The sequence below is a fragment of the Kitasatospora sp. NPDC057940 genome (assembly GCF_042887425.1).
Lineage (GTDB): Bacteria > Actinomycetota > Actinomycetes > Streptomycetales > Streptomycetaceae > Kitasatospora.
On record NZ_JBHVPH010000005.1, the window covers coordinates 338,327 to 394,635 of the forward strand.

Annotated in this window: 47 protein-coding genes and 1 pseudogene (1 of these 48 cut by a window edge); 16 read left to right on the forward strand and 32 right to left on the reverse strand. The window is 74.5% G+C overall.

The window, feature by feature from the left end; all coding sequences use genetic code 11:
* Positions 1–94: 94 nt before the first annotated feature.
* From ACFVTF_RS11780 to ACFVTF_RS11800, 5 genes are all read right to left on the reverse strand, one after another.
* Complete coding sequence (locus tag ACFVTF_RS11780) at positions 95–952, reverse strand: arylamine N-acetyltransferase (RefSeq protein WP_387812363.1); 858 nt, start codon at positions 950–952, stop codon at positions 95–97.
* Positions 953–1,007: 55 nt separating this feature from the next.
* Positions 1,008–2,975, reverse strand: a complete 1,968-nt coding sequence (locus ACFVTF_RS11785; protein ID WP_387812366.1) for an anthranilate synthase family protein — start codon at positions 2,973–2,975, stop codon at positions 1,008–1,010.
* On the reverse strand, positions 2,972–3,601 hold the full coding sequence (locus tag ACFVTF_RS11790) for an isochorismatase family protein (protein ID WP_387812369.1): 630 nt from the start codon (positions 3,599–3,601) through the stop codon (positions 2,972–2,974). The genes ACFVTF_RS11785 and ACFVTF_RS11790 overlap by 4 nt, the downstream gene beginning before the upstream one ends.
* Positions 3,602–3,643: 42 nt before the next feature.
* Positions 3,644–4,414 carry a 2,3-dihydro-2,3-dihydroxybenzoate dehydrogenase gene (locus ACFVTF_RS11795; protein ID WP_387812372.1) on the reverse strand — a complete coding sequence of 257 codons (771 nt, stop codon included), beginning with the start codon at positions 4,412–4,414 and terminating at the stop codon, positions 3,644–3,646.
* A 695-nt stretch (positions 4,415–5,109) separates the two neighbouring features.
* Positions 5,110–5,859, reverse strand: coding sequence for a 50S ribosomal protein L11 methyltransferase (locus ACFVTF_RS11800; protein ID WP_387812375.1), 750 nt, complete (start codon positions 5,857–5,859; stop codon positions 5,110–5,112).
* Between the two features lie 319 nt (positions 5,860–6,178).
* Here ACFVTF_RS11800 and ACFVTF_RS11805 point away from each other — a divergent pair, with 319 nt between their 5' ends.
* The gene (locus tag ACFVTF_RS11805) at positions 6,179–8,092 is read left to right on the forward strand and encodes a helix-turn-helix domain-containing protein (RefSeq protein ID WP_387812555.1); all 1,914 of its coding nucleotides are present in this window, start codon (positions 6,179–6,181) and stop codon (positions 8,090–8,092) included.
* Here ACFVTF_RS11805 and ACFVTF_RS11810 read toward each other — a convergent pair.
* Positions 8,089–9,318, reverse strand: coding sequence for an IS701 family transposase (locus ACFVTF_RS11810; protein WP_387812378.1), 1,230 nt, complete (start codon positions 9,316–9,318; stop codon positions 8,089–8,091). The genes ACFVTF_RS11805 and ACFVTF_RS11810 overlap by 4 nt on opposite strands.
* Positions 9,319–9,592: 274 nt before the next feature.
* Between ACFVTF_RS11810 and ACFVTF_RS11815 the strand changes: the two genes are divergently transcribed.
* The 4 genes from ACFVTF_RS11815 to ACFVTF_RS11830 all read left to right on the forward strand — a co-directional run bounded on the left by ACFVTF_RS11815 (position 9,593) and on the right by ACFVTF_RS11830 (position 14,628).
* Entirely contained in the window at positions 9,593–10,579 is a 987-nt protein-coding gene (locus ACFVTF_RS11815) for an NADPH:quinone reductase (protein WP_387812381.1), read from the forward strand.
* 134 nt (positions 10,580–10,713) lie between these two features.
* Positions 10,714–11,193: an RrF2 family transcriptional regulator gene (locus ACFVTF_RS11820; RefSeq protein WP_387812383.1), complete on the forward strand. Its 480-nt coding sequence runs from the start codon at positions 10,714–10,716 to the stop codon at positions 11,191–11,193.
* Positions 11,194–11,271: 78 nt separating this feature from the next.
* The gene (locus tag ACFVTF_RS11825) at positions 11,272–12,492 is read left to right on the forward strand and encodes an MFS transporter (RefSeq protein ID WP_387812386.1); all 1,221 of its coding nucleotides are present in this window, start codon (positions 11,272–11,274) and stop codon (positions 12,490–12,492) included.
* Positions 12,493–12,858: 366 nt separating this feature from the next.
* Positions 12,859–14,628 (forward strand): acetolactate synthase large subunit, encoded by a 1,770-nt coding sequence (locus ACFVTF_RS11830; protein ID WP_387812558.1) that lies wholly within the window; start codon positions 12,859–12,861, stop codon positions 14,626–14,628.
* 113 nt (positions 14,629–14,741) lie between these two features.
* On the opposite strand, the gene ACFVTF_RS11835 is transcribed toward ACFVTF_RS11830, so the two are convergent.
* Together ACFVTF_RS11835 and ACFVTF_RS11840 are read right to left on the reverse strand one after the other, a co-directional pair.
* A complete protein-coding gene (locus tag ACFVTF_RS11835) occupies positions 14,742–15,587 on the reverse strand; it encodes a helix-turn-helix transcriptional regulator (protein WP_363626180.1) in 846 nt (281 codons plus the stop codon).
* Positions 15,588–15,680: 93 nt separating this feature from the next.
* Positions 15,681–16,481 carry an SDR family NAD(P)-dependent oxidoreductase gene (locus ACFVTF_RS11840; RefSeq protein ID WP_387812390.1) on the reverse strand — a complete coding sequence of 267 codons (801 nt, stop codon included), beginning with the start codon at positions 16,479–16,481 and terminating at the stop codon, positions 15,681–15,683.
* Positions 16,482–16,631: 150 nt separating this feature from the next.
* On the opposite strand from ACFVTF_RS11840, the gene ACFVTF_RS11845 reads away from it, so the two are divergent.
* On the forward strand, positions 16,632–17,294 hold the full coding sequence (locus tag ACFVTF_RS11845; protein WP_387812393.1) for an NADPH-dependent F420 reductase: 663 nt from the start codon (positions 16,632–16,634) through the stop codon (positions 17,292–17,294).
* 58 nt (positions 17,295–17,352) lie between these two features.
* Here ACFVTF_RS11845 and galK read toward each other — a convergent pair whose 3' ends face one another.
* Positions 17,353–18,495, reverse strand: coding sequence for a galactokinase (gene galK / locus ACFVTF_RS11850; protein WP_387812396.1), 1,143 nt, complete (start codon positions 18,493–18,495; stop codon positions 17,353–17,355).
* A gap of 44 nt (positions 18,496–18,539) precedes the next feature.
* Positions 18,540–19,640, reverse strand: coding sequence for a galactose-1-phosphate uridylyltransferase (gene galT, locus ACFVTF_RS11855; RefSeq protein ID WP_387812398.1), 1,101 nt, complete (start codon positions 19,638–19,640; stop codon positions 18,540–18,542).
* A gap of 187 nt (positions 19,641–19,827) precedes the next feature.
* Between galT and ACFVTF_RS11860 the strand changes: the two genes are divergently transcribed.
* Positions 19,828–20,652, forward strand: coding sequence for a DeoR/GlpR family DNA-binding transcription regulator (locus tag ACFVTF_RS11860; protein ID WP_387812401.1), 825 nt, complete (start codon positions 19,828–19,830; stop codon positions 20,650–20,652).
* A 6-nt stretch (positions 20,653–20,658) separates the two neighbouring features.
* Here the strand turns inward: ACFVTF_RS11860 and ACFVTF_RS11865 are convergent, their stop codons facing one another.
* From ACFVTF_RS11865 to ACFVTF_RS11900, 8 genes are all read right to left on the reverse strand, one after another.
* Positions 20,659–21,711 carry a LacI family DNA-binding transcriptional regulator gene (locus tag ACFVTF_RS11865; protein ID WP_387812404.1) on the reverse strand — a complete coding sequence of 351 codons (1,053 nt, stop codon included), beginning with the start codon at positions 21,709–21,711 and terminating at the stop codon, positions 20,659–20,661.
* Positions 21,712–21,755: 44 nt separating this feature from the next.
* Positions 21,756–23,477 carry a glycoside hydrolase family 36 protein gene (locus ACFVTF_RS11870; RefSeq protein WP_387812407.1) on the reverse strand — a complete coding sequence of 574 codons (1,722 nt, stop codon included), beginning with the start codon at positions 23,475–23,477 and terminating at the stop codon, positions 21,756–21,758.
* 2 nt (positions 23,478–23,479) lie between these two features.
* Positions 23,480–24,355, reverse strand: a complete 876-nt coding sequence (locus tag ACFVTF_RS11875; RefSeq protein ID WP_387812410.1) for a carbohydrate ABC transporter permease — start codon at positions 24,353–24,355, stop codon at positions 23,480–23,482.
* On the reverse strand, positions 24,352–25,272 hold the full coding sequence (locus ACFVTF_RS11880) for a carbohydrate ABC transporter permease (protein ID WP_387812413.1): 921 nt from the start codon (positions 25,270–25,272) through the stop codon (positions 24,352–24,354). The genes ACFVTF_RS11875 and ACFVTF_RS11880 overlap by 4 nt, the downstream gene beginning before the upstream one ends.
* The gene (locus ACFVTF_RS11885; protein ID WP_387812416.1) at positions 25,269–26,612 is read right to left on the reverse strand and encodes an ABC transporter substrate-binding protein; all 1,344 of its coding nucleotides are present in this window, start codon (positions 26,610–26,612) and stop codon (positions 25,269–25,271) included. The genes ACFVTF_RS11880 and ACFVTF_RS11885 overlap by 4 nt, the downstream gene beginning before the upstream one ends.
* A gap of 210 nt (positions 26,613–26,822) precedes the next feature.
* The gene (locus tag ACFVTF_RS11890; protein WP_387812419.1) at positions 26,823–28,049 is read right to left on the reverse strand and encodes a radical SAM protein; all 1,227 of its coding nucleotides are present in this window, start codon (positions 28,047–28,049) and stop codon (positions 26,823–26,825) included.
* Positions 28,050–28,069: 20 nt separating this feature from the next.
* The gene (locus tag ACFVTF_RS11895) at positions 28,070–28,804 is read right to left on the reverse strand and encodes a hypothetical protein (protein WP_387812422.1); all 735 of its coding nucleotides are present in this window, start codon (positions 28,802–28,804) and stop codon (positions 28,070–28,072) included.
* 291 nt (positions 28,805–29,095) lie between these two features.
* On the reverse strand, positions 29,096–29,689 hold the full coding sequence (locus ACFVTF_RS11900) for an isochorismatase family protein (RefSeq protein WP_371516090.1): 594 nt from the start codon (positions 29,687–29,689) through the stop codon (positions 29,096–29,098).
* Between the two features lie 192 nt (positions 29,690–29,881).
* Between ACFVTF_RS11900 and ACFVTF_RS11905 the strand changes: the two genes are divergently transcribed.
* A complete protein-coding gene (locus ACFVTF_RS11905; protein ID WP_387812425.1) occupies positions 29,882–30,070 on the forward strand; it encodes a hypothetical protein in 189 nt (62 codons plus the stop codon).
* Positions 30,071–30,126: 56 nt separating this feature from the next.
* On the opposite strand, the gene lysA is transcribed toward ACFVTF_RS11905, so the two are convergent.
* Positions 30,127–31,518 carry a diaminopimelate decarboxylase gene (lysA, locus tag ACFVTF_RS11910; RefSeq protein WP_363579911.1) on the reverse strand — a complete coding sequence of 464 codons (1,392 nt, stop codon included), beginning with the start codon at positions 31,516–31,518 and terminating at the stop codon, positions 30,127–30,129.
* A gap of 50 nt (positions 31,519–31,568) precedes the next feature.
* A complete protein-coding gene (locus ACFVTF_RS11915) occupies positions 31,569–31,775 on the reverse strand; it encodes a hypothetical protein (protein WP_387812428.1) in 207 nt (68 codons plus the stop codon).
* Positions 31,776–32,154: 379 nt separating this feature from the next.
* Between ACFVTF_RS11915 and kdpB the strand changes: the two genes are divergently transcribed.
* Both kdpB and ACFVTF_RS11925 read left to right on the forward strand, forming a co-directional pair.
* Positions 32,155–34,401, forward strand: a complete 2,247-nt coding sequence (kdpB, locus tag ACFVTF_RS11920; RefSeq protein ID WP_387812431.1) for a potassium-transporting ATPase subunit KdpB — start codon at positions 32,155–32,157, stop codon at positions 34,399–34,401.
* Between the two features lie 169 nt (positions 34,402–34,570).
* On the forward strand, positions 34,571–35,059 hold the full coding sequence (locus ACFVTF_RS11925; protein WP_387812434.1) for a universal stress protein: 489 nt from the start codon (positions 34,571–34,573) through the stop codon (positions 35,057–35,059).
* Between the two features lie 35 nt (positions 35,060–35,094).
* Here the strand turns inward: ACFVTF_RS11925 and ACFVTF_RS11930 are convergent, their stop codons facing one another.
* The 4 genes from ACFVTF_RS11930 to ACFVTF_RS11945 all read right to left on the reverse strand — a co-directional run bounded on the left by ACFVTF_RS11930 (position 35,095) and on the right by ACFVTF_RS11945 (position 41,694).
* Positions 35,095–36,609, reverse strand: a complete 1,515-nt coding sequence (locus ACFVTF_RS11930; protein ID WP_387812437.1) for an ABC transporter ATP-binding protein — start codon at positions 36,607–36,609, stop codon at positions 35,095–35,097.
* 177 nt (positions 36,610–36,786) lie between these two features.
* Positions 36,787–37,986, reverse strand: a complete 1,200-nt coding sequence (locus ACFVTF_RS11935) for an alpha/beta hydrolase (RefSeq protein WP_387812440.1) — start codon at positions 37,984–37,986, stop codon at positions 36,787–36,789.
* 61 nt (positions 37,987–38,047) lie between these two features.
* A complete protein-coding gene (locus ACFVTF_RS11940; protein ID WP_387812443.1) occupies positions 38,048–40,783 on the reverse strand; it encodes a molybdopterin-dependent oxidoreductase in 2,736 nt (911 codons plus the stop codon).
* Entirely contained in the window at positions 40,780–41,694 is a 915-nt protein-coding gene (locus tag ACFVTF_RS11945; protein WP_387812446.1) for an FAD binding domain-containing protein, read from the reverse strand. The genes ACFVTF_RS11940 and ACFVTF_RS11945 overlap by 4 nt, the downstream gene beginning before the upstream one ends.
* Before the next feature lie 503 nt (positions 41,695–42,197).
* On the opposite strand from ACFVTF_RS11945, the gene ACFVTF_RS11950 reads away from it, so the two are divergent.
* The gene (locus ACFVTF_RS11950) at positions 42,198–42,650 is read left to right on the forward strand and encodes a hypothetical protein (RefSeq protein ID WP_063346563.1); all 453 of its coding nucleotides are present in this window, start codon (positions 42,198–42,200) and stop codon (positions 42,648–42,650) included.
* A gap of 10 nt (positions 42,651–42,660) precedes the next feature.
* Here ACFVTF_RS11950 and ACFVTF_RS11955 read toward each other — a convergent pair whose 3' ends face one another.
* The 4 genes from ACFVTF_RS11955 to ACFVTF_RS11970 all read right to left on the reverse strand — a co-directional run bounded on the left by ACFVTF_RS11955 (position 42,661) and on the right by ACFVTF_RS11970 (position 46,331).
* Entirely contained in the window at positions 42,661–43,290 is a 630-nt protein-coding gene (locus tag ACFVTF_RS11955) for a hypothetical protein (protein WP_387812449.1), read from the reverse strand.
* A gap of 142 nt (positions 43,291–43,432) precedes the next feature.
* Positions 43,433–43,672: a cupredoxin domain-containing protein gene (locus ACFVTF_RS11960; protein WP_387812452.1), complete on the reverse strand. Its 240-nt coding sequence runs from the start codon at positions 43,670–43,672 to the stop codon at positions 43,433–43,435.
* Positions 43,673–43,874: 202 nt separating this feature from the next.
* Complete coding sequence (locus ACFVTF_RS11965; protein WP_387812454.1) at positions 43,875–44,342, reverse strand: hypothetical protein; 468 nt, start codon at positions 44,340–44,342, stop codon at positions 43,875–43,877.
* A gap of 354 nt (positions 44,343–44,696) precedes the next feature.
* Positions 44,697–46,331, reverse strand: coding sequence for a purple acid phosphatase family protein (locus tag ACFVTF_RS11970; protein WP_387812457.1), 1,635 nt, complete (start codon positions 46,329–46,331; stop codon positions 44,697–44,699).
* A 262-nt stretch (positions 46,332–46,593) separates the two neighbouring features.
* Between ACFVTF_RS11970 and ACFVTF_RS11975 the strand changes: the two genes are divergently transcribed.
* On the forward strand, positions 46,594–47,712 hold the full coding sequence (locus tag ACFVTF_RS11975) for an NAD-dependent epimerase/dehydratase family protein (RefSeq protein ID WP_387812460.1): 1,119 nt from the start codon (positions 46,594–46,596) through the stop codon (positions 47,710–47,712).
* Positions 47,713–47,751: 39 nt separating this feature from the next.
* Positions 47,752–49,293 carry an AMP-binding protein gene (locus ACFVTF_RS11980; RefSeq protein WP_387812463.1) on the forward strand — a complete coding sequence of 514 codons (1,542 nt, stop codon included), beginning with the start codon at positions 47,752–47,754 and terminating at the stop codon, positions 49,291–49,293.
* A gap of 34 nt (positions 49,294–49,327) precedes the next feature.
* Here the strand turns inward: ACFVTF_RS11980 and ACFVTF_RS11985 are convergent, their stop codons facing one another.
* Both ACFVTF_RS11985 and ACFVTF_RS11990 read right to left on the reverse strand, forming a co-directional pair.
* Positions 49,328–50,500, reverse strand: coding sequence for a sensor histidine kinase (locus ACFVTF_RS11985; protein WP_387812466.1), 1,173 nt, complete (start codon positions 50,498–50,500; stop codon positions 49,328–49,330).
* A complete protein-coding gene (locus ACFVTF_RS11990; protein WP_387812561.1) occupies positions 50,497–51,309 on the reverse strand; it encodes a response regulator transcription factor in 813 nt (270 codons plus the stop codon). Before ACFVTF_RS11990 ends, ACFVTF_RS11985 begins: the two co-directional genes overlap by 4 nt.
* Positions 51,310–51,571: 262 nt before the next feature.
* On the opposite strand from ACFVTF_RS11990, the pseudogene ACFVTF_RS11995 reads away from it, so the two are divergent.
* The 3 genes and pseudogenes from ACFVTF_RS11995 to ACFVTF_RS12005 all read left to right on the forward strand — a co-directional run.
* A pseudogene (locus ACFVTF_RS11995) lies at positions 51,572–52,285 on the forward strand (glycosyltransferase family 2 protein); the annotation flags it as partial.
* 99 nt (positions 52,286–52,384) lie between these two features.
* On the forward strand, positions 52,385–52,912 hold the full coding sequence (locus ACFVTF_RS12000; protein ID WP_387812564.1) for a DUF2064 domain-containing protein: 528 nt from the start codon (positions 52,385–52,387) through the stop codon (positions 52,910–52,912).
* Positions 52,909–53,565 carry an SAM-dependent methyltransferase gene (locus ACFVTF_RS12005; protein WP_387812469.1) on the forward strand — a complete coding sequence of 219 codons (657 nt, stop codon included), beginning with the start codon at positions 52,909–52,911 and terminating at the stop codon, positions 53,563–53,565. The genes ACFVTF_RS12000 and ACFVTF_RS12005 overlap by 4 nt, the downstream gene beginning before the upstream one ends.
* 116 nt (positions 53,566–53,681) lie before the next feature.
* Here the strand turns inward: ACFVTF_RS12005 and ACFVTF_RS12010 are convergent, their stop codons facing one another.
* Complete coding sequence (locus tag ACFVTF_RS12010; protein ID WP_387812472.1) at positions 53,682–54,950, reverse strand: MFS transporter; 1,269 nt, start codon at positions 54,948–54,950, stop codon at positions 53,682–53,684.
* On the reverse strand, positions 54,947–56,309 hold the 3' portion of the coding sequence (locus tag ACFVTF_RS12015) for an amidase (protein WP_387812475.1). 161 nt of this gene lie beyond the right edge of the window; the window shows 1,363 of its 1,524 coding nt (coding positions 162–1,524); its start codon lies off the right edge, out of view; it ends in the stop codon at positions 54,947–54,949. The genes ACFVTF_RS12010 and ACFVTF_RS12015 overlap by 4 nt, the downstream gene beginning before the upstream one ends.

Below are 56,309 nucleotides of genomic sequence, written 5' to 3' on the forward strand. Positions count from 1 at the left end.
GGGCCGTGCCCAATACCGCCTGCCCCCACACCGCCGGGCCTTACATGGGGGTCCCCCCCGGGGGGCCACACCCCCCCCCCGGGGCCGACGCACGTCAGGAGGGGCCGATGGCCGGCAGGCTCCGCAGGACGGACCGCAGGTCCTCGGGCCCGAGCCGGACACCGAAGTCCTCCGCGAGGACGGCGGCGTACCGCTCGTCGGTGAGGTCCGCCGTCTCCGTCGTGCCGTCGGCGCGGCCGACGACCAGCCGCCGGCCGTCGAGGGAGAGCCGGCGCTGCGACGTGATCCTGGACAGGTAGGCCCGGCCGGTGAACGGGGAGCGCTCGTGGGTCGAGGTGTAGTGGTTCATCACCACGCAGTCGACCTGGTGCAGCGGCAGGCCCGTCTCGAACCGGTAGAGCGGCAACCACTCGTCGGGGCGGAGGAGTTCGAGCACCCAGCAGTCCGGCTCCGAGCCGACCCGGCGGAGCCGGTGGGTCCAGCCGTCGGGCTCGGCCAGGGCGCCGTCGGTCAGCGGCAGCGGCTCCAGCGGCCCCTTGTCGCCGAAGCCGACGTCGGCGAGGAAACGCGTCCGGCCGACCGTCACCAGCAGCACCAGGTGGGTGCGTGGCAGCGGTCGGCCGGCGTTCATCAGGGCCCGGGCGGCGAGCCTGGTGACCTGGAAGCCCAGGCGTTCCAGCACCGCGGCGAAGAGCAGGTTCTGTTCGAAGCAGTAGCCGCCGCGGCCGCCGGCGACCAGCTTGGCCTGGACGCGGTCCAGGTCGAGCGGGACGCCGCGGCCGAGCGGGATGTCGAGGTTCTCGAACGGAAGGGCCAGCAGGTGGGCGCGGTGCAGCCGGCGCAGCGTCCCGGGTTCGGGGGGCAGCGGACCGGAAACACCGGTGCGGGCCAGGTAGGCCCCGACGTCGAGCAGTTCCGCTCCCCATTCGCCGGCGGCGCGGTCATCGCCCATCCTGTCGGCCCCTCTCCCGTGCGGTCCCCCGGTTTCCCGTGCGGTCCCCCGGAGACTATCCGGCGAGGATCGCCCCGGCACGGAGAACCTCGGAGATCAGGCCGCCGACGATCCGGGGGCCGTCCTGGGTGAGCACCGACTCGGCGTGGAACTGCATGGACACGAAGTGCGGGCCGCGCAGGGCGTGCACCTCGCCGGTCTCCCGGTCGCGGGCGGCCTCGACGGTGCCGACGCCGTCCACGTCGACCGTGTCGTGCGGGCTGATGGCGGCGAAGGTGTTGTAGAAGCCCACCCGCTCGCGAGCGCCGAACAGGTCGATCTCGCGCTGGACGCCCTGGTTGGGGACGTCCCGGCGGCGCAGCGGCAGGCCGAGCAGGGTGGACAGCACCTGGTGGCTGAGGCAGACCGCGACGAACGGGCGCCGCCGGGCGAGCAACTCGGCCACGGCGGAGCGCAGACCGGCGATCTTGGGGTGGTCGGCCTGCCGCGGGTCGCCCGGCCCCGGGCCCATCACGACCAGGTCGAAGCCGTCGAAGGCGTAGTTCTCGTCGAACCGACGGATCGTCACCTCCAGCCCCAGCGACTGGAGTTGGTGGCCGATCATGGCGGTGAAGGTGTCCTCGGCGTCGATCACGAGCACCCGGCGCCCGGCGAACTCGGCGAGCCGCCGGCCGCGGTCCGCGTCCCCGGCCAGCCAGAAGTCCGAGATGACGGTGTTGCGCCGCTCCAGCGCGGCCCGTACCCGGGGGTGGCCGGCGAAGGTGCGCGGGCCTCCGGCTTCCAGCGCGGCCAGCAGCCCGGCCGCCTTGGCCCTGGTCTCGGCGACCTCGGAGGCCGGGTCGGAGTGGCGCACCAGAGTGGCGCCGACCCCGATCCGGATCCGGCCGGCGGTGTCGATGTCGGCGGTGCGGATCAGGATCGCGGAGTCCATCGTGCGCCCGCCGTGCTCGTCCCGGCCGATCAGCGCGGCCACGCCGCTGTAGTAGCCGCGCCCGGCGGGCTCGTAACGGCGGATGACCCGGGCGGCGCTCTCCAGCGGGCTGCCGGTGACGGTCGGGGCGAACATCGTCTCGCGCAGGATCTCGCGCGGGTCGCGGTCGGTTCGGCCCTCGATGAGGTACTCGGTGTGCGCGAGCCGGGCCATCTCCTTGAGGTACGGGCCGACCACCCGGCCGCCGCCCTCGCAGATCCGGGCCATCATCTTGAGCTCCTCGTCGACCACCATGTAGAGCTCGTCGGCCTCCTTGCGGTCGGCGAGGAAGTCCATCACGCCGGCCAGGGTGGGGCCGGAGGCCGGGTAGCGGTAGGTGCCGCTGATCGGGTTCATCACGGCGACGCCGTCGGCCAGGCTGATGTGCCGCTCGGGGCTGGCGCCGACGAAGGTCCGCTCCCCGGTGTGCACGACGAAGGTCCAGTAGGCGCCCGCCTCGCGCTCGGTCAGCCGGCGGAAGAAGGCCAGCGCGGCGTGCAGGGTGTAGTCGCCGATCTCGGCCAGGAAGGTGCGGCGGACGACGAAGTTGGCGCCGACGCCCTGCCCGATCTCCTCGGCGACCACCCGGCGGACGATGTCGGCGTACTCCTCGTCGCCGAGGTCGAAGCGGGCGCCGGTCAGCTCGGTGGGCCGGTCCGGGATCAGCGCCAGCGCTTCGCCGAGGTCGACGGTGGCGTGCTCGGTCACCGTCATGGCGAGCAGCGGGGCGCCGTCGTCCTGGGCCTCGAAGCCGCGCTCGGCGATCTGCCGGTACGGGACCAGGACCAGGACCTCCGGGCCCGGGCGGCCGGGCTCGGGGCCCAGCGGGACACCGTCCAGCGTCTGCGCGGTGGCGACCTCGCCGAACAGGACGTCCAGCGTGCCCGGGCCGGTGGTCTCGGGCCGGTGCAGGAGGGCGAAGGCGGGCGGCCGCTCCGCGACCACCCGGCGCAGCAGTTCCTCGGTCGTCCGCCGGCTCGTCCGGTCCGTCGTCCGCCCGGCTGCCCGGTCCGTCGTCCGCTCGCTCGTCCGGTCCGTCGTCCGGTCGGTCATGCGAAGGTCTCCTTGGCGGTGATCAGCATCGCGCAGCGCGTGGCGGCGTACTCCAGGGCGAGCCGGTGGTGGGCGGCGGAGAAGTCCGCGACGGCGTCGGCGACCAGGAACGGCCGGATGTCGTTGGTGAAGGCGTCGACGGCCGTCATCAGTACGCCCACGTGGGCGTACACGCCGCACAGGATCAGCTGGTCGCGGCCCTCCTCGCGCATCCGCTGGAGCAGGTCGGAGCGGAAGAAGGCGCTGTAGCGCCACTTGGTGAGCAGCCAGTCGCCGGGGGCCGGGGCGAGCGACTCGACGACCTCGCGGTCGACCGGGTCCATCCGCATCCCGGGGCCCCAGAAGTCCAGCAGCAGCCCGCGCTGTTCGGTGGTCATGCCGCCCGGCTGGGCGGTGTAGGCGACCGGCACGCCGAGCTCGGCGGCCCGGTGGCGCAGCAGGGCGGCGTTGTGCAGCAGCTCCCGGCCGGGTGCCTCGTCCGCCGGGAAGGGGCGCAGGAAGTAGCGCTGCATGTCGTGCACGAGCAGCACCGCGCGGTCCGGGCGGACGGTCCACGACACGGTGTTGTCGGGCAGCTCGCCCGCGGTCGGCATCGGATAGGGCTCGATGGTCGGAATGCCTGCCATGCGGTGGACTCTCCTGGGGGAATGGTGAGTTGGGCGAGCCGGTCAGGCGCCGAGGCCGGCGCCGCCGTCGACGGTGAGGTCGTGCAGGGTGATGTGGCCGGCCGCGTCGGAGAGCAGGAAGAGCACGGCGGCGGCGATGTCGGCGGGGCTGGCCAGCTTGTTGAGCGGGATGCCGACCCGGAAGGCGTCCGCGCGACCGTGCAGGGTGGCCTGCGGGCCGGACTCGTCGTGCCACATCGAGGTGAGCATCGGGGTGTCGGTGGATCCGGGGGCGACGAGGTTGCAGCGGATGCCGTACCTGGCGACCTCCAGGCCGAGGCTCTTGGTGAACATCGTCGCGGCGGCCTTGGAGGCGGCGTAGGCGGCCATCTCGGTGCGCGGGGTGCGGGCGGCGTTGGAGGCGACGGTGACGATGGCGCCGCGCCCGCGCGGGATCATCCGGTCGACCACCGCGCGGGACACGTGGAAGACGCCGTTGACGTTGACCGCGAAGGTGGCCGTCCAGTCCTCGACGGAGAAGTCCCGGACCTCGCCGAGGCGCAGCACCCCGGCGGCGTTGACCAGTTGGTCCACCGGCCCGAGTTCGCGCTCCACCTGATCGACGAGCAGGTCGACGGCGCGGTGGTCGCTGACGTCCACCGGGTAGGCCTCGGCCCGCAGGCCCTCCGCGGCGAGGGCGGCGACGGTCTTGCGCAGGCCCTCCTCGTCGCGGTCCACCGCGGCCACCGCGGTGCCCTGTTCGGCCAGGGCGCGGACCACGGCCGCGCCGATGCCGCCTGCTGCCCCGGTGACCAGGGCGATCGTGTTCGTCACTGCCGGACCTCCCTCGGGGCCGGCGCGTGGCCGGCCCGTCGCTCTCTCGCTTGCTCTCGGTTGCTCTTGGCTGCTCTCGGTCGCTCTCGGTTGCTCTCAGCGCGTGGTGTGTGGCGCCGTTCCGGGCGCGGCGGGTCGGCCCTCCCAGGCGGGGACCGCTGTGACGGCCTGGCCGGGGTCGAGCCGGGGACCGCAGGAGCCGGTGAACTCGTCGCCGACGCGCGCCGGCTCGGCGGCGCGCACGGAAGGGCGTCGTGGCGAGGCTGTGGATGGCACGGGTCAGGGAGGAGCGGCAGGCGCGCGGGCCGGGTCCCGGTCCGGCAGCGGTCCGCCGGCCGCCGAACGGCTGAGGCTCTTCCAGATCCTCTGGCGTGCCACCAGGTGCCGCCAACGACCGCCCCCGCACTTCGTCAGGTGGCGGATACTCCATCAGGTGGCGGCACACTCCGTCAGATGCCGCCCCGGCACGACGGAGAACGGTGACGGCGGACCTTCGACGCGGTCCGTCCCGAGGCCGCGGACCGGCGAGATCCGGCCATCGAACGGCTCGGGCGCGCGCCCCACCCGGACGCCGTTACGGCACGGCCGGACTCCGGTGGCCCAGGCATCCCCGGGGGTGGGCGGACCACCGTACGCCGGCACCTCGTGGCATATGCCGAGGTCGGTGTGGCGGATCGGGTCGCCGGGCCCGGACGTCAGAAGCCGGTACCGGGTGCCGTCCCGCCGCCGGACCGGCCGCGCGCCACGGTCACCTCGATCAACATGTGCTCGACCTCCTCCTCGCCCTCCGGGAAGACGCCGCTGCGCACCACCCGCAGGGTGCGCCCGCATTCCTCGGCGATCCGGCGGAGCGCCGTCAGGTCGCCGCGCTCGCTGAAGTGCAGCAGCACCGAGCCGCCCGGAGCCAGCCGGCCCGGGGCCTCGACGAGGAAGCGGCGGTGGGCGGCGTAGCCCGGGTCGACGTAGCCGCGCTCGTGCATCGTCCGGTAGCGGTAGCCCTCCGGCGCGAGCACGTAGTTGGAGTGCCAGAAGACGGTGTCGAAGCGCTCCTCGGGCGCCAGCGCGGCGAACAGGTCGCTGTGCACGCCGTGGACGCGGTCGGCGACGCCGTGCCGGTGGGCGTTCATCCCGGTGTTGCGGACGGCGGCCTCGTTGATGTCGCCGGCCACCACCCGTGCGTGCCCGGCCAGTGCTGCGGCCACCGCGATGACGCCGGTGCCGCAGCCGATCTCCAGCAGCGAACCGGAGCGCCCGGCGGCCCGCGGGTCGTCCAGGCCGAGCAGGCGCATGGAGATCTCACTGGTGGGCGAGTAGACCGGGGCGAAAGTCCCTGGCAGCAGGTCCCATTCACGGCCGCAGAGCCGGAAGGTCGCGGGCCGGTGCGGGTGCTCCAGTGCGACCCTGCTCCGCTCCAGCGAACGGCGGTAGTCCCGTAGCGCCTTCATGCCGTCCGCCCGTGCCCCCCACCGTGCCAGCTGGGCGTTGTCGCCCGGACCACCGCCCCGGTGGCCACCACGCCATCCTCCTCAACCGGCGCGGACGGCGGGAAGGTGACCCGGCAACACATCGGGGACCACTCGGCGGTGCCCCCTCCACCGTCCAAACCGTGGAACCGTCCGAGCCCCACCCAAAGTGACATGATAAACACGTTGCATTACCTGGCATGTGCCAGGCAAATAGGCTGATGTGCACGGGTGGGGGTAGGGCATGGCCCAACAGGGGGTCCGTAAGCGGCCTGACGCGCTGACGGTACTGACCTTGCTGGTGGCGGAGGCACCACCGGCGCGCATCGAGTCACTGCTCGCCGAAGCCGCGCGCGACGGCGCCCGCGAGGCCGAGACGGCCGCACTGGAGCGGGCCGTCCGACTCGGACTGGACATCTGCGCCCAGCGCCGCGGGCGCCAGCAACGCGAAGCGGGCCTGTCCGCGCTGCTCGACACCGCCCGGGACCTCCTCGTCCCCGACACCCTCGACGGGGTGCTCAAGGTCGTCACCCGGCGCTCGCGCCTGCTCCTCGGCGCGGACATGGCGTACGTCAGCTTCCCCGGACCGGAGGACGGCCTGTCCTACATCCGGGCCTCGGACGGCCACACCTCCACGCTCAACGTCGGCCTCCGGCTGACCGGCGGCTCCGGACTCGGCCACGCCGCCGTCGCCAACCTCGCGCCGGTCTGGACCCCGGACTACCTCGACGACAACCGGATCCAGCACAGCACCGACATCGACGAGGTGGTCCGGGCCGAGGCGCTGCGCGCCATCATGGCCGTCCCGCTGAGCTACGGCCCGCACCCCTTCGGCGCGCTCTACGTCGCCGACCGCAACGTACGGCACTACACCCCGGAGGAGATCTCCACCACGAACCTGCTCGGCGAGCTCGCCGGCCTGGCCGTCCAGCGCGCCCTCACCCTCGACGACGCCAAGGCCACCGTGCGGACCCTGCGCGAGGAGCACGGACGCACCACCGAGTCGCTGCGGGAGCTCAGCGAGCACCGGCGCATCCACCACGAGCTGATCGAACGGGCGCTGACCGACTGCGAACTGTACGGCCTCGCCGAAGCCGTGAGCCGGAACCTGGGTGGCGCGCTGCGGATCCACGCAGCGGACGGCACCGTCCTGACCACCACCGGCCGGATGCCCGAGACCGGACCCGCCGCCGCGGAGGTGCACGCCGCCAAACGCCCGGCCCACACCGCGGACGGCCTCTGGGCGGCCCCGGTCACCGCCGGCGGCGAGATACTCGGCACCCTGGTGTTCCGCCCCGAGGACCGCCCCGCGGCCGGCATCGACGAACTGCTGCACCTGGCCGCCCAGGCGGTGGCGGTGCAGCTGCTGCGCACCGGCGACACCACCGTCGTGCAGGGCCGCGCCCACGGCGAGCTGATGGAGGACCTGCTCACCAGTGCCCAGCGCCCGCCGCAGCAGTTGGAGGAGCGCGCCCGCCGGCTCGGCATCAACCTGGCCGCGCCGCACGTGGTGGTGGTCGTCCGCCCCGAGGCCCGAGCGGTCGGCCGGGCCTGCGCCCTGGCCACGGGCCTGGCCCAGCGGCTGAACGGGCTGCGGGTCGGGCACGGCGGCAACGCCGTGCTGCTGCTGCCCGGCACCGACGCCGGCGCGACGGCCCGGGCCGTCCTGAACGAACTCGCCCCGCTGCTCAGCGAACCGGTCACGGTGGCGGCGGCCGGGCCGGTCGAGGACGCCGCCTCGGTCTACCACTGCCACCAGGAGGCGCTGCGCTGCCTGGAGGCGATGATCGCCCTCGACGCCACCGGCCGCTCGGCCTCCCCCCGGGAGCTGGGCTTCCTCGGTGTCCTGCTCGCCGACAACCGGGACGTCCGCTCCTTCGTCGACTCGGTCATCGGTCCGGTGCTCGAGTACGACCGGCAGCGGTTCACCGACCTCGGCCGCACCCTGGACGCCTACTTCGAGACCGGAGCCAGCCCCACCCGGGCCGCCCAGAAGCTCCACGTCCACCCGAACACCGTCGCCCGCCGCCTGGAACGCATCGCGGAACTGCTCGGCCCCGACTGGCAGGACCCCGGCCAGGCGCTCGAAGTCCAGCTCGCCCTACGGCTCTCGCGCGTCCGCGACCTCCTCATCAAGGACGGCCCGTCGGCGGGAGTCGACCAAGGAGCCCAAGGCCCGCCGGGGCGCGGGCGTGGTCCCGAGGAGAGCCCCTAGCTCACGCGGCGGAGCGAGCGGCCGCCGGTGTGGGAGAGGGCCACGACCGCGTGTGCGGCCGAGGCGAGGGTGACGTGGCGGTGCCAGCCGTTGAAGGAACGGCCGGTGTAGTCGCGGATGCCGGTGCGGTCCGCGATCTCGTCGAAGTCCCGCTCGACCCGGCCGATCCGCAGGCTCAGCCGGAACAGCTGGGCCGGCGTGGCGTCCGGGACGTCGGCCAGCCACAGCTCCTGCGGCCAGCGCCGGCCGGAGCTGCCCGCGCCGAGCAGCAGCAGGTCGCGGTCCGGGCCCTCCGGCCTGCGGTCCACTCCCGGGGAGCGGGCCGCCCCGGTCACCGTCCGCACCCGGACGGCACCGACCAGCGCGGTGCGCAGCCCGGCGTCCTGGCCGTGGTCGGTCCAGGTCACCATCCGCCTGCGGTCCCGGCACGCCCCGATGATCCGGTGGGCCGGCATCGCCTCCACGCCGTGCCCGGCCCCCTCGGCCGGGCGGAGCGGCAGCGTGCTGTTGATCCGCACGAGGAACGGCACCCCCGCCGCGCGCAGCCGCCGCAGCGCCTTCATCCCGTCCAGCTCCCGGACGTCCATCACCACCGGCAGCGTGGGCAGCCGCCAGTCCGAGGTCAGCTCCAGCACCGCCTCGACCGAGCAGTCGCCCAGCGTCCGGGTGTCCACGCTCGCCGGGATGGACGCCTGGCTGCGCCGCGGCACGTCGTCCAGCCACGCCCGGGACAGGTGCAGCCGCCAGTTCACCGGCATGCTCACCTCCTCGGACGCCGCCCAGACGCCCACCGCCTGCTGCGCGTTGAGCACCTGGCCGAGCGAGGAGATGAACCGGCGGTCCACGCCCACCGAGTGCTCCCCGGCCTTCGGGATGACCGTCTGCTGCACCACCCAGGCCTGCGGCGGCGCGACGGACGTCACGTAGTGCGCCAGCGCGGCGCGCACCGGGTCCCACTCCCAGGTGGAGCTGCTGATGAAGTGGTGCAGGTTCTGCTCCGTGGCCTGCCCGCCGATCAGCCGCGCGATGTTGCGCACCGACTTGCGGCCCTCCGCGCCCAGCAGCCCGCGCAGGTACTCCACACCCTTGCGGCGCTGGTCCGCCCGGGGCAGCGACGCGAACAGCGCCGGGCACAGCTCCGAGAGGACGATGTCGTGGGAACTGCCGACGCCCGGCGTGCGCCCGGGCGTTCGCGTGTCCCTGATGTGCAGGGCGAAGTCGCTCATCGAGATCCCCAACCTCTACATGGCAGACGCATCTTCAGATGGGTCGACGGTATGCAGAGGGCTCAGTCCTGGCCCAGGTGCACCGGACACACGGCTGCACGCGCGGCCTATGGCCGGACCACCGGACAGCGCGCGCGGGCAGGCGCGACCGCCCCCCGGAGCCGCCCGGTGGGGTGTGCCGGGGCCATCAGGGGCGGGCCGACCGCGCGCGAGTTGACGAACAAACGGCTTCCGTGCGGCACCCCGGCGTTGACCGGTGGAAGACTCTCCGAGCATGCGAGCAGCCTTCATCGAGGCCCTCGGGCCGCCCGAGAACATCCGCTACGGCGAACTTCCCTCCCTCCGTCCCGGGCCGACCGACATCCTGGTCGACGTCACGGCCACCACCGTCAACCCGGTGGACACCTTCGTCCGCTCCGGCCTCTTCCGCACCCCGGTCGCGTTCCCCTTCGTGATCGGCCGCGACGTGGTCGGCACCGTCGCCGCGGCCGGGCCGGCCGCCCCCGGGTTCGCCGTCGGCGACCGGGTGTGGACCAACAGCCTCGGCCACGGCGGGCGCCAGGGCGCCGCCTCCGAGCAGGTCGTCGTTCCCGCCGACCGCCTCTACCACCTCCCTGAGGGCGTCCTCCCCGAGGAGGCCGTCGCCGTCGTCCATCCCGCCGCGACCGCCTACCTCGGCCTGTTCACGCACGGCCGCCTGCGGGCCGGCGAGACCGTCCTGGTGGCCGGCGCGGCCGGGAACGTCGGCTCCGCGCTGGTCACCCTCGCCGTCGACGCCGGGGCCCGGGTCGTCGCCACCGCCTCCGCCCGGGACCTGGACAAGTGCCTCGCCCTGGGTGCGGCCGAGGCCCTGGACTACCGCGATCCGGACCTCGCCGAACGGCTCGCCCGGGCCTGTCCCGGCGGCGTCGACCTCCACCTCGACACGTCCGGGGAGAACGACCTGGCCACCGCCGTCGACCTGCTCGCCCCGCGCGGACGGATCGTCCTGCTGGCCGGCGCCCGCTCGCGGCCGGTCCTCCCGGTCGGGCCGCTCTACATGAAGGACTGCTCGATCGCCGGCTTCGTGATCTCGCACGCGACCAGCACCGAACTGGCCGAGGCCGCCGTCGGCATCAACCGCCTGCTCGCGGCCGGACGGCTGCGCCCCCTGGCGGTCGAGACCCTTCCGCTGAGCGCCGCCGCCGAGGTCCACGGCCGGATGGAACGCGGCGAGCTGCACGGCGTACGGGTGGTCCTCAGGCCCGATTCACGGGCCTGACCGGGCGGCTGCCAACCGTTGTACCGGAGGTCCGGCAGGGCCGCAACGCCCTCGTCGGGAAGCGACTTGACATATTCCGGGCCTCCGGCGCGTCCGGCCTGCGTCGCAGAACCTGGACGTGTATTGTCCTGGTTATGCGAATGGGTGAAGGAGTCGAGTGGGGCCTGCACTGCTGCCTCACCCTGGCATGGCTCGACAGCGAACAACCGGTTCCGACGGCACGGCTGGCGGCCTGGTTCGACCTGCCGCCGGCCTACCTGACCAAGCGCCTACAGGCACTGGTCCGGGCCGGCATCCTGAGCTCGACGCCGGGCTCCAAGGGCGGCTTCCGGCTGGGCCGACGGCCGGAGAAGATCACCCTGATGGACGTGGTCACCGCCATCGAGGGCCCCGACGACGTGTTCCGCTGCACCGAGATCCGCCAGCGTGCGGACGGCGGTGGCGCCATCGCACGGGAGTTCCGACAGCCGTGCGGCATCGCCACCGCGATGCGCAAGGCCGAACTGGCCTGGCGCCGCGAACTCGCCGGGCAGACGGTGGCCGACCTCATGGCCGCCGCGCCGGGCGGGGCCGCCGACCGCACCCGACGCCACTACGCCCGCATGACCGGCTGACCGCACCGCCCGACGGTCGGACCGCCTCACCGCGCGGCGACACCACAGCACATGCACCGACTCCCAAGGAGAATCCGGATGTCCAGTGTCTCGATTCCGGCCGGCCGGAAGGCTCCGGCCGAACCCGGCTCACCACCCCAGGGCGGCCTGTCCTCCACCCTCGTCCTCGCCTTAGGGACGTTCGCCGTCGGCACGGACGCCTTCGTCGTGGCCGGATTCCTCCCCTCCATGGCCCAGGACCTGCACGTCTCCCCGGCCACGGCCGGCCAGTCGATCACCGTCTTCGCCGCCGCCTACGCCGTCCTCTCCCCCGTCCTGGCCACCCTCCTCGCCCGGCTTCCCCGCCGGACCCTGCTGATCACCGCACTGTTCACGCTCGGCATCGCCAACCTCGGCTCGGCACTGGCCCCCAACATGGCCGTGCTGATCATCAGCCGCATCATCGCCGCCGCCGGCGCCGCCGCCTACACCCCCAACGCCGGAGCCGTCAGCGCCTCCCTCGTCCGCCCCGAACTGCGGGCCCGAGCCCTCGCGGTGGTCATCGGCGGCCTCACCATCGCCACCGCACTCGGCGTGCCGCTCGGCAACGCCGCCAGCCACTGGCTGGGCTGGCGCACCGCCCTCGGCCTCGTCGCCGGACTCTGCCTGCTCGTCGCCGTGATACTGCGCCTGATCATGCCGTGGCTCCCCGGCAACGTCCGGGTGCCGCTGCGCACCCGCCTCGCCGTCCTGCGCCGGCCGGCCGTCCTCGCCGTCCTGCCGCTCACCATCCTCGGCATGGGCGCCAGCTACACCGCGTACGCCTACAGCGTGCCCATGCTGGAAGCCGTCAAGGTGCCCGAGAGCTCCATCCTGTGGATGCTCTTCCTGTACGGCCTCGGCGCCGTCATCGGCAACCTCGCCGCGGGCTACACCACCGACCGCTGGGGCTCCACCAAGGTCCTGGTCGTCGGCTACACCGCCATGGTCGTCGCCCTCGGGTCCCTCGCCTGGCTCGCCGCCTCCGACTCCGACCTCAAGCCCGTCGTCGGCCTGCTGGTCCTCCTCTGGGGCGCCAGCAGCTGGTGCCAGACACCCCCGCAGCAGCACCGCCTGATCGAGGTCGCCCCCCAGGAGGCCCCGCTGGTGGTCTCCCTCAACTCCTCCTCCATCTACCTCGGCATCGGCCTCGGCACCATCATCGGCGGCTCCACCCTCGGCGCCGGCGCCGCGACCGTGTACGGCCTGGGCGCGACCATCGCCGCCATCGCCCTGATCTTCCTCCTCTTCACCCGCCACTCGCCCACGAACAAGGGCTGAGGTGCGAGACACTCCTTGCGGGCCGGTCAACTCCCTTCCGGCCGCCGCTTCCTGACGGCACGGCGTCGCACCGAGCGCTGAAACACCCCTCAGCACGCGACGACCGACGACCGGCGCGGAGACAGACCCTGCTGCCCCGGTTTCCCCGACACGTCCCTGGCCGCCCAACGGCGCCGCGCACCGCAGCGGCCCCGGCCACGGACACCACCCCGCACTCCCCGCGGGACCACCACGTCGACGAAACCGAGAGATTGCCAGATGACCCAGCTGACCGAATCCCCCGTGACCACCCACAGCACCGAGACCACCGAACCGACCCCCGTGCCGGTCACCCCCGACCCACGGACCGGGCTCGTGGAGCCCGGGATGACCGGCGCCCAGGCATTGATCCGTTCCCTCGAAGAGGCCGGAGTGAACACCGTCTTCGGCATCCCGGGCGGGGCCATCCTTCCCGCGTACGACCCGCTGATGGACTCGGCCAAGGTGCGCCACATCCTGGTCCGGCACGAGCAGGGCGCAGGCCACGCCGCCACCGGATACGCCCAGGCCACCGGCCGGGTCGGGGTCTGCATGGCCACCTCCGGCCCGGGCGCGACCAACCTGGTGACCCCGATCGCCGACGCCTACATGGACTCCGTGCCGATCGTCGCGATCACCGGCCAGGTCCCCTCGACCCTGATCGGAAGGGACGCCTTCCAGGAGGCGGACATCTGCGGCATCACGATGCCGATCACCAAGCACAACTACCTGGTCACCGACCCCGACGAGATCCCCCGGGTGATCGCCGAGGCCTTCCACATCGCCGCCACCGGCCGCCCCGGCCCCGTCCTGGTCGACATCACCAAGGACGCCCTCCAGGGCCTGACGACGCATCGCCAGGTCGAGCTCTCGCTGCCCGGCTACCGTCCGGTCACCAAGCCGCACGCCAAACAGATCCGCGAGGCCGCGAAGATGCTGGTGGGCGCCAAGCGCCCGGTGCTGTACGTCGGCGGCGGCGTGATCAAGGCGCAGGCCACCGCCGAGCTGCGGATCCTGGCCGAGCTGACCGGTGCCCCGGTGGTCACCACCCTGATGGCGCTCGGTGCCTTCCCCGACAGCCACCCGCAGCACCTGGGCATGCCCGGCATGCACGGCTCCGTCCCGGCCGTGACCGCGCTGCAGAAGGCCGACCTGCTCTTCACCCTCGGCGCCCGCTTCGACGACCGCGTCACCGGCAAGCTGGACGGTTTCGCCCCGTACGCCAAGGTCGTCCACGCGGACATCGACCCGGCCGAGATCGGCAAGAACCGCCCGGCCGACGTGCCGATCGTCGGGGACGCCCGCGAGGTGCTGGCCGACCTGATCGTGGCCGTCCAGGCCGAGTTCGACGCCGGCCACAAGGGCGACTACTCGCAGTGGTGGGAGAAGCTCGACGCGTGGAAGAAGACCTACCCGCTGGGCTACGAGCCGGCCCCGGCCGGCCGGCTCTCCCCGCAGCAGGTCATCGAGCGCATCGGCCGGCTCGTCGGCCCGGAAGCCATCTACGCCGCGGGCGTCGGCCAGCACCAGATGTGGAGCTCGCAGTTCATCCGCTTCGAGAAGCCGGGCACCTGGCTCAACTCGGGCGGCGCGGGCACCATGGGCTACGCCGTCCCGGCCGCGATGGGCGCCAAGGCCGGCCGGCCGGACACCGCGGTCTGGGCGATCGACGGCGACGGCTGCTTCCAGATGACCAACCAGGAACTCGCCACCTGCGCCCTGAACGACATCCCGATCAAGGTCGCGGTCATCAACAACGGCTCGCTCGGCATGGTCCGCCAGTGGCAGACGCTGTTCTACAACCAGCGCTACTCCAACACCGTGCTGCACGCCGGCTCCGACCACGACGGCATCGCGCCGCCGGCCCAGGGCACCCGGATCCCCGACTTCGTGCTGCTGTCCGAGGCGATGGGCTGCGTCGGCCTGCGCTGCGAGCGCCCCGAGGACCTGGACGCCGTCATCAAGCAGGCGATGGAGATCAACGACCGCCCGGTCGTCATCGACTTCATCGTCCACCAGGACGCCATGGTCTGGCCGATGGTCGCCGCCGGCACCAGCAACGACGAGATCCAGTTCGCCAAGGGCGTCCGCCCCGACTTCGGCGACGACCTCGACTAACGCCCCCCCTGAACCCCGGTCGTAGGCCCTCGACCCCCGCGAGGGCCTACGACCGGCCTTTTTGTGCCCAGGACCTCGTGCCGTTCGGGCGGACGGCCGTTGGAGCGGGCCGCTCAGCGGGTCGCCGACGCCGACCAGGAGAGCAGGAGGCGCAGGGCGTCGTCCGACGGGGTGTGCGGGTCGGCGGTGTAGGTGACGAGGGCCTGGTCGGGGTCGTCGGCGGGGCGGAGCGTGTCGTAGGCCAGGTCGAGGGGGCCGGCGATGGGGTGGTGGAAGAGCTTGCGGCCGGAGGTCTTGTCGGCGACCGGGTGTTCGGCCCAGAGGTGGCGGAACTCCTCGCTGTGGACGCAGAGTTGGCCGACGAGTTCGGCGAGGAGGGGGTCGTGGGGGCGGCGGCCGGCCTCCAGGTGGAGGAAGGCGACGTTCTCGCGGGCGCAGGCCGTCCAGTCGCCGTAGAGCTCGCGCGAGGCCGGGTCGAGGAAGGTGCCGCGGGCGATGTTGCGCTCCTCGACCGGCAGGGCACCGTAGTCGCCGAACAGCGCGACGGCCGCGCGGTTCCAGGCCAGGACGTCCATCCGGTGGCCCATCACCAGGGCCGGGACGTGGTCGAGCTGGTCGAGCAGGCGCAGCAGGGAGGGGCGGGGCTGCTGCGGGGCGGTGCGGCGGCGGGGCGCACGGCGGGTGGGGCGGGCGAGGCGGTGGAGGTGGCCGGACTCGTCGGGGGCGAGCTGCAGGGCGCGGGCGACGGCGTCGAGGACGGCTTCGGAGGGGTTGCCGACGCGGCCCTGTTCGAGGCGGGTGTAGTAGTCGACGCTGACCCCGGCGAGGTGGGCGAGCTCCTCGCGGCGGAGCCCGGCGACCCGGCGGCGGCCGCCGTAGTCGGGCAGGTCGACGTCCTCGGGCCGCAGCTGGGCGCGGCGGGTGCGGAGGAACTCGCTCAGGGCACTGGTCGGGTTCATGGGGATGATTCTCGCCCGGAGGCGGGCGGCCGTGCCTGGCCCTGCCAGGACCAGGCACGGCTTGTACCGGGGCCGCCGGGGATCGGCCGGACGTCAGCCCGCGACGGCCTGGACGGCGGGCACCAGGCCGCCGTCGACGACGATGTCCTGGGACGTGATGTAGGAGGACCGGTCGGAGAGCAGGAAGGCGACGGTTTCGGCGACGTCCTCGGCCCGGCCCAGGCGGCCGAGCGGGATGCGCGCGCGGATCGGCTCGTGGGCGGCCGGGTCGGGGATCACCGCGTGGAACATCTCGGTGGCGATGTAGCCGGGGCTGACGGAGTTGACCCGGATGCCGCGCGCGGCGAGGCCGCTGCCGAGGGTGCGGGCGAGGCTGAGGACGGCCGCCTTGGTCGCGGCGTAGACGGGGGCGTCGGGCAGGCCGCGGTGCGGGGTCCAGGAGGCGTTGAGCACGACGGAGCCGCCGCCGGCCGCCTCCAGCAGGGGCAGGGCGTGCTGGACGGTGAAGAACACGCCCTTGAAGTTGACGTCGACGGTGTGGTCGAAGTCGCCCTCGGTGACGTCGGCGACGGGCTGGAAGACGCCGACGCCCGCGTTGGCGAAGACGCCGTCGAGCGCGCCGTGGCGCTCCCGGACGGTGGCGGCGAGCCGGGCGAGGTCGGCCGGGACGGCGACGTCGGCGCGGACGGCGAGCAGCCGGTCGCCGCCGTCGAGCCGTTCGGCGGCGTGGGCGAGCCGGGCGTCGTCACGGCCGGTGATGACCACCCGGGCGCCGGCGGCGAGGAGGCGGCGGGCGGTGGCGAGGCCCATGCCGCTGGTGCCGCCGGTGATCAGGACGGTGCGGTCGGCGAACTCCCGGGAGGGAGCGATTTCGGACGGGGCGTTGTCGGTCATGGCACCCACTCTCCCGACAGCCGTGGAACCGGGGCCAGGCCCGGCCCGACCCTGGGTCCGGAAGAACCACCCTGCACCGGGAATCGACGGCGCCACCGGGTGGTTGGGGCAGGACGAGAAGCGTGTGACACTCGCGAACAGGGGTCTGACATGAAGATCGGCATCATCGGTGCGGGCAACATCGGCGGCAACCTGACCCGACGGCTGACGGCGCTCGGACACGACGTCTCGGTGGCCAACTCGCGCGGTCCGCAGTCGCTGGCCGCCCTCGCCGAGGAGACGGGCGCGACGGCCGTGCCGGCCACCGAGGCGGCGCGCGGGGCACAGGTCGTGGTGGTGACGGTGCCGCTGAAGAACGTGCCGGACCTGCCGGCCGGGCTGCTGGACGGCGCGGCCGAGGGCGCGGCCGTGATCGACACCGGCAACTACTACCCGCAGCAGCGCGACGGCCGGATCGACGCGATCGAGGACGACGGGCTGACCGAGAGCCGGTGGACGGAGCGGCACCTCGGCCACCCCGTGGTGAAGGCGTTCAACGGCACCTACGCGCAGGACCTGCTGGAGCGGCCGCGCCCGGAGGGCGACCCGGAGCGGATCGCCGTGCCGGTGGCGGCGGACGACGAGGCGGCCAAGCGCGTGGTGCGGGCGCTGATCGACGAGCTGGGCTTCGACACGGTGGACGCGGGCGGGATCGACGAGTCCTGGCGCCAGCAGCCGGGCACGCCGGTGTACGGGCTGCGCGCCGGGGTGGAGGCGGTCACCCGGGCGCTCGCGGAGGCTTCTCCGGAGCGCCCGGCGGACCACAAGGCGTGACCTCGGGAAGGCGTGCTTCCCGGGAGGCCGTGACCCGCGCCGACCTCGACGGGCCCGGTCAGCCCGTGCGGCGGGCCCCCTCGGCCGGGACGGCGGTGAGGGTGCGCGGGGCGGCGTAGCCGGCCGCGCGGAACGCGGTGGTGACGGCGGCGGCGACGGTGTCGGCGGCCGGTGCGTCGACGAGGGCGATCACCGAGCCGCCGAAGCCGCCGCCGGTCATCCGCGCGCCGTGGGCGCCGGCGGCGAGGGCGGCCTCGACGGCGAGGTCGGTCTCGGGGCAGGAGACCCGGTAGTCGTCGCGCAGCGAGGCGTGGCCGGCGGTGAGGATCGGGCCGAGCTCGGCGGGCCGACCGGCGTCCAGGTGGGCGACGGCGGCCGTGACGCGCTCGTTCTCGGTGACCACGTGGCGCACCAACGGCCTCAGCTCCTCCGGGAGTCGGGGCAGCGCGGCCGGCAGGCCGGCGGGCGTCAGCTCGCGCAGCGCGGGCAGCCCGAGCAGCGCGGCCGCCCGCTCGCAGCCGGCCCGCAGGGCGGCGTAGGCGCCGTCGCCGAGGTCGTGCTTGACCCGGGTGTCGAGGACCAGCAGGGCGAGGCCGGCACCGGCGAGGTCCAACGGGACCTGCCGCATCGCCAGGTCCCGGCTGTCGAGGTGCAGGGCGGCGCCCGGGCGGCAGCACATCGAGGCCATCTGGTCCATGATCCCGCAGGGGACGCCGACGAAGTCGTTCTCGGCCCGCTGTGCGATCAGGGCGAGTTCGGGGGCGGACAGCCCGAGCCCGTACAGGTCGTTGTACGCGATCGCGACGACGCATTCCAGGGCGGCCGAGGAGGACAGCCCGGCACCACTGGGCACGTCGCTCTCCAGCCGGAACTCGGCACCGCCGACGGGGTGCCCGGCCTCGCGCAGCGCCCACACCACGGCGGCGGGGAAGGCCGCCCAGCCGGGCACCGAGCCCGGGGCCAGGTCCGCGACGGCCAGGTCGGCGACCACCCCGTCGCCCTGGGCGGACCAGAGCCGCAGCCGGCCGTCGTCGCGGCGCCGGGCCTGGGCGCGGACGGCCTGCGGGAGGGCGATCGGCAGCACGAACCCGAGGTTGTAGTCGGTGTGTTCGCCGATCAGGTTGACCCGGCCGGGGGCGGCCCACTCCCCCTCGGGGGCGTGGCCGTGGAGCTCCTCGAAGGAGGCCACGGGGGTGTTCACAGGAGCCTCCACAGGCGTGTTCACGGGCGCACTCACGGGCGTGGTCACAGGGCTACCTCCCGCAGCCGGCGGGCCGCGTCCTCGGGGGTGACGTCGTTGACGAAGGCGTCCATACCGGATTCCACCCCGGCCAGGAACTTGAGCTTGTCGGCCGCGCGCCGGATGGTGAACAGCTCCAAGTGGAGGGCGAGTTCGTCCTCCTGGCCGGCGGGCGCCTGGTGCCAGGCGGAGATGTACGGGGTGCGGCCGGCACCGAAGAGGCGGTCGAAGCGGCGCAGCAACTCCAGGTAGAGGCCCGGGAATTCGGCGCGCTGCGACTCGTCCAGGCCGGTCAGGTCGGCGACCCGGCGGTGCGGGTAGAGGTGCACCTCGTACGGCCAGCGGGCGGCGAAGGGGACGAAGGCCGTCCAGCGCTCGCCGGCGAGCACCACCCGGGTACCGTCGGCGCGTTCGGCGGCGAGCAGGTCGTCGAAGAGGCTGCGGCCGGTGGCGGCGCGGTGTTCGGCGGCGCGCGCGGCCATCCGGGCGGTGCGCGGGGTGGTGAAGGGGAAGGCGTAGATCTGGCCGTGCGGGTGGGCGAGGGTGACGCCGATCTCGGCGCCCCGGTTCTCGAAGCAGTAGACCTGCCGGACGCCGGGGAGGGCGGCGAGTTCGGCGGTGCGGTCGGTCCAGGCGTCGAGGACGAGGCGGGCCCGCCGCTCGTCGAGGTCGGCGAAGGAGGCGTCGTGGTCGGCGGTGAAGCAGACCACCTCGCAGCGCCCGGCGCCGGGGCCGCTGACCCGCAGTCCGTCGACGCCTTCCAGCGCCGCCGGGGGGCCGGCCAGCGAGGGGAAGCGGTTCTCGAAGACGGCCACCTGGTAGTCGTCGGCGGGGATCTCGCTGTGCCGGCCGTCCCGGGAGGGGCAGAGCGGGCACTCCTCGGCGGGGGGCTGGTAGGTGCGGGCCTGGCGGTGCGCGGCGACGGTGACCCAGGCTCCGGTGGCCGGGTCGAGCCGGACCTCGGAGCCGTGGGCGGGCGGGTCGAGCGGGCGCCGGTCGACGGCGTCCCGGGGGACGGCCTCGCCGCTGTCGTAGTAGATCAGCTGTCGCCCGTCCGCGAGTGTGGTCGCGGTCCTGGCGGTGGGCTGGGTCAGGGTCCCGGCCATGGCCTTCTTCCCTCTATCCGACACGAAACAACAATATCCAACATTATCCATCAGGCCTGGCTGTCCGGAAGGGGTCCGCGCCTGCCATGATGGCGGTGACCGTGGCCCGCCGTTCGGCCAGTCGAACGACCGGACGGACGGCCGGCCGAACGGCCACGCGGACCACACCGACCCGAGGAGCCCCCCGATGGCTGACAGCGCCCAACCGCTCGCCGGACAGCGCCGCGTGCTGATCCTGGAGCGGGTCCGCGCGCGCGGCGGCGTCCGGGTGACCGAACTGGTCCGGGACCTCGGGGTGTCCGACATGACCATCCGCCGCGACCTGGACGCGCTGGCCCGCCGCGGGCTGGTGCACAAGGTGCACGGCGGGGCGGTGCGGACGGAGGCGGCGGCCAGCGGCGAGCCCGGGTTCGAGACCAAGGCCAACTGGCAGCTGCCCGCCAAGGAGGCCATCGCCCGGGCCGCCGCCGCCCTGGTGCCGCCCGGCTCGGCGGTCGGCCTGGCCGCCGGGACGACCACCTTCGCGGTCGCCCGGCAGCTGCGCGCCGTCGAGGGCCTCACCGTCGTCACCAACTCGTTGCGGATCGCGGAACTGCTGGAGGAACCCGACGAGGACGGCACCCCCGCCACCGCGACGGTGATCCGCACCGGCGGCGTCCGCACGCCCTCCGACGCGCTGGTCGGGCCGGTCGCCGACCAGGCGATCCGCTCGCTGCACGTCAACGTGCTGGTCATGGGCTGCCACGGCCTCTCGGCCGAGACCGGGCTGACCACCCCGAACCTGGCCGAGGCGGAGACCAACCGGACCTTCCTGCAGTCCGCCCGCCGGGTCGTCGTGGTGGCCGACCACACCAAGTGGAACGCGGTCGGCCTGGCCTCCTTCGCCGCGCTGGAGCAACTGGACGTGCTGGTCACCGACGACGCGCTGGCGACCGAACACCGGGCGGCGGCGGCCCAGTTGGTCGGCGAGCTGATCGTCGCCCCGACCGGGGAGCAGGGCCACCAGGTCTGACGGGGACTACGGATCCGTCCGGGAACTCGCCCGCACCACCAGCTCGGCGGCCAGCTCCAACCCGCCCGCCGGCGCCGCCTCCCCCCGCACCTGGCCGAGCAGCCGCTCCACCAGGGCGGCGGCGATCGTCCGCAGCGGGAGCCGCACCGAGGTCAGCGCCGGGTGCAGGTGGCGGCAGAGCGGCGTGTCGTGGAAGCCGGTGACCGCCACCCCCGCCGGCCCGACCGCCAGTCCCTCCGCCCGGACCGCCTCGTAGACGTCCAGCGCCAGCAGGTCGCTGCCCGCCGCGAAGGCCGTCGGCCGCTCGGGCCCGCGCAGCAGCTCCCGCACGGCCGCGACGTCCGGCCGCGCCGCCGTCACCGCGGACAGGCCCAGCCGGGCCGCCTCGGCGAGGAAGCCCGCCCGCCGGGCGGCCATCCACGGCAGGTCCTCGGCGCGGCCGACGTACCCGATCCGGCGGTGGCCGAGCGCCGCCAGGTGCCGCACCACCACGGCCATCGCCGTGTCGTTGGCGATGTCGACCCAGTGCTGGGGCTGCCCCGGGCCCGTCCGCCCGAAGGCGACGAACGGGAGGCCGGCCCGGACGACGTGCCCGATCCGGGGGTCGTCGCCCAGCACGTCCGCCAGCACCAGCCCGTCGACCTGACGGGCCGCCACCAGCTCGTCGATGGCCGCCAGCGGGCCGGCTGCCCCCTGGGCCCCGCCCTCGGCCGCGCCCCGCCCCGGACGGAACAGCAGCACCCGCTGCCCCTGCGCCCCCGCCGCGTCGACCAGCGCCTCCAGGAAGCCGGCCATCAGCGGGTTGGGGTCGAACGGGTCGTCCACCGGGGCGAGGTAGCCGAGGGTGCGCCGGGCGCCGCTGCGCAGCGAGCGCGCCGACTGGTCGGGCTGGTAGCCGAGTTCGCGGATCGCCGCGGTCACCCGGGCCAGCGTGTCCGGGCGGACCCGCTGGGGGGCGTTGAGCGCGTTGGAGACGGTCTGCCGGGACACCCCGGCCGCGCGGGCCACCTCCTCGATGGTGGTGGCGCCGCGGCGCGGTCGGGGTGTTCCCTCGGGCATCGGAGGCTCCAGGACGGCTGCTCGGGTCTGACGGGTACTCGGTTCTACGGGCGGCGCAGGGTCAGCAGCCCACCGCGCGGCACGGTGATGCCGCCCGCCCGGTCGAGCTCGACCTCGCCCCGCCGGACGATACGCCCTCGGGCGTCCTGCACGGTGGCCTCGGCCGTCCCGGCGCCGCCGGTGAGCCGGACGTCCGGGTCGGCGTCGGCGTTGGCGACCAGCAGAGTGCGCCAGTCCGCGCCGGAGACGTCCACCGGCAGCGCGGCGTAGCGGGCCACCGCGACGGTGCCGCCGCCGACGGCGGTGACCATCGGGTAGCCGAGATCCGGCCGGGCCGGGCGCAGCTCGCCGAGCTGCAGGGTGGCGACATGCTCGCGGAAGACGCCGAGCCAGAAGCCGATCGCCTCGCGCTGCCCGGGGTTCTGCGCGGCGAGGTCGACGGAGACCTGCGGCACCGAGAACAGCACGTTGATCAGGTGGCAGGCGATCTGCTCCGGCGGCTCGGCCGGGTGCCACATCAGCATGTCGGCGTGGACCGGGACGGGCCCGGCGGCGAGCCGCACGTCGATGGTGCGCTGCCGGTTCTCCTGCGGGCTGAGCGGGCAGTCGGTGGCGCGGACCATGGTGACGTACGGCCACAGGCCGGGGCTGACGTACGGCTGGCGGTGCTCGATCATCGCCCCCGGCTTGACCGCGGTGATCCGGCCGCGGATCGTGGCGAGCAGCCGCTCGACGCCCTCGTCCACGGTGGCGCAGTCGGCCTCGGGCCCGGCCTCCGGCGCGTCGGCGCGGGCGAACCAGTCGACGAAGTCGACCTTCAGCCCGTCCATGCCCCACTCCTCGACGGCGCGGGCGAGCCGGCCGGCCAGGAACGCGCGGACCTCGGGGTAGCGCGGGTCGGCGACGACCGCGCCCATGTGGGCGGCGTCGGCGAGCGCGTAGCGGCCGATCGCCTCGAAGGCGGCGCTGTCCTTGCCGATGAACGGCAGCGCGTACCAGAGCATGTACTGCACGCCGAGGTCGTGGACGCGCTGGACGTGGGCGGCGGTGTCGGGCAGCGAGACCGGCTCCCAGTCGCCGCAGTGCGCGTAGCCGCGGGTGCGGTCGGCCGTCATCCAGCCGTCGTCGACGATGATGACGTCCATGCCGAGCTCCTTGCCGAGCGCGGCCTGGGTCTCGACGGCCTTCGGCGAGACGTCCTGGTGCATCGAGTACCAGGTGGAGTAGGCGGGGCGGCGGGCGGCCTCGGGGATGGCGGGGATGTCGGCCGCGCGGCCGGCCCACCACCAGGCGGCGAGGTCGGCCAGGCAGCGCGCGAAGTGCCGGCGGGAGGTGTCGATGCGGACGGTCAGCCGGCCGGCGGCCTGGGCCCAGAAGCGGAACTCGCCGGTCTCCTCCAGCACTCCGGCGCCGGCCAGGACGTCGGCGCGCTCGGCGGCGAAGGCGCAGACCGCGAGGTCGCCGGTGCCGATCAGGGCGGCGATCGGTGCGCCGTTGGCCAGGCCGGTGCGGCGCGGGGCGCTCCACGCGGCGGGCAGCCGGCCGGTGCCGCGCGGCTCGGGCGTCCAGAACGCGGTGGCGTCCACGCACGGCACCCGCCACTCGATCCGGACGTCGCCCTCCCCCTCGGCGGTCACCTCGACGATTCCGTCGCCCGCCCCGCGGGCGCTCGCGTTCCCGCTGACCCGCAGGTCCAGGCCTTCGGCGTGGAGCGGACGCAGGCCGCCGGCGACGGCGGGGGCGTGCGGTTCCCAGATCTCGGTCATGTTCAGCCCTTCGTGGCGCCGGCCAGCAGGCCGGAGATGAACTGCCGTTGGAGGACCAGGAAGAGGACCATCATCGGCAGGGTGGACAGCGCGGTGCCGGAGAGGATCGCGCCGTAGTCGGTGTTGCTCTTGTTGCCGTGCAGGGTCGCGAGGGCGACCGGCAGGGTGTGCATCCCGGGGCTGCGCAGAGCGATCAGCGGCCAGACGAACTGGTTCCAGGAGCCGAGGAAGAGGAAGATCGAGAGGGCTGCCAGCACGGGTCTCATGACCGGCACCACCACGCTGAACAGCACCCGGAACTCGCCCGCGCCGTCGACCCGGGCGGCGTCCAGGAGTTCGTCCGGCAGGCTGCTCAGCGACTGCCGCATCAGGAAGATGGCGAAGGGCACGCACAGGCCGGGCAGGATCAGCGCCTGGTAGGTGTCCAGCAGGCCGAAGTTCGTCATCATCTTGAACAGCGGTACCAGCATGACCTGTTCGGGCACCACGAGGGTGGAGAACAGCAGCGCGAACAGCAGGGTCCGGCCGCGGAAGCGGAACTTGGCGAAGGCGTAGCCCGCGAGCAGCGCCACCACGAGGGCGCCCAGCGTCTGGACCCCCGCCACCAGCAGGGAGTTCCCGACGACCCTGAGCAGGCCGATCTTCTGCTCCAGGTGGCTCAGGTTCTCGCCGAGGCTCCCGCCGGGCAGCAGCTTGGGCGGCCAGTCGAAGACCTCGGTGTCCTTGCGGGTGGAGGAGACCACCAGCCAGTAGAAGGGGGCGATCGACAGCCCGGTGATGCCGGCGAGGAGGAAGGTCAGCGGCCAGCCGCGCAGCTTCTTGAGGGGGTTCACGCGCTCGGTGGCCTCGTTCTGGGGGGTATCGCTCCTGGAGGTCACTTGTCGCGCTCTCCCATCAGGCGCATCTGGACGGCGCCGAGCACCGTCACGAGCAGGGTGAGCGCGTAGGCGACGGCGGAGGCGTAGCCGAAGTCGTAGTACCGGAAGCCGTTCTGGTACAGGTACATGGAGACGGTCAGGGTGGCGTTGTCCGGCCCGCCGCCGGTCAGCACGTACGGCTCGTCGAAGAGCTGGAGCGTGCCGATGGTCGAGAGCACGACCGTGAACAGCAGCACCGGGCGCAGCGCGGGGACGGTGACGGAGATGAAGCGGCGGATCGGTCCGGCGCCGTCGACCATCGCGGCCTCGTACAACTCCCGTGGAATGGACTGGAGTCCGGCGAGGTAGATGACGGCGTTGTATCCGGTGTAGTGCCAGGTGAGCACCACGACGACGGCCATCCGGGCCCAGACGGGCTGGCCCAGCCAGTCGACGGAGGGCAGGCCGACGGCGTTCAGCACCCAGTTGACCGCGCCGTCGTCGGTCTTGAGCAGGTAGGCGAAGATCACGCCGGTGGCGACCAGGCCGGTGACCGAGGGCATGAAGACGCCCAGGCGCCACACCGTGCGCCAGCGCACCACCGCGGAGTTGATGCCGACGGCCATCAGCAGGGCCAGTCCGAGCATCAGCGGGACCTGCATGACGAGGATCTCGCCGGTGTTGGACAGGGCCGTCCAGAACAGCGGGTCGTCCAGCAGGCGACGGTAGTTGGCGAGGCCGGCGTCGTGGGTGGCCGCGCCGGAGCCGGTGGTGAAGGACAGCAGCAGCGACTCGACGACCGGGTAGGCCTTGAACACGCCGAAGGTCAGCAGGGCGGGCGCGAGCAGCAGGTACGGTACGGCGCCGCGCCGCAGGCGGGACCGGCGCGGCGCTGCGGGCCTCCCGGCGAGGGCGGCGGGCGGGCTGGCGGCACTCATGCGATACCGCGCCCGGTCTGCTGGGCGAGCTGCTTGGCGGCGTCCTGGAGGACGGTGGCCGGGTCGGCGCCCTTGAGGAGGACCTTGACCTGGGCGTCGCTGACGAGCTTGAGGGCGCGGGCGTAGTCACCGGAGTAGTTGGTGGGGAAGCCGCCCTCGGTGGCGAGGTCGGCGAAGGTCCTGAGCACCGGCTGCCCGCCGTAGTAGGCGCTCGGCTCGGCGTACAGCGGGTCGGTGTAGGCCTCGGTGAGGGCCGGGAAGACGCCGCCCGCGTTGAACATGGCGTTCACCGAGGCCGGGCGGGTGACCGTGTACTCGACGAACTTCCAGGCGGCGCGGCGGCGCGGGCTGGAGGCGGCGACGGCCAGGTGGGTGGAGTTGACCAGGGCGGTGCGCTTGCCGCCGGGGGTGACCGCCGGGGGCTTGGTGAGACGCCAGTTGCCGCTCTGGTCGGGGATCTTCTTCTCCAGGTAGTGCGCGACCCAGGCGGGCATCGCGGCCACCGCGAGCTTGCCGGCCTTCATCACGGGCGGCCAGCTCTGGACGCCGGGGGTGTCGCCGATCAGCCCGGCCTCGTCCAGCCGCTTGACGATGGTCAGGGCGCGCACGGCCGCCTCCGAGCCGACGGTGATCTTGCCCTGGAGGTCGAAGTAGAAGGCGCCCTGGAGCTGCATCAGGGCCTGGACGAAGTCCAGGTCGGGGGTGGGGTTGGCGGCCCGGTTGATGCCGATCAGGGCGACGCCGGGGTTGGCGGCCTTGAAACGGTCGGCCACGGCGAGCAGGTCGTCCCAGGTGGCGAAGGACTCGGGGTCGATGCCCGCCTTGTCGAAGTAGTCCTTGCGGTAGAAGAAGCCGAGCGGGTTGACCTCCCAGGGCAGCGCGTAGGCGTGGCCGTCCTTGCCGCTGACGACGGGCCACAGGCCCTTGGCGAACTTGTCCTTGTGCGCGTCGGCGCCGAGCGCGGAGAGGTCGGCCAGGCCGCCGGGGAACTTCTCCTGGTACCCGGGCAGGTAGTCGCAACCGATGTGCAGCACGTCGCCGAGGCCCTGGCCGCCGGCCGCCAGGCCGACGGTGATCTTGTCCCAGATGGCCGGTTCGCCGATGTCCTGGACGTCGACCGTGATCCCCGGGTTGTCCTTCTGGAAGGCCGGGACGATCCCGCGCAGGGCTTCGGCGGCCGTGGCCCAGGACCAGACGGTGATGTTGCCGGTGTCGGCGTCCCCGCCCGAGGCGCCCCCGGAGCCGGAGTCGCCGCAGGCTGCGAGCGTGCCGCCGGCGGTCAGGGCCAGCAGGCCCGCTCCTGAGGCTCGGAGCAGATCACGACGGGAAAGGTGTGACATTGCATTCCTCTCTGAGGGGTGGCGAGGAAGGGGTGAAGCAGGAAGGGTGGTGGGTGAGGCAGGAGGGGGGTCTTGAAGGGTTTTGAACGTTCAAATACACAAAACAGACCAGAACCAAACAGGTTCGAACGAGCGGGTCACAGCAAACGCCCACCCTCCCCGCGCCGTCAAGACCTGGGCGCGGGGAGGGTGGGCTCCGAAACCGTTCCGTTATGCCAGGGCGGCGTCCGGAGCGCCGAAGACGGTTCCCGGGGTGACCGGGATCCCCCGCGCCATGGCCTCGAAGTCCAGGATCGGATGGGTCAGGATCTCCTCGACCTCGTCGGTCAGGAGGTTGCCCAGGATGAACTCCTCCTCCGCGCCCGACCCGAAGGTGACCACCTGCCCGCTCGACTGGATCATCCAGTTCAGCAGCTCCCGCTCGCTGCTCTCCGCGAGGTGGATCTCCCGGCCCGGGTGGTCGCGCCGGATCCCGTCGACGACCGCCCGGACATCCTCCACCGCCACGCCGAGCCTGCGCACCGTGGCCGGCGAGGCCCGCCGGCCCCACCACTGGAAGATCACCCACTGGGCGACCGAGGGGTGGGACAGCACCTCCGCGGCGAGCTCCGGCAGCTGGTGGAGGTTCTCGGCACTCGCCACGGTGTGCACCCGTACCCGGTCGAAGCCCTCGGCGTCGCACAGGGCGAGGGACTCCAGCAGCGCGTCGAGGAGCCTGTCGTCCGGACTGCGGCGGAAGGCGCGTTGCACCTCCGGCGTGACGGCGTCCAGTGGCAGCCGCAGCGAGGACAGGCCGTGCAGCCGGGAGAGCTTCTCGGCGGTGAGCGTGTAGCCGGTGGTGTCGAGGCCGACCTTGAGGCCGCCGGCGATGGCGTGGTCGATCACGTCGAAGACCGGCGGCCACAGCAACGGGTCGCCGCCGGCCAGGACCAGGTCGGTGGTCCCGTGCGCGGCCAGCTTCCCGACGATCCGCCTGGCCTGGTCGAGGTCGATCTGCTCCGCCGCGAACGGGTTGTAGCAGCCCTGGCAGGACATCGGACAGCGGTTGTTGATCGACCAGTTGACCCGCCGGACCCGTCGGCCGGTACGCGGCCGGTCGGCCCTGCCGCGGATCCCGGCCACCAGCCGGGCCAGGCGGACGGCCTGCGGGAGGGTGGCGCCGGCGAGCAGTTCCCCGGCCCGTTCGACGGCGGCCGCGGTGGCGTTGTTCTGGAGCAGGAGGAAGGCCAGGCGCCACCGCATGGTCTCGTCCCCCCGGTCCTGGCCCAGGGCCTGTTCGACCCGCTCGGTCAGGGCGCCGAGGTAGCCGGGGGTGAAGTTGGCGGGTTCCAGGCGCCGTTGGAACGCGTCGGCGATCGACCCGCGCTCCAGGGAGCGGTCGTAGCCGGCCCGCAACGGGTGCGGGGGCAGGATCTCCACGTGCTGCCGGGTGGGCATTCGGTGTTCTCCGGTACGGGTCAGTTCGAGGCGGACGGCAGCATGACGACCATCGAGTCGGCGGAGGACAGGCCCATGCCCTCGACGAAGACCGCGTCGCGGACGAGCTGCGCGATGGCGGGGTGGGTGGGGGCGGCGAGGTAGCGGGCGGTGGATTCGAGCGGGGTGATGTCGCGCTCGGCGATCAGGGTGCGCAGCGAACCCGGCAGGTCGTCGAGGCCCTTGCGCACGTCCTCCAGGTCGAACCGGTCGGCCAACCGCATCGCCGCCCTGCGGGCCTTGGCGAGGTTGGTCGTCGGGTCCAGGGCGGTCGCCTTCGCCAGGTAGTAGGGGACGGGCTGCATCATCCAGGCCAGCGCCTCCCCCGGGTCGTCCTCGTCGTGGCCGGGGCGGTCGAAGGCCTCCGACCCGAGCCCGAGGCCGTCGCAGAACCACTCGGGCCGCATGCTGATCCGGTAGTGGGCGTGACCGGCCAGCCGGAACGCCGGGAGCCTGGCTATGACGGACGTCGTCTCGATCCGGAAGGTGTCGGAGATCCGCCGCATCGTCCGCCCCAGCACGGCCCGGACCTCCGGCACGTCGGCCCCGTCGGCCACGACGTGGATCAGGTCGAGGTTCGAGACGATGTCGCCGGTGGGCCCGGTGCGGTGGTCGCCGCGGGCCAACGAGCCGGTCGCCGCCACTGACATGCCGGCCACGTCCGCGAACTCGCGGGCCAGCTCCTGGAACAGCCGGGGGACGTCTTCGGGTCTCACGCGCTTCCTCGGGTGTCGGCTACGGCGGTGAAGTCGAGAGTCTTCGCCCACTCTTCCAAGTCCGCTCACATCACGGAGAGTTGGCGTTCAGATGGGCAGCCTAACAGCGACCCGCCACAAATGGTCGCGTTCGCACCACATATCTCACACATCACGGCTGACGGACCGACACAAGCGGTCTCAACCAGTCACTCACGTAGCGCCCGCCCGCACCCGGATCGGGTGGGCGTCGAGACATCGAACCACGCGTGCGCGAGAAGTCGGCCGGGCCGACTTCTCGCGCAGACCTCATCAGGCCAGCACGACCGGCGTGCCCGTCAGATCGACTCCTGCCTGCCGGAGTTCGCCGAGGGCGGTGACCGTGGTGTCGGTGGCCACGCCCGCCGTGTAGTCCAGCAGCACCCTGGTCGCGAACCCGGCCTTCACGGCGTCCAGCGCCGTCGCCTTCACGCAGTGGTCGGTGGCGATCCCGACCACGTCCACGGCGTCCACGCCCTGGCCGCGCAGCCAGTCGGCGAGCCGGGTGCCGTCCGCCGCGAAGCCCTCGAACCCGCTCTTGGACGCCGAGTGCGCGCCCTTGAAGAACACCTCGTCCACCGCGCCCGCGTCGACGGCGGGCGCGAAGGACGGGTGGAACTCGCCGCCCTCGCTGCCGACCACGCAGTGCACCGGGAAGGACTCCCGGAAGTCCGGCTGCGCCGAGAAGTGCGGGCCCGGGTCGATGTGGTGGTCCCGGGTCGCGACCACCCGCGCCCAGCCCTCCCGCTCCGGGCCCTGAACCAGCTCGGCGATCGCGCGGGCCCGGTCGGCGCCCCCGCCGACCGGGACGCTCCCTCCCTCGCAGAAGTCCTTCTGCACATCCACCACGATCAGCGCGCGAGCCATCGACCGGCCTTTCCTCGGGGGTACGGATTTCGCGGCCAGCTTGACGCCTTCGAGGTGCGTGGACGAAGCAACCCGGGCTGCCGTTCACCCGGACGGTCCCGGCACGGCGATCAGCCCGCCCCGGCCGCCGCCAGGGGGCGGGGTCGGGTCGGCGAGCGGGTCGGGTTCCGGCCGAGGTCCGGGGAGGGCTGGGTGGTCACCAGGGCGCCCGAGGCGCTGCGGTGGGAGCGCGGGCCGGTCGAGGCCGACGTGGTGGTGTCGGGCGCGGTGGCGGACCTCATGCTGGTGGTCTCCCGCCGCCTCCCGCCGCAGGACGACCGGGTGACGGTGACGGGCCACCGCGCGTTGCTGGACCACTGGTTGGCCCACACGGCCTTCTAGCTCGCGGAGTTGCGCGAGAAGTCGGCCGGCCCGACATCTCGCGCGACGGCGTTCGGCTACCGGCCGACCTCGCGGAGGCGGAAGTCCTCGACCGTCTCCCGGCGGATCAGCAGGCGGGCCCGGCCGTCCTTCACGGCGGCCACCGCCGGGCGGCCGACCAGGTTGTAGCCGGAGGCCATCGACAGCTGGTACGCCCCGGCCGCCGGGACGGCCAGCAGGTCCCCCGCGCGCAGGTCGGCGGGCAGCACGGCGTCACGGACCAGCACGTCGCCGGCCTCGCAGTGCCGGCCCACCACGTCCACCCGGGCCGCGCCCGCCTCCGAGCGGCGGCCCACCAGGCGGACGCTGTAGGGCGATCCGTACAGCGCCGGGCGCGGGTTGTCGCTCATCCCGCCGTCCACGGCGGCGAAGCAGTGGCCGTCCGCGGTGTGCTTCACCGACAGCACCCGGTACACGGCGACGGCGGCCGGGCCGGCCAGCGCGCGGCCGGGCTCGACGATCAGCCGCGGCACCTCCAGGCCCGCCTCGGCGCAGCGCACCGCCAGCCGGTCGGTCACCCGGACGGCGAAGTCGGCGACGTCGAACTCGGCGTCCCCCGGCAGGTAGCGGATGCCGTGGCCGCCGCCGAGGTCCAGTTCGGGCAGTTCCACGCCGTGCTGCTCCCGGATCTCCGCGAGCAGCCGCACCAGCGCGTCCACCGCCTGGAGGTAGGGCTCGACCTCGGTGATCTGCGAGCCCAGGTGGCAGTGCAGGCCGGCCAGTTCGAGCCCGGGCTGGTCGAGCACCCGGGCGATCGCGTCGGCCGCGTCGCCGCCCTCGATCGGGAAGCCGAACTTCTGCCCGCCCACTCCCGTCTGTACCGCCGTGTGGTGCCCGGCGGCGATCCCCGGGACGACCCGGACGAGCACCCGCTGCGGGGTGTCGGCGGCCACCAGGGCGGCCAGCCGGGCGATCTCCGCCGGGCCGTCGATCACGATCCGCCCGACCCGCAGCCGCCGGGCCAGCCGCAGCTCCTCCGGGGACTTGGCGTTGCCGTGCAGCAGGATCCGCTGCGCCGGGAAGCCGGCCGAGGCGGCCAGCCACAGCTCGCCGGAGGAGCAGACGTCCAGGCCCAGGCCCTCCTCGGCCACCCAGTCGGCCATCGCGCTGCACAGGAAGGCCTTGGCGGCGTACAGCACCTCGGCGTGCGGCAGCGCCCGCCGGTACGCCCGGGCGCGGTTGCGCACCTCGGCCTCGTCCAGGACGTACAGCGGGGTGCCGAAGCGCTCGGCCGCCTCCGCCAGCCCCACCCCGCCGACCAGCACGTCGCCGCCGGGGCCGGGCCGCGCCGAGGCCGGCCAGGGGCCGCCGAGCGCGTCGACGGCCGGGGCGTCGGGGCGGGCGGTGGAGGTGCCGGTGGAGGGGGCGGGGACGGCGGAGGGGACGGACGGGGCGGTCAGCTGCGTCATGGCGGTACTCCTACGGGGCGGGGCGGGGTTGCGGCACGCGGTGGGCGGGGTCAGTCCTCGAACTGCATCGCGATCCGGCAGTGCGCCGGGCGGCCGCGGTCGTGGCCGACCGTGGGCGCGGGCGCCGGTTCGGGCGGCTCGGGGCTGTCCTGAAGCTCCTGTCGCTCCTGCCGGACACCGGCGGGCACCAGGCGGACCAGGCGGCGCGGCGACTGGTCGACGGCGGTGGCGGTGGCGGTGGCGATCGTGCTGCTCACGGAAGGCTCCTCGGGCTCGGGCGGGCCGCCGTGGTGCGGCCCTCGGTTCCAGTGGATGCCCACCGGACGCCGATCGCACCGGGCCTTGACGCGTGGCCTACGCTCCGCCGGGCGTCCTTGACGCCTTCCTGACATCCGCCGCCACGGCCATCACCCGTACGGCCGCACGCACCCCCGAACGTCCGTACGAGCCCTCGAACGCCCACCCGGTCCGGATGTCAGGGAGCCGTCAAGGACGGCCGCCCGCACGCCAAGCCCGCGTCAAGAGGCGCGTGGCGGGCGCGGATCCGGTGGTGGGCTGGCCGCCGTCCCCGCCGCCACCGAGTCCGCCGCCCCGTTGCCCCGCAGCCCGGGGCGGCCCGGAAGGTCTTCCGAGACGATGCGCCGTTCGGCCCTCACTCCCCCGGACACCACCACGCCCCGAACCGACTGGTTCCGCCGCCCGGACGGTGTCCGCGAGCAACCCCCGCACGACCGACCGGACGACCGGCCGCACGACCGACCGGACGACCGGCCGCACCAACCGCAGCACCACCCGAGCCACCGGCCGACCGGCCCGGACGGCGGCCGCCGCCGGCTCATCACCCGCCGCCAGCTCACCGAGGCCCTGCCCGCCGCCGTCCGCAAGCTCCACCCGCGCACCATGATGCGCAACCCGGTGATGCTCGTGGTGGAGACCGGCTCCGCGCTCACCACGCTCAGCGCGGTGATCCACCCGAGCGTGTTCGCCTGGGTGATCGGCTTCTGGCTCTGGCTGACCGTGCTGTTCGCCAACCTCGCCGAGGCCGTCGCCGAGAGCCGGGGCAAGGCGCAGGCCGAGTCGCTGCGCCGCACCCAGGCCGGGACGACCGCCCGGCGGCTGCTGCACTGGCGGGTCGGCACCCGCGACCACCGCCACGAGGTGATCCCCGCCGAGCAGTTGATGCTGCACGACGTGGTGCTGGTGCCCGCCGGCGAGGTCGTGCCGCAGGACGGCGAGGTGGTCGAGGGGGTGGCCTCCGTCGACGAGTCGGCGATCACCGGGGAGTCCGCGCCGGTGATCCGCGAGTCCGGCGGCGACCGCACCGGCGTCACCGGCGGCACCAGGGTGCTCTCCGACCACCTGGTCGTCCGGGTCACCTCCCGGCCCGGGCAGAGCTTCGTCGACCGCATGATCGCCCTGGTGGAGGGCGCCAACCGGCAGAAGACCCCGAACGAGATCGCGCTCAACATCCTGCTCGCCTCGCTCACCATCGTCTTCCTGCTCTCGGTGGTCTCGCTCCAGCCGATGGCGATCTACGCCCACGCGCCGCAGACCACCGTGGTGCTGGTCGCCCTGATGGTCGCGCTCATCCCGACCACCATCGGCGCGCTGCTGTCCGCGATCGGCATCGCCGGGATGGACCGGCTGGTCCAGCGCAACGTCGTCGCCCTGTCCGGCCGGGCCGTCGAGGCCGCCGGGGACGTCGACGTGCTGCTGCTCGACAAGACCGGCACCATCACCCACGGCAACCGCCGGGCCGTCGCGCTGCACCCGCTGCCCGGCGCGAGCACCGAACAGCTCGCCGAGGCGGCCCAGTTGGCCTCCGTCGCGGACGAGACCCCGGAGGGCCGCTCACTCGTCGAACTGACGAACCGTCAGTACTGGGTGCCGCCCCGCGCCCCCGGCGAACTCGGCGAGCAGCGGCCCGTCCCGTTCACCGCGCACAGCCGGATGAGCGGCGTCGACCTGACCTGGCCCGACGGGACGAACTGCCTGATCCGCAAGGGCGCCGCCGGCGCCGTCGCCCGCTGGGTGGTGGACTCCGGCGGGCGGATGCCGATGGAGGCCAAGCCGCTGGTGGACCGGATCGCCGAGGCCGGCGGCACCCCGCTGCTGGTCGCCGTCCACGACCGGCACGGCGCCCGCGCGCTGGGCGTGGTCGAACTCAAGGACGTGGTGAAGGAGGGCATCGCCGAGCGCTTCGCCGAGCTGCGCAGGATGGGCATCCGCACCGTCATGGTCACCGGCGACAACCCGCTCACCGCCCGCGCCATCGCCGCCGAGGCCGGGGTGGACGACTTCCTCGCCGAGGCCACCCCCGAGGACAAGCTCGCCCACCTGCGCCGCGAGCAGGCCGCCGGGAACATGGTCGCGATGACCGGCGACGGCACCAACGACGCCCCCGCACTCGCCCAGGCCGACGTCGGGGTCGCGATGAACTCCGGCACCCCGGCCGCCAAGGAGGCCGGCAACATGGTCGACCTCGACTCCAACCCGGCGAAGCTGATCGACATCATCCGGGTCGGCAAGCAACTCCTCATCACCCGCGGCGCGTTGACCACCTTCTCGATCACCAACGACGTGGCCAAGTTCTTCGCGATCATCCCCGCGATGTTCGCGAACGCCTACCCCGGGCTGCACCACCTCAACATCATGGAACTGCACAGCCCGACCTCGGCGATCGCCTCCGCGATCATCTTCAACGCGCTGATCATCGTCGCCCTGATCCCGCTGGCCCTGCGCGGCGTCCGCTACCAGCCCGCCTCCGCCACCGACCTGCTCCGCCGCAACCTGCGGGTGTACGGACTGGGCGGGTTGGTCCTGCCGTTCCTCGGCATCAAGGCGATCGACCTGCTGATCCAGTTCGTGCCGGGCCTCGGCTGAGGCACGGCGCGCATCGGAGCTGTCAGAAGGCCGTCAAGAAGTGTGCGACCGGCGTCATGGAGCCATCAGCGGCGGTACGGACGGACCGGTTCCGGGGTTCACTGGAATCATCCGAACCAAGGAGTACGGAACCGGGAGTACCCGACCGGAGAAACGGAGGCGAACGGCCATGACCGGGACCACCCGAGTGATCGTCGGCCTGAGCGGATCACTGAGCAGTCTGGCCGCCCTCTACCACGCCGTCGGCGAGGCGGCCCGCAGCGAGGCCGTGCTGGTGCCGGTGGCCGCGTGGAACGCGGGCGAACGCGACGGCCTGCGCCCGCTGTCCGAACTGGAGCACGCCGCCCGGCGGCGGCTGGACATCGCCTTCGAACAGGCCTACGGCGGCTACCCGTCCGGCCTGGTCATCCACCCGCTTGTGGTCAGGGCCGACCCCGGGCCGGCCCTGGTCGGCGCCGTCACCGGGCCGGAGGACCTGCTGGTCCTCGGCGCCGCCACCCGCCGCCGGTTCGACCGGCTGCGGCACGGCTCGGTGGCCCGGCACTGCCGCCACCGCGCGGGCTGCCGGGTGGTCGAGGTCACGCCCTCCGCGCTGCTGACCCGGCTCGAACTCCCCGCCCGCACCGGGGCACCGCTCCCGCTGCTGGGGCGCGCCTAGTCCGGTCCCCCGAACCCGCCCGCCGGCTCGGCGCGTCACCTCACCCACGTCGAGCCGGCGGGCGCCATCGTGCCCGGGCCCGCCGGTCCGGGGCCCCTGGTCCGGCCCCACCCCGGCGCCGTCCCCAACTGCACCACCGCGTCCGCGTGTTCGCGCACCAGCGGCAGGTCGTGACTGATCAGCGCCAGCGCCACCCCGCGCTCGGCGCGCAGCCGGCCGAGCAGGGTCATGATGCCCGCGGCCGTGTCGGCGTCCAGCCCGGAGGTCACCTCGTCGCACAGCAGGACGTCCGGCCCGGCCGCCAACGCCCGGGCGATGGCGACGCGTTGACGCTGGCCGCCGGACAGCTCGGGCGGGCGCCGGGCGGCCAGGTCGGCCGGGAGGTCGACGGCGGCCAGCAGTTCGGCGACCCGGCCGGGGCACTGCTCGTGCGGGGTGCTGTGGTGCAGCCGCAGCGGCCGGGTGAGGGTGGCGCCGACCGTCCGGGCCGGGTCGAGCGCGCCGAGCGGGTCCTGCGGGACGAGTTGGACGCGGCGGCGCTGCTCGCGGGTGCGGGCGTGGTGCGAGCCGGCCAGCGGGGCGCCGTCCAGGGTGAGGGCGCCGCCGGTGGGCGGGTGGAGCCCGGCGAGGACCCGGACGAGGGTGGTCTTGCCCGCGCCGGAGGGGCCGATGATGCCGGTGCAGCTGCCGGGTGCGAGGTGCAGGTCGACCCCGGTGAGGATGCGGCGCCGCCCGCGCCCGTACCCGACGTGGGCTTCGACGCCGAGCGCGGCCAGCCCGACGGCGGTGCGCGCCGCGACCGGTCCGGACGTACGGCCCGCCCCGGCCCGGATGGGGCCGCCGCCCGCCCCGGGCCGGGCCGGGGCGAGGACGAGCACCTCGTCGGCGCAGCGGGCCACGAAGGCGGCGTCGTGACTGGCGAGCGCGACGGCGATGCCGTGCCGGCGGGCGAGTTCGCGCAGCAGGTCGGCGATCTCGTCCCGCAGGGCGGGGTCCAGGCCGGCGCCGGGTTCGTCGAGGAGCAGCAGGTCGGGGCGGCGGGCGAGGGCCCGCGCGAGGGCGACGCGGCGCTGCTGACCGCCGGCGGGGGCACCCGGGAGGGCGGGAGCGCCGGGGAGGCGGCGTTCCAGCCGCTGGTCGGCGGGCAGGCGGACCCGGGCGAGCAGGTCGCGCACGGCTTCGGGGCCGCGGTCGGCGGCGGCCCCGGCGAGCAGTCCGGCGACCCGCGTCCGGGGGTCGAGGCCCGAGCCCTGGCCCTGGCCGAGGAAGGCGAGCCGGTGACGGCGCAACCGGCGCAGCGCTTCGGGGGCGAGGGCGAGGACGTCCTGACCGAGGACGGTGACCAGTCCGGTGGCCCGGGCGCCCGGGGGCAGGGCGCCGGCGAGGGCGTGCAGCAGGGTGCTCTTGCCCGCGCCGGAGGGGCCGGTGACGGCGTGCACGCGTCCGGGGCGCAGGTCGAGGCTGACCGGGGCGAGCAGCGGGGTGCCGTCCGCGAGGGCGATGGCGAGCCGGTCGACCCGGGCGGTCGTCGGGTCCTCGGTCACAGTCATTCCGCGCGTCCTCCCCCCGAACCGAAATCACTTAGGTTTGCCTATCCTAAAGTTGAGCTCTCGACAACCCTCCTGTCACACAATGGCTCAGGAGTGACCACCCCGCCGACGTTCTCGGCCGCCGTCCGGCCGTCGGCACCGGAACGCGCCCGGCGCGGACCCGGCGCGCGGCCGGTGTCACTGCGGGTCGTGCAGGTGGTCGCTCAACCAGGTCAGCGACGGCGGGAGCAGCCTGGTCCAGGTGGTGAAGTTGTGCCCGCCGGTCTCCACGGTCGCCTGGGCGACCACCAGCGGCGGGCGGGCGGCCGCGGCGAAGGCCACGGAGTCGGCGTAGCCGTGGCCGTCCTCCTTGCTGTCGGCGAGGAGCACGGCGAGGGCGGGCATCGGCAGGTGGGCGAGGCGCCAGTTCAGGTCGGCCTCGTCGCGCCGCTGCTGGCTGCCGCCGAAGAGGTCGCCGGTGGTCACGTCCTCGGCGGCCTTGAAGTAGCCGGACAGCGAGACCGCCACCGGGAAGGTCTCCGGGTGGACCATGCCGAGCTTGACGGCGCAGTAGCCGCCGGTGGAGTCGCCGATCACGCCGAGGCTGCCGGTGCCGTCGAGCACCCGGTAGGAGGCGCGCAGGTCGGCCGGCACGTCGGTGGTGAAGTAGCGCTGGGCCTGCGGGCCGTTCGGGACGTCCTCGCACTCGCTGTCGCGCGGCATCGACGGCGAGGGGCGCACCAGCACCAGGACGGTCGGCTTCATCGCCCCCCGGCGCAGCAGGTCGAGTTCGTACGCCGGGTAGCGCAGCTTGGTGACCAGGTTGGCGGCGTCCCCCGGGAATCCGGTCATCACCAGCGCGGCCGGGAAGTGCCTGGTCTCGGCGCCGGGCCGGAAGTACTGCGGCGGCAGGTAGACGTACCCGTCGGTGCTGAGCCCGGTGGTGCCGCCGGGCAGCCGTACCCGGTCGAGCCGCCCGATGGTGGCCGGGTCGCGGTCGGCCCCGTCCGCGCCGGTGATCTCGGCGGTGCCGAGCACCTGCACCCCGGCGGGCACCTCGGTCGGGGTGCCGCCGGGGGTGCCGGAAGGCGTGCCGGTCGGGCTTCCGGCCGGAACGACGGACGGGCTGACGGACGAGCCACCCACCTGGATGACGCCCGCCCCGCGGTCACGCCCGAACAGGTCGGACCAGCTGCTGTAGAACACGAAGTCGTCGTTGACGGCGAGCCCGAGGGTGGCCAGCAGGGCGAACTGGGTGACGGCGATCGTCCCGAGCCGCAGGAACACCGCGGGCCAGCTGCGGACGGCCAGCCGGGGCCAGACCCAGAGCGTGCCGAGCACCGCGCCCACCGCGAACAGCGCCGCCAGCGCCAGCAGCTTGTGGCTGGTGAGTCCCATCCGGCCTCCCTGGGCGCGCGTCCGACGGCGCGACCCAGGGTAACCAGGGCGGGACCGAACGTCACTCCCGCCGGTCGGCGAGCGCCTGCCAGACCTGGTCGCGCAGGAACGGCGGGTCGGTGAAGCGGATGCCGGTGGCGTCGCGCAGGGCGTTGGCGAAGGCGGGGGCGACCGGGTTGAACGGGCTCTCGCTCATCGACTTGGCGCCGAGCGGGCCGATCGCGTCCGAGGTGGTCGAGAAGTGCACCTCGGTGCGCGGCACGTCGGCGTACGCGGGCAGGCGGTAGCGGCGGAAGGCGGCCGTGGTGACCTCGCCCCGGTCGTCCAGCAGCACCCGTTCGAACAGCGTCGCGCCGAGCGCCTGGGCGACCCCGCCCTCGACCTGCCCGCGGCACTGCATCGGGTTCATCACCCGCCCGGCGTCGGCGCCGTGCACGCTGCGCAGGATCCGGATCTCCCCGGTGTCCGGGTCGACGGCCAGGCGGAACCACTGCGAGTTGAACGCCACCGAGCGCGGTGAGCCGCCCCAGTGCCCGGTGCCGACGAGGTCGACGCCGCGTTCGCGCGCCGCCGCGTGCAGTTCCTTCAACGGGATGCCGCGCCCGTCGCAGTCGACGGCCTCGGCGCCGAGCCGGGCCAGGCTGCGCGGGGTCCGCGCGTACTCGGCGGCGAAGTCGGTGAGCCGTTCGGCGAGCGCGTTCGCGGCCCGCATCACCGCCTTGCCCGCGACCACCGTCCCGGCCGAGCCGAAGGCGCCGGTGTCGTGCCGGACGACGTCGGTGTCGGACTGCCGGATCGCGATCCGGTCGACGGTGGTGCCGAGCGCGCCCGCGGTGATCTGCTGGTGCACGGTGGTCGTGCCGTTGCCGAACTCGGCCGTCCCGACGGCGACGTCGTAGCTGCCGTCCTCCAGCAGGGCGACGGCGGCGTCGGCGAAGTGCCCGCCGGGCGGGCCGGTGGCGATCATCGCCATGGCGAAGCCCTGCCCGACCAGCCAGCCCTCGGGGGCGTCCGCCGCGCTGCGGTCGTCCGCGAGCGCGTCGCGGACGACTTGCAGGCACTGGTCGAGGCCGTAGCTGGCGATGTGCAGGTCCTCCTCCTCGCCGCCGGGGCTGAGCATGTGCTCGCCGGGGCCGATGACGTTGCGCTCGCGGAACTCCAGCGGGTCGATGCCCAGTCGGCGGGCCAGTTCGTCCATCGCCGACTCCACCGCGAAGGTCACCTGCCCGAGCCCGTAGCCCCGGAAGGCGCCGGCCGGCACGCAGTTGGTGTACACCGAGTACGCCTCGACCTTCTTGTGCGGCACCCGATAGACGCCCATCGACTCGCCGACGCTGTGGAACATCACCGCCGGGCCGTGGTTGCCGTACGCGCCGGTGTTGGACACCACCCGGAAGCTCAGCGCCGTGAGCGTGCCGTCCGCCTTCGCGCCCGCCTTGACGGTGATCGTGAACGGGTGCCGGGTGGTGGCGCCGTAGAACTGTTCGGCCCGGGTGAACTCCAGCTTCACCGGCCGGCGCAGCCGCAGCGCCGCCAGCACCGCGATGTCCTCGGTCAGCATCTCCTGCTTGCCGCCGAAGCCTCCGCCGACCCGGCCCGCCACCACCCGGACCTCGCCCTCCGGCAGGTCGAACAGGGCGCACAGCGCGCGCCGGGTGAGGAACGGCACCTGGGTGCTGGAGCGCACCACCAGCCGCTCGCCGGCGCCGTCCTCGCGCTCCTCGAAGGAGACGACGCAGCCGTGCGTCTCCAGGCTGGCGTGCTGCACCCGCTGGGTGCGGAAGGTCTCCTGGTAGACCGCGTCGGCCTCGGCGAAGCCCTGCTCCACGCTGCCGATCTCGCCGTGCACCTCACCGCACACGTTGTTCTCCGGCCGGGCGATCCGGGCCTGCGGGCCCTTGGCGTGCAGCACCGGCGCGCCGGGCGCCATCGCCTCCTCCGGGTCCAGCACGTACGGGAGTCGCTCGTACTCGACGGCGATCCGGCGGCAGCCCTCCTCGGCGGCGGCCTCACTGTCGGCGACCACCGCGGCGACCCGCTGGCCGACGAAGCGGACGACGTCGTCCAGCAGCCGGGTGTCGTCCGGGTCCTCGGTCGGGTGCTCGTGCCGGGCCGAGGAGTACAGCCGCTCGGGCGCGTCGTGGTGGGTGAACACCGCGTGCACGCCGGGCACCCGCAGGGCGGCCGCGGTGTCGATGGCGACGATCCGGGCGTGCGGGTGCGGGGAGCGCAGCAGCTTCAGGTGCAGCAGCCCCGGCACCTCCACGTCGAAGGTGTAGCGGGCGGTGCCGGTGACGACCTGCGGCCCGGCGGGCGCGCCCAGGCTGCGGCCGACGGCGCGGCCGGCCTCGGGCTCCTCGGTGTGCCGGACGCCGCGGATCGCGTCCTCGATCGCCCGGTAGCCGGTGCAGCGGCACAGGTTGCCCTTCAACGACCTGGGGAGGTCGGTGAGTTGCTCCTCGTCCAGGGCGCTGGCGGTCATCAGGAAGCCGGCCGTGCAGAAGCCGCACTGGAAGCCCTGGGCGTCCAGGAACCGCTGCTGCATCGGGTGCAGCTCGCCGTCCCTGGCCAGGCCCTCCACCGTGGTGACGCACCGCCCCTCGGCGCGTGCCGCCGGGTAGAGGCAGCTGTGCACCGGGGTGCCGTCCACCTGCACGGTGCAGGCGCCGCAGTCGCCGGCGTCGCAGCCCTTCTTCACCCCGAACCAGCCACGCTCGCGCAGGTAGGTGCGCAGGCACTGGCCCGGGCGGGGCTCGGCGTCGAAGTCCCGTTCGTTGACGCGGATCGAGAAGCTCATGCGGTCTCCTCCTCGGCCCGACCCGGTCCGACCAGGCCCGGTCCAGCCAGGCCCGGTCCGGCCGGGTCCGGTCCGGCCGTACTCGTCGGGGCCGGCCGGGCGGGGTCCAGTTCGCGGCGGATCTGCTCGGCGAACCGGAAGGTCAGGTGCCGCCGCCAGGCGGGCAGTCCGTGGATGTCGTCGAAGTACTCCTCGGACCGGATGCCGCCTCGGACGGCCTCCTCGACGGCGGCCGCGTTCGGCCCCGGCGGGAACCAGAGCCGGATCGGGCGGACGGTGGCGGCGGTGACGGTGATGGTCAGCGAACCGTCCACCGGATCGCGGGTGCCGATCAGCAGCGCGCCGGAGCGGCCCAGCCCGTACAGCGAGGCCTGGCGGAACGCCGTCCGGGCCGCCAGCGCCCGGCCCGGCAGGGTGATCGAGCGCAGCAGCTCACCCGGCCGCAGGTCCTTGACACCGGCGCCGGTGACGAACTCCGCCACCGGGACGCGGCGTTGCTCCCCCGACGGGGCCCGCAGCAGGCAGACCCCGTCCAGGGCGGCGGTCAGCGAGATCATCGGGCCGGCGGGCAGGCCGTTGCACAGGTTGCCGCCGACGGTGGCCGTGTTCCAGATCTTCCAGGAGGCCAGGAACGCCCGGCAGCACTGCTCGAACAGCGGCGCCGCCGCCCAGGCCGCGGGCTTGGGGTAGCGGGAGAGCTGGGCGATCGTGCAGGTCGCGGCGATCTCCAGGCCGCCGTCCGGGGTCGGGGTGAGCGGCTCCCAGCCCATCCGGCCGAGGTCGATCAGCCGGCGGATGTGCGGCTGCGGTTCGGAGAACAGGTACGTCCCGCCGCCGAGCCAGGCGTCCCCTGGCCGCCAGGTGGTGCCCCGGCGGGCATCGCACAGCTCGGCCACCGTGTTCAGATCCATGTCGCTCCATCGCCCCGGCCGGTCCCGTTCCTTCGGTACGGCGATTGAAGCGGCGGCGACCGGCCGGGCACGAGTGGGCCCGCACACCAGCCGCACCCGGCCCCACCTGGTCGATCGTCCAACGGCGGGCCCTCCCACCCGCGCCAACTTCGACAAGGGTGTCGAAGTTGACCTGAGGGCCGGGCTATGCTGTCCCGAAGTCCGAGGATGACCCCCCCTTGCCCCGTCGACGAACGCACCAGCATGGCGCGCCCGACCGGAAGGAGGCGAGACGCATGGACAGCAGCAGTGCGGGCCGCACCACCCACCCCCACCCCCGCATGCCCCGGTCCGCCTCCGGCAGACGGTGAGCACGGTCGAGACGGTGAACACACCCGTCGCACAGGCTTTCTGACGCCACGTCAAGTCCTCCTGGCGCCACGCCCCACCCGTCGGCCCTGCCGCCACCGCCGTCCGCGGCCCCTTCGCCCGCCCCGGTCTCCCCCGCCGAGGAGAGGTATCCCATGACGACGTCCCGGCCCTACCCGCGCCCCGCCGAGGCCGCGGTACTGCTCACCGTCCTCGCCCTCCTCGTCGCCGAGGAACTCGCCCTCGGCCTGGCCGAGGAGGAGGACCGCCCGGTCATCAACGCCATCCTGATCGGCGCCTCCGGCTCCGGCCTCCTGGCGGTCGGAGCGGTGCTGCTCGGACGCTGGCTCGACACCCGCCGCCCGCTCCCCTTACCCCCGCCCGGCCCCAACGGCCGCGAGTACAGCGCCCGCGCCCTCGAAGACTTCCCGATGGACGCCGTGCGCCCGCTCCTCCTCGCCCACCAGGCCCCGCAGCTGGGCCAGTTGTACTCCGCCTGGATGCTCGCCCGGGCCGGCCGGCCGGCCCCGTGGATCGCCCGCCGACTCGGCATCCCGCTCGACGCCGCCCATCTCCTCGTCGACGCCGCCCGCACCCGCCACGACTGAGCCGACGGCGTCAGCGGCGCCGGCCGGGTGCCCCCGCGCCGGCCTGCGCCAGCAGGAACGGCACCAGGCCGCGCTCCGCCAGAGCCGACCGCCAGGCGTCCCGCGCCAGCCCCAGCTCCCCCAGGACGCCGGCCTCCCCACCGGAGTCCGCCGCCCTCGCCCGCGAGGCCGCGCCCAACAGCCCCAGCCCGCCCACCAGCAGACTCACCGCGGCCACCCCGGCCGCCACCCACCCGGCACCGACCAGCGCGTGCCCCAGCACCGCGGCGTCGTCCGCCAGCCCCAGCGCGTACCCGAGCAGCAGGAAGATCGCGGCCGCCACCCCGGCGATGATCGGCACGATCACCCCCAGCACCCCCCACCACCCGGACACCCGCTGGCGCCCCGGCTCGTCCACCGGCAGTCGCGCCACCGCGTCCTGGTCCGCCCGCAGCGCCGCGTACCGCTCGTACTCGGGCGCCGCCGCCGCCAGCACGAACTCCGCGTTCTCCCGGGCGCACCGCCGCAACCGCTCCACCCCCGGCCCCTCGTCCCCCACCGCCCGCAGGGCCGCCCGCACCTGCGACCCGGCCAGCGCCCTCCCCAGTTCCGTCTCGAAGTCGGCCCGATCCTGCTGCGGCAGTCGAAGCGGCCTGTCCATGCCGTGCCCCCGTTCGCTGTTTCTCCTAGTTCTACAGAACTGTAGAACATGGCGGCGGATAGCAGCAGCCCCGTTCACCTGTGGGCTTGCGATTCAGGAGCGGCCGGCACCCGGCACCCGCGCGGCCGACGGACCGGTCGGCTCAGGACACCGTCAGGATCCCCCGCATGAAGTGGTGCAGGGTGCACAGGTACGACGAGGCGCCCGGCCGGGCGGGCGCGGTGAAGGTCGCGGACGCGCCCGGGGCGATGGTGCCGGTGTCGAAACCGCCGTCCTGGGCGGTCAGGGTGTGGTCGACGGTGTCGGCGTTGCGGACCGTGACGACGGCGCCCGGGCGGACGGTGAAGTCGGCCGGCTCGAACGCGAAGTCCCTGATGGCCACCGCCCCGGGGCGGGAGCGGTGGCCGAGGACGGCGAGGCGGCCGGGGCGGCCGGAGCCGCCGAAACGGACCCGGTCGGGCCCGCGGTCGGGCCCGACTCCGGGCCTGAGTCCGGTCCCGAGTCCGGGCCGCCCACGCGGACGGAGCAGGCGGCGAGGGCGGCGCCGAGGAGCACGGCGGCCACGGCCCGGGCCCGCGACCGCATCAGGAGCTGAAGAGCGGGACCCGCCGGGCGTCGGAGGACGCGGGCGGGGTGGCGCCGAGGTCGGAGACCGTGGCGATCAGCACGGCGTCCGCGCCCGGGATCCAGTTGACCGTCTTGGACTGGACGACGAGCTGCCGCTGCCGCGCCGTCCCGTCGCAGATCACGTCCGCCTCGGCCGTCCGGCTGGAGCCGAAGGCCATCGAGGAGGTGTCCTCCGGATCCCGCTGCTCGACCGAGACGGTGAGCGACCGGGCCTCCTCCGCGACCCCGCAGACGTACTCGACGTCGACCCGGACCCGGCCGGGGACCTTCGGGTCGATCCTGGCCTCACCGAGAGTGACGCCCGTGGGGGCCGAGTCCCCGTCCCGCACCCGGGCCGGGGCGGCCACCGAAGCCGCGGCCGGCGCCGGGTCGGCGGCCAGGGCGGGCGCCGTGAGCCCGCCGAGGGCCGTGCTGAGAGCCGTCACAATGATCCACCGCTGCACTGCCAACCTCCCATAACTGAAACCGTGTTGCGGCCGACGCTAACCGCCCCGCCAGTGGCCCGCGCGCCGAGGCGGGCGCCCGTCGCACGGACAGCCCAGCCACGGCGGCGGCCCGCCGTCACCAACGGCCCGGAACGGCGGTGACCTGGCATCACCAACGGCCCAACCCGCCGCCCGACCGACCGTCACCATCGGACCGACCCGCCGCGGCGACCCTCCGTCACCAGCCGCCCCGCATGGACCAGCGCCCTTTCGGCCGCCCTCCCCGGAGCCGCCCGAACGGACGAGGGGCCCGCCGCGCGGTGCGCGCGACGGGCCCCTCAAGGACGCGAGGCGTTACCGGCGCCCGGCGCCGACCTCGGAGCCGGTGTTCTCGTCCTCGCCCTGGTCGCCGTTGCGGTCGTCGTTCCGGTCGCCGCTGCGGTCCCGGTCGCCCCAGCCGTCGCTGCGGTCGCGGTACAGGGTGAAGCGGTCGAAGAGCACCGGCGTCGGGAACGGGTCGGCCGCGGTGGCGGACGGGGAGTGGTAGTAGCTGACGGTGATGGTGGTGCGGCCGCCCGGCAGCGCCCCGGGGTCGACGTCGAAGACCGCGACGCCGTACGGGAAGGCGGTGTCCGGGTCGGTGACCGCGGACCAGTGGGCCTTCTCCTTGGCGTCCGGGTCGGCCTTGAAGGTGAGCCGCTGGGTGCGCACGGAGGCCTGGCGGACGCCGTCCGCGTCGGCGGGCAGGTAGACGTCGTCGTGGCCGGCGGTGCCGCCGCCGCCGAGGATCAGGTGGACGGTGCCCTGCGAGGTGTCGATCCGGCGCAGGTCGTCGTCGGCGACGGCCGGGGTGAGCAGGCCGCCCGGCTCGGTGCCGCGGACGGGGTGGGTCCGCTCGTAGTCGTGGTCGTGCCCGGCCAGGACGAGGTCGACGCCGTAGCGGTCGAGCAGCGGCAGCAGCTTCTCGCGGATGCCCATGTCACCGCCGTGGCTGGCGGCCGACGAGGACATCGCGAACTGGTGCAGGTTGACGACGACCCAGTCCACCGCGCGGCCGCGCCGGGCGCGCGCCAGGGTGCGCTCCAGCCAGCGGAGTTGGGCGCCCTCGCTGTAGTCGCTGATGTAGATGGACCGGCCGGTGGCCGGGTCGAGGCTGGCGTCGTCCTCGACGGCGATCTCGTTGCCGTCGAGGCTCACGAACAGCACCGAACCGACCTGGAAGCTGTACCAGTTGCCGCAGTAGTCGCGGGTGCCGTTGTCGGGCAGCTCGAAGCGGGTCAGGTAGGAGGCGTAGCCGAGGTCCCCGCCGCCGGCCTCGACCTCGTGGTTGCCGGGCGCGGGCATCCAGGGCCGGCTGGCCGCCGACTTGGCGAGGTTGTTCATGAACGCGTTCCAGCACTGCGGCTGGCGCTGCGGGTTGTTGTTGGCGTACGCGAGGTCGCCGTTGAGCAGGTGGAACAGCGGCGTGAACTGCTCGACCTGGCGGACGGCGGCGGCGCCGTGGATCGAGGACTTGCTGAACACGTTGTCGCCGGTGCCGAGATCGCCGAAGCTGGTGAAGCGGAACGCGGCCCGGCCGCGCGCGGGCGCGGTGCGGAAGGTGCCGCGCACCGGGCCGGAGCCGTCGTGCAGCACCTCGTAGACGTACGTGGTGTCGGGCCGCAGGCCGTCCAGGCGGACGTGGTGGGTGTACGTCTCGACCTTGTTGAGCCCGTCGACGTAGGTGCGGGTCTCGGCGTCCACGGTGTGGCCGGCGCCGCCGCGCGGGGTACCGATCCGGACCCGGGGGCGGCGCACACTGGCGGCCGTCGCCCAGGAGACGGTCATCTCACGGGACGGCTCGTTGCCCCACTGGAGGTGAATCTGCTCCGGTCCGGGGGTGCCCGCCAGGGCCGGCTGCGTCCAGAGGAGGGTGGACGCGGGCAGCGCGGCCAGCGCGCCTGCCGCGGTACCCGTCCGAAGGACCGTTCTGCGCGAGGGATGTGACACTGCCGCCTCCAAGGCTCCGGGAAACGCCCAGGAGAGTCCCAGCCGAACCGGGCGCCCGGGCCACCGGCGAAGGTTCTTCCGGCGAACGCCAGTTGAACGCCGGATCGGACCGGACGGCGATCGACCACGACACCGGTCAGGCCCGTCAAGCCGGTTACGCCGGTTACGCCGGTTACGCCGGTTACGCCGGGAGGATTACCGATCCCTGACGGCCGGTCCGTCCGCGCCCGATCCGCCGCACCGCGCGGCTAGCGTCGGCGGCATGGAGATTCTGGTCACCGGCGGAGCCGGGTTCATCGGGTCGGCCGTGGTCCGCGCACTGGTCGCGGCCGGGCACGGGGTACGGGTGCTGGACGCGCTGCTGCCCGCCGTCCACCGCTCGGGGCGGGCCCCCGAACTGCCCGGCGGCGTGGCCTTCGAGCAGGGGGACGTCCGGGACGCCGCCGCCGTCCAGCGGGCGCTGGCCGGGGTGGACGCGGTCTGCCACCAGGCGGCGATGGTCGGCCTCGGGCTGGACCTCGACGACGCCCCCGCCTACGCGGGCTGCAACGACCTCGGCACGGCCGTCCTGCTCGCCGCGATGGCCCGCACCGGTGTCCGCCGCCTCGTCCTGGCCGGCTCGATGGTGGTGTACGGGGAGGGCCGCTACCGCTGCCCCACGCACGGCGACGTCGCCCCGGGCCCGCGCCGCCCGGCCGACCTGGAGGCCGGTCGCTTCGAGCCGCCCTGCCCGGCCTGCGGCCGCGCCCTGAGCCCCGGCCTGGTCGCCGAGGACGCCCCGGCCGACCCGCGCAGCGTGTACGCGGCCACCAAGCTCGCCCAGGAGCACCTGGCCTCCGTGTGGGCCCGGGCCTGCCAGGGCGCCGTCCTGACGCTCCGCTACCACAACGTGTACGGCCCGGACATGCCGCGCGACACCCCGTACGCGGGGGTCGCCTCGCTGTTCCGCTCGGCGCTGGCCCGGGGCGAGGCCCCCCGGGTGTTCGAGGACGGCGGCCAGCGCCGGGACTTCGTCCACGTCGAGGACGTCGCCGCGGCCAACCTCGCCGCGCTGGAGGCCCTTGCCGCCCGCGCGCCGGGCAGTTCCCGCGCCTACAACGTGGGCAGCGGCGAGGTCCGCACGATCGGCGAGATGGCCGGGGCGCTGGCGGCGGCGTACGGCGGTCCGGCGCCGCTGGTGACCGGCGAGTACCGCCTCGGCGACGTCCGGCACATCACCGCCGACTCCTCCCGGCTGCGCGCCGAACTCGGCTGGCGCCCACAGGTGCCGTTCCCCGCCGGGATGGCCGAGTTCGCGGCGGCACCGCGGCCCGGCGCCACACCTGACGGCCCGTCAGATATCGGCCGGAACTCACCGGTGAAGAGCGGAGGATGGGGTTAGCCTTACAACATGGTTGCAAACTACAAGGAAGAAGTGGCCATGAACGACCAGGAATTCGTCAGCGCACCCGCCCTGATCCTCCGGTCCCTCTCCGCCGACCCGGAACGGCGGGCCATCGTCACCCCCGACGGCGTCGGGATCACCGCCGGCGACTTCGCCACCGCCACCTACCGCCTCGCCCACGAGCTCATCGCCCGGGGCGTCACCCGCGGGGACACCGTCACCCTGCTCACCGGCAACACCGCCGAGGCGTTGAGCGCCCGTTACGCGGCAGGCCTCGCGGGGGCGCGGGTGGTGAACCTCTACGACGGCATGAGCACCCCCGTCCTGGCCGAGATCACGGCGAGCGTCGACACCGCCGTCCTCCTCGTGGACGCCGAACGGTACGCGGAGGCCGCCGAGTTGCTGCCCCTGATCGACGTGCCGACGGTCCTCCGCCTCGGCCCCGGACCGGACGCGATCGGCGAGGACGTGATCGCCGCCGCCGCGCACCGCCCCGCCGAGCCGCCCGCCGTCCGGATCGGCCCGGACGACGACCTCGGCATCCGCCACACCGGCGGCACCACCGGGGTCCCGAAGGGCATCCTCAGCCTGCACGGCCCCTACCGCGGCGTCTTCGACACCTCGTTCGGCTCCGCCGGCACGGCCGACGAGGCGCCCCGCTTCCTCGCCGCCACCTCGCTCGCCCACCTCGCCGGGATCTTCTCCGACCTGACGCTCCACCACGGCGGCACGGTGGTCCTCCAGCGCACCTTCGACCCCGGCGAGGTCCTGGCCACCATCGAGCGCGAGCGCATCACCGGCCTCTGGGTGCTGCCGCCGCTGCTCTACCAGCTGCTCGACCACCCGGCGATCGGCCGCACCGACCTGTCCAGCCTGCGGCAGATCACGTACGGGGGCTGCGCCGCCTCGCCGACCCGGATCCGCGAGGCGCTCAAGGTGTTCGGGCCCGTCCTGGTGGGCGTCTACGGGATGTCCGAGGCGCAGCTGATCTCCTTCCTCACCCCGGAGGGGCACGACCGGATCGCGCAGGGCGGCCAGGTCTCGGTCGGCCGGCCCATCCCCGGCGTCGAGGTGGAGGTCCGCGCCGAGGACGGCACCGCGCTGCCGACCGGAGAGCAGGGCGAGGTCCACGTCCGATCGGCCGGTCTCATGGCCGGGTACTGGAAGCTGCCCGACCTGACCGCCAAGGTGCTGCGCGACGGCTGGCTGAACACCGGCGACGTCGGCTACTTCGACGCGGACGGCAACCTCTACCTGGCCGACCGGGTCAAGGACCTGATCATCGTGGTCGGCGGCCACGTCTACCCGTCCGAGGTGGAGGACCTGCTGCTCACCCACCCGGCGATCGCCCGCTGCGCGGTCTTCGGCGTGCGCGACGCGCAGGAGGCGGAGCACGTCCACGTCGCCGTCGTCCCCGCTCCGGGGCAGCGGCCCGAGCTGGCGGACCTCCAGGCGTTCGTCACGGCCCGCAAGGGGCGGATCTACGCGCCGGAGGCTCTGCACCTCGTGGACGAGATCCCGCTGACGTCGGTCGGCAAGCCGGACAAGAAGCGGCTGCGCGAGGCCGTGGCCGAGTAGGCCGAGCAGGCCGCGCGTCCGAGGACGTGTTCCGTCAGTCCCTCCGGGCGCGCGGCGCGGGCAGGGCGATCTCGAAGCAGCAGCCCCCGGCGACGTTGCGCACCTCCGCGCGCCCGGCGTGCGCCTCGACGATGCCGCGCACGATGGCGAGCCCGAGCCCGGCACCGCTCTCGCCGGGCTCGCCGGCGGCCCGGTCGTCGTCGCGGCGGGGCGTGCGGGCGGAGCCGCCGCGCCAGCCCGTCTCGAACACCCGGGGCAGGTCCTGTTCCGGGATGCCACCGCAGCCGTCGGTCACCGACAGCACCACCTCGTCGGCCTCCCGGCGGGCGGCGACGGCCACCACGCCGTCCGCGGGGGTCGAGCGGATCGCGTTGACCAGCAGGTTGCCGAGCACCCGGGTGATCTCCCCGCTGTCCACCTCGACCGGCTCGGCCGCCGCCGGCTCGTCGGCCACCTGCCGCCCCTCCAGCCGGACGCCGCGCCGCCGGGCCAGCGGGTACGCCCCGGCGAGCGCGTCGTCCACCAGGTCGTACACCGAGACCCGGGTGAGCGAGAGGGCGAGCGCGCCCGCCTGGATCCGGGAGAGCTCGAACAGGTCGTCCACCATGCCGGTGAGCCGTTCGACCTCGGTGCCGATCCGCACCAGGTAGCGGTCGGGGTCCTCGGCGACGCCGTCCTCCAGCGCCTCGGCCATCGCCCGCAGGCCGGCCAGCGGGGTGCGCAGGTCGTGCGAGATCCACGCGACCAGCTCCCGGCGGGAGTGCTCCAGGGCCTGCTCCCGTGCCCGGGACTCCGCGAGCCTGGCGCTGGTGGCTGCCAACTCCTCGCTCAGCGCGGCGAGCTCCGCGCCGAGCGGGTGCGCGGGCGCGGTGAACCCGGCGTCGCTGCCGACCGTCCGGACGGCCTCGGTCAGCGCCCGGCTGCCGGCCACCACCTGACGGCCGAGCAGCGCGGCGGTGAGCAGCGAGACGACGGCGGCCATGCCGAGCACCGTGATGACCACGCCGAGGTCGTGGGTGGACAGGAACATCGCCTGCGCCACCGCGAATGTCCCGGACGTCACCGCGAGGACGGTCACGACCGCCACGCAGAACAGGGACAGGGCGACGGAGCGGCGGCGCAGCAGCCGGATCGCCGCCCAGCCGAGCAGGCCGGCCCCGCCCGCGCCGAGGGCGGCGAACAGGGCGATCAGCAGCAGGTCCTTCACGCCGCACCGCCCTGCGGGCGGTCCCGGTCGCGGGACTCCGGGCCATGGGACTCCGGATCGTGGGGCGCCGGGTCGCGGGACTCCGGGTCGTGGGGCGCCGGGTCGTAGCGGTAGCCGACACCCCAGACGGTGCTGATCAGGGCGGGCGCGGCCGGGTCGTCCTCGATCTTCTCGCGCAGCCGCCGGACGTGGACGGTGACGGTGGAGAGGTCGCCGAAGTCCCAGCCCCACACCCGCCGCATCAGGCTCTGCCGGGAGAACACCGTGCCGGGGTGCCGGAGCAGGAACGCCAGCAGGTCGAACTCCCGCAGGGTGAGGGCGAGTTCCCGCGCACCCCGGTGGGCGCGGCGGGCCTTCGGGTCGAGCGTGACGTCCCCCGAGCGCAGCACCCCGCCGACCGGCCCGTCGCCCGTCCCGTTGGCCGCCCCGTCGGCGGCCCCGTTCCCCGCCCGGGCGCGGCGCAGCACCGACTGCACCCGCAGCACCAGTTCGCGCGGGCTGAACGGCTTGGTGACGTAGTCGTCCGCGCCCAGCTCCAGGCCGAGGATGCGGTCCGCCTCGTCGCCCTTGGCGGTGAGCAGCACCACCGGCAGCGCGGCGCCCCCGGCGGAGGCCCGCAGCCGGCGCAGCACCTCCAGCCCGTCGAGGCCGGGCAGCATGAGGTCCAGCACCAGCAGGTCGGGGCGGGTGCGCTCGGCGAGGTCCAGGCCCAGCGCACCGTCGGCGGCCCGGTCCACGTGGTGCCCGGCGCGGGTGAGGTAGCCGGCGACGACCTCGGCCACGGTCGGGTCGTCGTCGATCACCAGGATGTGCGAGGTGTCGTTCACCTCGCCGAGGATAGGAGGCCCCGGCGGCGGACGCGGGCGGAAGCGGGCCCGCGTTCGCGTTCCGTAAGATCCGCCGCCCGCAGCTCGCCCGACCCGGACCAGCCCAACCGGACCAGCACGGCCGGACCAGCACGGCCGGATGCGGCCCGGCCCGATCCGCCGGACGGGTCAGCCGCCGGGGCGTCCGACTTCCGTAAGGCTGCGCCGCCACCGCACCCCGCCGTCCCGCACTTAGCGTGGCCGGGTGACCTCACCCACCTCCCCCGTCTCCCCCGTCGACGTCGTGCTGCCCTGCCTCGACGAGGCCGCCGCGCTGCCCTGGGTGCTGGGGCGGATCCCGGACGGCTGGCGGGCCGTCGTCGTCGACAACGGCTCCCGGGACGGCTCCGCCGACCTCGCCCGCTCGCTCGGCGCGACGGTGGTCGAGGAGCCCCGGCGCGGGTTCGGCGCCGCCTGCCACGCCGGGCTGCGCGCCGCCACCGCCGACCTGGTCTGCTTCCTGGACTGCGACGGCTCCCTCGACCCCGCCCAGCTCCCCCTGGTCACCGGCCCGGTGCTGGCCGGCACCGCCGACCTGGTGCTGGGCCGCCGCCGCCCGGCCACGGCCGGAGCGTGGCCGCTGCACGCCCGGCTGGCCAACACCGTCCTGGCCCGACGGCTGCGCGCCCGCACCGGCGCGCCGCTGCACGACCTCGGCCCGATGCGGGCCGCCCGCCGGGAACAGCTGCTGGCCCTGGGGCTCGGCGACCGCCGGTCCGGCTACCCGCTGGAGATGGTGCTCGCCGCCTCGGCCGCCGGGCTGCGGATCACCGAGACCCCCGTCGAGTACCTGCCGCGCGCGGGCCGCTCCAAGGTCACCGGCACCCTGCGCGGCACCCGCCAGGCCGTCCACGACATGCGGGCCGTGCTGGCCGCGCCGCCGCCGACCCTGCTGGTGATCGCCAAGTCGCCCGCCCCCGGCCGGGTGAAGACCCGGCTCACCCCGCCGTTCACCCCCGAACAGGCCGCCGCCCTGGCCGCGGCCGCCCTCGTCGACACCCTGCACACCCTGGGCACGATGCCGGCCGGGCGGCGCGTGCTCGTCCTGGACGGCGAACCGGGCGACTGGCTGCCGCCCGGCTGGGAGGTCGTCGCACAGACCGGCGGCGGGCTGGACGAACGGCTGGCCGCCGCCTTCGCGCACGCGGCCCGGGTGGCCCCGCACGCCCCGGCGCTGCTGGTCGGGATGGACACCCCGCAGCTGAGCGCCGCCGCGCTGGCCGAGCCGCTGTCGGCCGCGCGGCGGGCGGGCACGGACGCCTGGTACGGCCCGGCGGCGGACGGCGGCTTCTGGGCGCTGGGCCTGGCCCGGCCGACCGCCGAACTGGCCGCGCGCCTGCTGCACGGCGTGCCGATGTCCACCCCGCGGACCGGCGCGGCACTCCTGGAACGCCTAGCCGAAGCGGACTTGACGATCCATCACCTCCCGTCGCTCACCGACGTGGACACCGCCGAGGACGCCCGCCGCGTCGCCGCCGAGGCCCCGGACAGCCGTTTCGCCGCCCAGCTGGGGGCGGTCGACCTGGAGCCGGAGGTGGCGAGTTGACGACCGCCGCCGCCTGGGTGGACGACCCGTTCGCCGAAGCCGTCCGCACCGGGCGCGGCCCGCTCTGGCTGCGCCGGGAGGACGGCCACCGCCTGCGGCTGGACATCGAACGCTGGTGCGCCCCGGCGGCCGGCGCCGACCACAGCCTGCTCCGGCGCTGCGCCCGCCGGGCCGCGCCCGTCCTCGACCTCGGCTGCGGGCCCGGGCGGCTGGTCGCCGCGCTGCTCGCGCTCGGCGTCCCGGCCCTCGGGGTCGACGTGACCAGGGCGGCCGTCGCCCGCACGGTCGGACTGGGCGGCCCGGCGCTCTGCCGCTCGGTCTTCGACCGGCTGCCCGCCGAGGGCCGCTGGGGCGCCGCGCTCCTCGCCGACGGCAACCTCGGCATCGGCGGCGACCCGGACGCCCTGCTCCAGCGGGGCGCCGAACTCATCGCGCCGGACGGGCTGTTGCTGGTCGAGGTGGAGCCCGAGGAAGTGGACGAACAGGTCACCGTCCAGGTCGAGGGCCCGGACGGCCGGCTCGGTCCGGCCTTCCCCTGGGCCCGGCTCGGCACGGCCGCCGCCCTCAGGCGGGCCCGCGCCGCCGCCGGACTGGTCGAGGCGGAGCGCTGGACCTCGCACGGCCGCCGCTTCCTCGCCCTGCACAAGTACTGAGGCGCACAGGGCCGTTGCCCTTGACGGACGCGCCCCCACCGTCCTGACGTGTCGGCGGGTCCTCGGCAACGACGGTGCCCCGGTCCCGCTGCCGTCAGGACGGGCGCCGCAACCCCTCAGCGGGCCCGCCCACCTGCCCGTTCCGCCGCCGTGCCCACCGACGCCGACTCCGGCTTCGGCACCGACGCCGACTCCGCCTCCGGGCCCGGCGGCGGGGCGGGCTCGTCCGTCGGCAGCACCCGGTCACGCAGCCGCAGTCCGCAGGCCAGGGCGACCAGCAGCACCCCGAGCACCGATCCCAGTACGGTGCGCAGCCCGTACGCGTCGGCGATCCGGCCGAGCAGCGGAGCGGCCAGCCCGCCCACCGACATCGCCAGGCCCAGGGTCAGTCCGCTGGCGGTGCCGGGCCGGTTGGGCAGGTAGTCCTGGGCCAGCGTCACCTGGGCGGCGAACGGCAGGAACATCGCCAACCCGAAAGCGACGGTGGCGAGTTCGGCCAGCGCGAAGGTGGGGGCGAAGGCCACGCCGGCCAGGGCGGGGGCGGCCAGCAGGTAGCCCAGCCGGATCGGGAGGAGCCTCCCGTGCCGGTCGCCCAGCCGCCCGCCGAGCAGGGTGCCCGCCGCACCGGCCAGGGTGAGGGAGGTGAGGGCCACCGCCCCCGCGCCCGTCGAGGTGTGCAGGTCGCGCTGGAGGTGCAGGGCGAGCATCGAGGTCACCGTGACGTACGGCACCGACCAGCAGACCGTGGCGACCACCAGCCGGCCGAAGGCCCGCCAGTCGTCGGGCTGCCCGCTCCCGGCCGCGCCGCCCGTCACCAGCGGCGGCGCCGGGGTGTGGCCCCGGCGGCGCAGCCACGGGCCCTGGGCCGCCCACAGCGCGCCCATCACCACCGCGGGGACGGCGAGCAGCCAGCTGCCGGCCAGGCCGAGCGAGCCGACCACCAGCGTCACCAGGGCCGGCGCCAGCGAGGCGCCGAGTGTGCCGCCGACGGAGAACAGGCTCATCGCCTGCTGGGACTGGCCGCCCGCCGCCCTGGCCTGGTTGGTGGCGGGCGGGTGGTAGGCGGCGACGCCGATCCCGGCGAGGGCCACGCAGAGCCAGGTGAGCAGGTAGCTGTCGGCGAGCCCGGCGCAGCCGAGGCCCCCGGCGGCGGTCAGGAAGCCGGCCGGGACGAGCCAGCCGCGGTGGCGGCGGTCGACGAGCAGGCCGAAGAGCGGCTGGACCACGCTGGACAGGCCGGTGGCGGCCAGCGCGATCCCCGAGACGGCGGTGTAGCTGTAGTGCCGCTCGGACATCAGGAAGGGCAGCAGGGCCGGGACGGCGCCCTGGTAGAGGTCGTTGACGACGTGGGTGCCGGTCAGGAAGGCCAGCTGGCCGCGCTTCACGTGGTTCCTCCCTCGGCCTGGAACGCGAGGCCCCGGTGCGCGGTGTCCCGGTGCCCGGTGACCTGGCGTGCGGCGTCCCGGTGCCCGGCGGCCCGGAGCGCGGAGTCCCGGTCGAGCACCGGCTGCGGGGTGTGGTGGAGCCACGGCCGGGCCTGCTCCAGCTGGGCGCCGAGGGCGAGCAGGGTGGCCTCCTGGTGCGGCCTGCCGGTCAGCATGATGCCGACCGGCAGGCCGTCGGGCGTCCAGTGCAGGGGGAGGCTGATCGACGGCTGCCCGGTGATGTTGGCCAGCGGGGTGCGCGGGGTGAAGTCGAGCATCCTGGCGAAGGTCCGTTCGGGGGCGTCCTGGTCGACGAGCGAGCCGACCGGCGGTGCGAGCGTGTCGGTGGTCGGGCTCAGGATGACGTCGAACTCCGCGTAGCGGGAGAGGAGTTCGCGGGCCGTCGCGGTGAGCGAGGCGTGTGCGGCGAGCAGATCGGGGGCGCTGCGGGCGCGCCCCTCGGACCGCAGCCAGGCGGTCAGCGCGAGCAGGTCGCCCTCCCGCCCGGGCGGTACCGGTACGGACGCGGCCAGGACGCTCCACACCGCGGTGAAGGCGGCCAGGTACTCCGCCGGGCCGAACGGCGGGGCCTCGTCCACCTGGTGGCCCAGTTCGGCGAGCAGGTCGGCCGTGCGGCGGCAGCCGAGCCGGCTCGGCCCGTCCTGTCCGGCCGTCTCGGGCAGGACGCCGATCCGCAGCCGTCCGGGCGCCCGCTCGGCGCTCGCCCGGAAGGTTCCGGGGGGACCGGCGGGCAGCGTGCCGCTGTCGCCGGGCGTGCTGTGCGCCATCACGTCCAGCAGCAGGGCGGTGTCGAACACCGTCCTGGCCAGCGGTCCGGCGGTGGCCAGGCCGAGCGCGTCGGTGCCCGGCGCGGGGGTGACCCGGCCGCGGCTCGGCTTGAGGCCGACGAGCCCGCAGGCGGCGGCGGGGATCCGGATCGAGCCGCCGCCGTCGCTGCCCAGCGCGCCGGCGGCCAGGCGGGCCGCGACCGAGGCGGCGGCCCCGCCGCTGGAGCCGCCGGCGCCCCGGTTCAGGTCGTAGGGGCTGCGGGCGGTGCCGTGGGCCGTCTCGGTGTAGGCGGAGCAGCCGAATTCGGCCGCCAGGGTGGTTCCGAGCAGGACGGTGCCGGCGGCCCGCAGGGCGCCGACCACGGCGGCGTCGGCGGGTGCGATCCGGTCGGCGAAGACGGCCGATCCCCCGGTGAACGGGAGTCCGGCCACCGGCCAGGTGTCCTTCACCGAGATCGGCACTCCGAGCAGCGGCGGCAGCTGCGAGGTGTCCTCGGCGGCGGCCAGCCGGGCCTCGGCGGCCGCGGCCGCC

Excerpts from the sequence above, each read along its gene's own strand:
- ACFVTF_RS11780 (WP_387812363.1), bottom strand. The coding sequence starts at position 952 with ATGGGCGATGACCGCGCCGCCGGCGAATGGGGAGCGGAACTGCTCGAC.
- ACFVTF_RS11785 (WP_387812366.1), bottom strand. The coding sequence starts at position 2,975 with ATGACCGACCGGACGACGGACCGGACGAGCGAGCGGACGACGGACCGG.
- ACFVTF_RS11790 (WP_387812369.1), bottom strand. The coding sequence starts at position 3,601 with ATGGCAGGCATTCCGACCATCGAGCCCTATCCGATGCCGACCGCGGGC.
- ACFVTF_RS11800 (WP_387812375.1), bottom strand. The coding sequence starts at position 5,859 with ATGAAGGCGCTACGGGACTACCGCCGTTCGCTGGAGCGGAGCAGGGTC.
- ACFVTF_RS11810 (WP_387812378.1), bottom strand. The coding sequence starts at position 9,318 with ATGAGCGACTTCGCCCTGCACATCAGGGACACGCGAACGCCCGGGCGC.
- ACFVTF_RS11815 (WP_387812381.1), top strand. The coding sequence starts at position 9,593 with ATGCGAGCAGCCTTCATCGAGGCCCTCGGGCCGCCCGAGAACATCCGC.
- ACFVTF_RS11820 (WP_387812383.1), top strand. The coding sequence starts at position 10,714 with ATGCGAATGGGTGAAGGAGTCGAGTGGGGCCTGCACTGCTGCCTCACC.
- ACFVTF_RS11825 (WP_387812386.1), top strand. The coding sequence starts at position 11,272 with ATGTCCAGTGTCTCGATTCCGGCCGGCCGGAAGGCTCCGGCCGAACCC.
- ACFVTF_RS11830 (WP_387812558.1), top strand. The coding sequence starts at position 12,859 with ATGACCGGCGCCCAGGCATTGATCCGTTCCCTCGAAGAGGCCGGAGTG.
- ACFVTF_RS11835 (WP_363626180.1), bottom strand. The coding sequence starts at position 15,587 with ATGAACCCGACCAGTGCCCTGAGCGAGTTCCTCCGCACCCGCCGCGCC.
- ACFVTF_RS11840 (WP_387812390.1), bottom strand. The coding sequence starts at position 16,481 with ATGACCGACAACGCCCCGTCCGAAATCGCTCCCTCCCGGGAGTTCGCC.
- ACFVTF_RS11845 (WP_387812393.1), top strand. The coding sequence starts at position 16,632 with ATGAAGATCGGCATCATCGGTGCGGGCAACATCGGCGGCAACCTGACC.
- galT (WP_387812398.1), bottom strand. The coding sequence starts at position 19,640 with ATGGCCGGGACCCTGACCCAGCCCACCGCCAGGACCGCGACCACACTC.
- ACFVTF_RS11860 (WP_387812401.1), top strand. The coding sequence starts at position 19,828 with ATGGCTGACAGCGCCCAACCGCTCGCCGGACAGCGCCGCGTGCTGATC.
- ACFVTF_RS11865 (WP_387812404.1), bottom strand. The coding sequence starts at position 21,711 with ATGCCCGAGGGAACACCCCGACCGCGCCGCGGCGCCACCACCATCGAG.
- ACFVTF_RS11870 (WP_387812407.1), bottom strand. The coding sequence starts at position 23,477 with ATGACCGAGATCTGGGAACCGCACGCCCCCGCCGTCGCCGGCGGCCTG.
- ACFVTF_RS11880 (WP_387812413.1), bottom strand. The coding sequence starts at position 25,272 with ATGAGTGCCGCCAGCCCGCCCGCCGCCCTCGCCGGGAGGCCCGCAGCG.
- ACFVTF_RS11885 (WP_387812416.1), bottom strand. The coding sequence starts at position 26,612 with ATGTCACACCTTTCCCGTCGTGATCTGCTCCGAGCCTCAGGAGCGGGC.
- ACFVTF_RS11890 (WP_387812419.1), bottom strand. The coding sequence starts at position 28,049 with ATGCCCACCCGGCAGCACGTGGAGATCCTGCCCCCGCACCCGTTGCGG.
- ACFVTF_RS11900 (WP_371516090.1), bottom strand. The coding sequence starts at position 29,689 with ATGGCTCGCGCGCTGATCGTGGTGGATGTGCAGAAGGACTTCTGCGAG.
- lysA (WP_363579911.1), bottom strand. The coding sequence starts at position 31,518 with ATGACGCAGCTGACCGCCCCGTCCGTCCCCTCCGCCGTCCCCGCCCCC.
- kdpB (WP_387812431.1), top strand. The coding sequence starts at position 32,155 with ATGCGCCGTTCGGCCCTCACTCCCCCGGACACCACCACGCCCCGAACC.
- ACFVTF_RS11925 (WP_387812434.1), top strand. The coding sequence starts at position 34,571 with ATGACCGGGACCACCCGAGTGATCGTCGGCCTGAGCGGATCACTGAGC.
- ACFVTF_RS11930 (WP_387812437.1), bottom strand. The coding sequence starts at position 36,609 with ATGACTGTGACCGAGGACCCGACGACCGCCCGGGTCGACCGGCTCGCC.
- ACFVTF_RS11935 (WP_387812440.1), bottom strand. The coding sequence starts at position 37,986 with ATGGGACTCACCAGCCACAAGCTGCTGGCGCTGGCGGCGCTGTTCGCG.
- ACFVTF_RS11940 (WP_387812443.1), bottom strand. The coding sequence starts at position 40,783 with ATGAGCTTCTCGATCCGCGTCAACGAACGGGACTTCGACGCCGAGCCC.
- ACFVTF_RS11945 (WP_387812446.1), bottom strand. The coding sequence starts at position 41,694 with ATGGATCTGAACACGGTGGCCGAGCTGTGCGATGCCCGCCGGGGCACC.
- ACFVTF_RS11950 (WP_063346563.1), top strand. The coding sequence starts at position 42,198 with ATGACGACGTCCCGGCCCTACCCGCGCCCCGCCGAGGCCGCGGTACTG.
- ACFVTF_RS11955 (WP_387812449.1), bottom strand. The coding sequence starts at position 43,290 with ATGGACAGGCCGCTTCGACTGCCGCAGCAGGATCGGGCCGACTTCGAG.
- ACFVTF_RS11975 (WP_387812460.1), top strand. The coding sequence starts at position 46,594 with ATGGAGATTCTGGTCACCGGCGGAGCCGGGTTCATCGGGTCGGCCGTG.
- ACFVTF_RS11980 (WP_387812463.1), top strand. The coding sequence starts at position 47,752 with ATGAACGACCAGGAATTCGTCAGCGCACCCGCCCTGATCCTCCGGTCC.
- ACFVTF_RS12000 (WP_387812564.1), top strand. The coding sequence starts at position 52,385 with ATGCCGGCCGGGCGGCGCGTGCTCGTCCTGGACGGCGAACCGGGCGAC.